47 protein-coding genes (2 of these 47 only partly in view) are annotated in these 57,671 nt (G+C 47.8%); 15 read left to right on the top strand and 32 right to left on the bottom strand.

All coding sequences use genetic code 11. The features are described 5' to 3' along the window. The 9 genes from ACO6UX_RS05775 to recQ all read right to left on the bottom strand — a co-directional run. Positions 1–428 carry the beginning of a type II secretion system F family protein gene (locus ACO6UX_RS05775; RefSeq protein WP_422445697.1) on the bottom strand. The gene continues 535 nt to the left of window position 1, outside the view, so only the first 428 of its 963 coding nucleotides appear in the window; the start codon lies at positions 426–428; its stop codon lies off the left edge, out of view. A gap of 20 nt (positions 429–448) precedes the next feature. Then, positions 449–1,420, bottom strand: a complete 972-nt coding sequence (locus ACO6UX_RS05770) for a type II secretion system F family protein (RefSeq protein ID WP_422445695.1) — start codon at positions 1,418–1,420, stop codon at positions 449–451. Beyond that, a complete protein-coding gene (locus ACO6UX_RS05765) occupies positions 1,417–2,529 on the bottom strand; it encodes a CpaF family protein (RefSeq protein WP_422445693.1) in 1,113 nt (370 codons plus the stop codon). Before ACO6UX_RS05765 ends, ACO6UX_RS05770 begins: the two co-directional genes overlap by 4 nt. Beyond that, positions 2,459–3,481, bottom strand: a complete 1,023-nt coding sequence (locus ACO6UX_RS05760) for an AAA family ATPase (RefSeq protein WP_422445691.1) — start codon at positions 3,479–3,481, stop codon at positions 2,459–2,461. Before ACO6UX_RS05760 ends, ACO6UX_RS05765 begins: the two co-directional genes overlap by 71 nt. A gap of 52 nt (positions 3,482–3,533) precedes the next feature. Next, entirely contained in the window at positions 3,534–4,853 is a 1,320-nt protein-coding gene (locus ACO6UX_RS05755) for a hypothetical protein (protein ID WP_422445689.1), read from the bottom strand. After that, a complete protein-coding gene (locus tag ACO6UX_RS05750) occupies positions 4,853–5,365 on the bottom strand; it encodes a pilus assembly protein N-terminal domain-containing protein (protein WP_422445687.1) in 513 nt (170 codons plus the stop codon). The genes ACO6UX_RS05755 and ACO6UX_RS05750 overlap by 1 nt, the downstream gene beginning before the upstream one ends. Before the next feature lie 480 nt (positions 5,366–5,845). After that, positions 5,846–6,286: a Flp pilus assembly protein CpaB gene (cpaB, locus tag ACO6UX_RS05745; protein ID WP_422445685.1), complete on the bottom strand. Its 441-nt coding sequence runs from the start codon at positions 6,284–6,286 to the stop codon at positions 5,846–5,848. Positions 6,287–6,292: 6 nt separating this feature from the next. Further along, positions 6,293–6,451, bottom strand: coding sequence for a hypothetical protein (locus ACO6UX_RS05740; protein ID WP_422445683.1), 159 nt, complete (start codon positions 6,449–6,451; stop codon positions 6,293–6,295). Between the two features lie 427 nt (positions 6,452–6,878). After that, a complete protein-coding gene (gene recQ, locus ACO6UX_RS05735) occupies positions 6,879–9,089 on the bottom strand; it encodes a DNA helicase RecQ (RefSeq protein ID WP_422445681.1) in 2,211 nt (736 codons plus the stop codon). Between the two features lie 659 nt (positions 9,090–9,748). On the opposite strand from recQ, the gene dusA reads away from it, so the two are divergent. Beyond that, positions 9,749–10,756: a tRNA dihydrouridine(20/20a) synthase DusA gene (dusA, locus tag ACO6UX_RS05730; RefSeq protein WP_422445679.1), complete on the top strand. Its 1,008-nt coding sequence runs from the start codon at positions 9,749–9,751 to the stop codon at positions 10,754–10,756. Between the two features lie 192 nt (positions 10,757–10,948). Here dusA and ACO6UX_RS05725 read toward each other — a convergent pair whose 3' ends face one another. The 4 genes from ACO6UX_RS05725 to ACO6UX_RS05710 form a co-directional block, all read right to left on the bottom strand. Then, positions 10,949–11,452, bottom strand: a complete 504-nt coding sequence (locus tag ACO6UX_RS05725; RefSeq protein ID WP_101748885.1) for an STAS domain-containing protein — start codon at positions 11,450–11,452, stop codon at positions 10,949–10,951. A gap of 2 nt (positions 11,453–11,454) precedes the next feature. Beyond that, positions 11,455–12,630 carry a SpoIIE family protein phosphatase gene (locus tag ACO6UX_RS05720; RefSeq protein WP_422445676.1) on the bottom strand — a complete coding sequence of 392 codons (1,176 nt, stop codon included), beginning with the start codon at positions 12,628–12,630 and terminating at the stop codon, positions 11,455–11,457. Between the two features lie 202 nt (positions 12,631–12,832). Continuing rightward, on the bottom strand, positions 12,833–13,534 hold the full coding sequence (locus ACO6UX_RS05715; protein WP_422445674.1) for an MlaA family lipoprotein: 702 nt from the start codon (positions 13,532–13,534) through the stop codon (positions 12,833–12,835). Positions 13,535–13,794: 260 nt separating this feature from the next. Further along, the gene (locus ACO6UX_RS05710; RefSeq protein WP_422446153.1) at positions 13,795–14,397 is read right to left on the bottom strand and encodes a hypothetical protein; all 603 of its coding nucleotides are present in this window, start codon (positions 14,395–14,397) and stop codon (positions 13,795–13,797) included. A 573-nt stretch (positions 14,398–14,970) separates the two neighbouring features. On the opposite strand from ACO6UX_RS05710, the gene ACO6UX_RS05705 reads away from it, so the two are divergent. The 3 genes from ACO6UX_RS05705 to ACO6UX_RS05695 all read left to right on the top strand — a co-directional run bounded on the left by ACO6UX_RS05705 (position 14,971) and on the right by ACO6UX_RS05695 (position 20,378). Further along, entirely contained in the window at positions 14,971–16,782 is a 1,812-nt protein-coding gene (locus ACO6UX_RS05705) for a hypothetical protein (RefSeq protein WP_422445672.1), read from the top strand. A 59-nt stretch (positions 16,783–16,841) separates the two neighbouring features. Continuing rightward, a complete protein-coding gene (locus ACO6UX_RS05700; RefSeq protein ID WP_422445670.1) occupies positions 16,842–17,111 on the top strand; it encodes a hypothetical protein in 270 nt (89 codons plus the stop codon). A gap of 498 nt (positions 17,112–17,609) precedes the next feature. Beyond that, on the top strand, positions 17,610–20,378 hold the full coding sequence (locus ACO6UX_RS05695; RefSeq protein WP_422445668.1) for a hypothetical protein: 2,769 nt from the start codon (positions 17,610–17,612) through the stop codon (positions 20,376–20,378). Positions 20,379–20,500: 122 nt separating this feature from the next. On the opposite strand, the gene asd is transcribed toward ACO6UX_RS05695, so the two are convergent. From asd to galE, 4 genes are all read right to left on the bottom strand, one after another. Beyond that, positions 20,501–21,118, bottom strand: a complete 618-nt coding sequence (gene asd, locus ACO6UX_RS05690) for an archaetidylserine decarboxylase (protein WP_422445666.1) — start codon at positions 21,116–21,118, stop codon at positions 20,501–20,503. Between the two features lie 143 nt (positions 21,119–21,261). Then, positions 21,262–22,413 carry a galactokinase gene (gene galK, locus ACO6UX_RS05685; RefSeq protein WP_422445664.1) on the bottom strand — a complete coding sequence of 384 codons (1,152 nt, stop codon included), beginning with the start codon at positions 22,411–22,413 and terminating at the stop codon, positions 21,262–21,264. A gap of 26 nt (positions 22,414–22,439) precedes the next feature. Beyond that, positions 22,440–23,513: a UDP-glucose--hexose-1-phosphate uridylyltransferase gene (locus ACO6UX_RS05680; RefSeq protein WP_422445662.1), complete on the bottom strand. Its 1,074-nt coding sequence runs from the start codon at positions 23,511–23,513 to the stop codon at positions 22,440–22,442. Beyond that, positions 23,510–24,526: a UDP-glucose 4-epimerase GalE gene (gene galE / locus ACO6UX_RS05675; protein WP_422445660.1), complete on the bottom strand. Its 1,017-nt coding sequence runs from the start codon at positions 24,524–24,526 to the stop codon at positions 23,510–23,512. The genes ACO6UX_RS05680 and galE overlap by 4 nt, the downstream gene beginning before the upstream one ends. Positions 24,527–24,699: 173 nt before the next feature. On the opposite strand from galE, the gene ACO6UX_RS05670 reads away from it, so the two are divergent. Beyond that, complete coding sequence (locus ACO6UX_RS05670; RefSeq protein ID WP_422445658.1) at positions 24,700–25,644, top strand: helix-turn-helix domain-containing protein; 945 nt, start codon at positions 24,700–24,702, stop codon at positions 25,642–25,644. 1 nt (position 25,645) lies between these two features. On the opposite strand, the gene ACO6UX_RS05665 is transcribed toward ACO6UX_RS05670, so the two are convergent. Beyond that, entirely contained in the window at positions 25,646–25,987 is a 342-nt protein-coding gene (locus ACO6UX_RS05665; protein ID WP_422445656.1) for a hypothetical protein, read from the bottom strand. 250 nt (positions 25,988–26,237) lie between these two features. On the opposite strand from ACO6UX_RS05665, the gene ACO6UX_RS05660 reads away from it, so the two are divergent. From ACO6UX_RS05660 to lolD, 3 genes are all read left to right on the top strand, one after another. Beyond that, positions 26,238–27,149, top strand: a complete 912-nt coding sequence (locus ACO6UX_RS05660) for a hypothetical protein (RefSeq protein WP_422445654.1) — start codon at positions 26,238–26,240, stop codon at positions 27,147–27,149. A 161-nt stretch (positions 27,150–27,310) separates the two neighbouring features. Then, the gene (locus ACO6UX_RS05655) at positions 27,311–28,555 is read left to right on the top strand and encodes a lipoprotein-releasing ABC transporter permease subunit (RefSeq protein WP_101748679.1); all 1,245 of its coding nucleotides are present in this window, start codon (positions 27,311–27,313) and stop codon (positions 28,553–28,555) included. Next, on the top strand, positions 28,548–29,246 hold the full coding sequence (lolD, locus tag ACO6UX_RS05650) for a lipoprotein-releasing ABC transporter ATP-binding protein LolD (protein ID WP_422445652.1): 699 nt from the start codon (positions 28,548–28,550) through the stop codon (positions 29,244–29,246). Before ACO6UX_RS05655 ends, lolD begins: the two co-directional genes overlap by 8 nt. A gap of 34 nt (positions 29,247–29,280) precedes the next feature. On the opposite strand, the gene ACO6UX_RS05645 is transcribed toward lolD, so the two are convergent. Then, entirely contained in the window at positions 29,281–29,550 is a 270-nt protein-coding gene (locus tag ACO6UX_RS05645) for a hypothetical protein (protein WP_422445650.1), read from the bottom strand. Between the two features lie 266 nt (positions 29,551–29,816). On the opposite strand from ACO6UX_RS05645, the gene ACO6UX_RS05640 reads away from it, so the two are divergent. Further along, positions 29,817–30,587 carry a hypothetical protein gene (locus ACO6UX_RS05640; RefSeq protein WP_422445648.1) on the top strand — a complete coding sequence of 257 codons (771 nt, stop codon included), beginning with the start codon at positions 29,817–29,819 and terminating at the stop codon, positions 30,585–30,587. Between the two features lie 102 nt (positions 30,588–30,689). Here the strand turns inward: ACO6UX_RS05640 and ACO6UX_RS05635 are convergent, their stop codons facing one another. Then, positions 30,690–31,874, bottom strand: a complete 1,185-nt coding sequence (locus tag ACO6UX_RS05635) for an ISAs1 family transposase (protein WP_422445646.1) — start codon at positions 31,872–31,874, stop codon at positions 30,690–30,692. A gap of 125 nt (positions 31,875–31,999) precedes the next feature. Between ACO6UX_RS05635 and ACO6UX_RS05630 the strand changes: the two genes are divergently transcribed. Next, a complete protein-coding gene (locus tag ACO6UX_RS05630; protein WP_422445644.1) occupies positions 32,000–32,221 on the top strand; it encodes a hypothetical protein in 222 nt (73 codons plus the stop codon). A gap of 5 nt (positions 32,222–32,226) precedes the next feature. Here ACO6UX_RS05630 and ACO6UX_RS05625 read toward each other — a convergent pair whose 3' ends face one another. Next, positions 32,227–33,483, bottom strand: coding sequence for an L-lactate MFS transporter (locus tag ACO6UX_RS05625; RefSeq protein WP_422445642.1), 1,257 nt, complete (start codon positions 33,481–33,483; stop codon positions 32,227–32,229). A 694-nt stretch (positions 33,484–34,177) separates the two neighbouring features. Further along, positions 34,178–35,038, bottom strand: coding sequence for a PA4780 family RIO1-like protein kinase (locus ACO6UX_RS05620; RefSeq protein ID WP_422445640.1), 861 nt, complete (start codon positions 35,036–35,038; stop codon positions 34,178–34,180). 205 nt (positions 35,039–35,243) lie between these two features. On the opposite strand from ACO6UX_RS05620, the gene ACO6UX_RS05615 reads away from it, so the two are divergent. Further along, entirely contained in the window at positions 35,244–35,486 is a 243-nt protein-coding gene (locus ACO6UX_RS05615) for a DUF5062 family protein (RefSeq protein ID WP_269674641.1), read from the top strand. Between the two features lie 34 nt (positions 35,487–35,520). Next, complete coding sequence (locus tag ACO6UX_RS05610; RefSeq protein ID WP_422445638.1) at positions 35,521–35,868, top strand: 5-carboxymethyl-2-hydroxymuconate Delta-isomerase; 348 nt, start codon at positions 35,521–35,523, stop codon at positions 35,866–35,868. A gap of 27 nt (positions 35,869–35,895) precedes the next feature. Here ACO6UX_RS05610 and ACO6UX_RS05605 read toward each other — a convergent pair whose 3' ends face one another. From ACO6UX_RS05605 to ACO6UX_RS05575, 7 genes are all read right to left on the bottom strand, one after another. Then, on the bottom strand, positions 35,896–36,159 hold the full coding sequence (locus ACO6UX_RS05605; protein WP_422445636.1) for a DUF6482 family protein: 264 nt from the start codon (positions 36,157–36,159) through the stop codon (positions 35,896–35,898). A 291-nt stretch (positions 36,160–36,450) separates the two neighbouring features. Continuing rightward, positions 36,451–37,104 (bottom strand): SDR family NAD(P)-dependent oxidoreductase, encoded by a 654-nt coding sequence (locus ACO6UX_RS05600; protein WP_422445634.1) that lies wholly within the window; start codon positions 37,102–37,104, stop codon positions 36,451–36,453. Beyond that, positions 37,101–37,793, bottom strand: a complete 693-nt coding sequence (locus ACO6UX_RS05595; protein ID WP_206679223.1) for a queuosine precursor transporter — start codon at positions 37,791–37,793, stop codon at positions 37,101–37,103. Before ACO6UX_RS05595 ends, ACO6UX_RS05600 begins: the two co-directional genes overlap by 4 nt. 137 nt (positions 37,794–37,930) lie before the next feature. Beyond that, positions 37,931–40,042: a hypothetical protein gene (locus tag ACO6UX_RS05590; protein ID WP_422445631.1), complete on the bottom strand. Its 2,112-nt coding sequence runs from the start codon at positions 40,040–40,042 to the stop codon at positions 37,931–37,933. A gap of 253 nt (positions 40,043–40,295) precedes the next feature. Then, positions 40,296–42,614, bottom strand: coding sequence for a hypothetical protein (locus ACO6UX_RS05585; protein WP_422445629.1), 2,319 nt, complete (start codon positions 42,612–42,614; stop codon positions 40,296–40,298). 50 nt (positions 42,615–42,664) lie between these two features. Beyond that, on the bottom strand, positions 42,665–44,971 hold the full coding sequence (locus ACO6UX_RS05580; RefSeq protein ID WP_422445627.1) for a hypothetical protein: 2,307 nt from the start codon (positions 44,969–44,971) through the stop codon (positions 42,665–42,667). Between the two features lie 95 nt (positions 44,972–45,066). Beyond that, complete coding sequence (locus tag ACO6UX_RS05575) at positions 45,067–47,388, bottom strand: hypothetical protein (RefSeq protein WP_422445625.1); 2,322 nt, start codon at positions 47,386–47,388, stop codon at positions 45,067–45,069. A gap of 73 nt (positions 47,389–47,461) precedes the next feature. Here ACO6UX_RS05575 and ACO6UX_RS05570 point away from each other — a divergent pair, with 73 nt between their 5' ends. Beyond that, entirely contained in the window at positions 47,462–48,418 is a 957-nt protein-coding gene (locus ACO6UX_RS05570; RefSeq protein ID WP_422445623.1) for an IS1595 family transposase, read from the top strand. A 105-nt stretch (positions 48,419–48,523) separates the two neighbouring features. On the opposite strand, the gene ACO6UX_RS05565 is transcribed toward ACO6UX_RS05570, so the two are convergent. Together ACO6UX_RS05565 and ACO6UX_RS05560 are read right to left on the bottom strand one after the other, a co-directional pair. Then, positions 48,524–50,875, bottom strand: coding sequence for a hypothetical protein (locus ACO6UX_RS05565; RefSeq protein WP_422445621.1), 2,352 nt, complete (start codon positions 50,873–50,875; stop codon positions 48,524–48,526). A gap of 291 nt (positions 50,876–51,166) precedes the next feature. Further along, positions 51,167–54,502: a hypothetical protein gene (locus ACO6UX_RS05560; protein ID WP_422445619.1), complete on the bottom strand. Its 3,336-nt coding sequence runs from the start codon at positions 54,500–54,502 to the stop codon at positions 51,167–51,169. Between the two features lie 504 nt (positions 54,503–55,006). On the opposite strand from ACO6UX_RS05560, the gene ACO6UX_RS05555 reads away from it, so the two are divergent. Beyond that, the gene (locus ACO6UX_RS05555; protein ID WP_422445617.1) at positions 55,007–55,420 is read left to right on the top strand and encodes a hypothetical protein; all 414 of its coding nucleotides are present in this window, start codon (positions 55,007–55,009) and stop codon (positions 55,418–55,420) included. Positions 55,421–55,591: 171 nt separating this feature from the next. On the opposite strand, the gene glk is transcribed toward ACO6UX_RS05555, so the two are convergent. Beyond that, on the bottom strand, positions 55,592–56,566 hold the full coding sequence (gene glk, locus ACO6UX_RS05550; RefSeq protein ID WP_422445615.1) for a glucokinase: 975 nt from the start codon (positions 56,564–56,566) through the stop codon (positions 55,592–55,594). Between the two features lie 900 nt (positions 56,567–57,466). Between glk and prfB the strand changes: the two genes are divergently transcribed. Continuing rightward, positions 57,467–57,671, top strand: a protein-coding gene (prfB, locus tag ACO6UX_RS05545) for a peptide chain release factor 2 (RefSeq protein WP_422445613.1) whose coding sequence is annotated in 2 segments (ribosomal slippage) — positions 57,467–57,541 and positions 57,543–57,671 — 1,098 coding nt in all (it continues 894 nt past the right edge of the window). Because the reading frame shifts where the segments join, the coding sequence is not laid out codon by codon here.

Below are 57,671 nucleotides of genomic sequence, written 5' to 3'. Positions count from 1 at the left end.
GCAAACAGCCAGAGCTGGAAAGACATTTTCTCTACCACCAGGGCGCACACCGACAATACGACAATGGGCAAACCGGCGGCCAGTATCACTTTTAACCCGTAGAATACCCACAAGGCACTGTCTGCACGCCAGCCAGCCTGAACCAGACGGGCCTGTACCCGACTGCGCTCCCAGTTATCTTTTGGCAGAATGTAGGCCTGTATCGGACGCAGAGCCTGAAACATATCCACCCCGACCGGTGCGGTTCGGCTTTCGATATCGGAGATTTGTTTCAAACGACGGCGAACCGGATCGGTCATACCGGTTGCAAAGGTGTACACGCCCATCAACAGTGTCGCGACGGACAGGGAGATCAGTGTTAAAAGCACCAGTCGGCCTGCCTGCATATCCCCAAGGGCAGTCTGTAATTCGGTTAACAGGTTTTCCATAACCACTCCCACATATTTCGCTACATACGAACTTTCAGTAGCTGTCGAATCCAGAGAACGCCCATAACGATCATGGCCAGAGCAGTCATCAACAGTTGATTACCACTTTCCGTTGCCAGCAGAGGCGTCAGGTAACCGGGATTAATGATATACAGCAAACCAAACATGCCAAATGGCATCAGACTCAGGACCCAGGCACCTATCCGTCCTTCAGCACTGAGGGTTCTGACCCGGCGCTGAAAACGAAAGCGTTCCCGCATCTGCTGATTAATCCTGCCCAGCACCTCAGTTATATTGCCACCGGTATCCCGCTGCACCAGTATTGACACCACCAGCATCATCATGGCCACGGAAGGTACCCGCTGCAACATGGCAAGCAACGCTCGACGCATATCATTGCCGTAGTTGATATCGGCAAAGGTCAGGGCGAACTCGCCTGCCAGTGGGTTGGCCTGTTCTTCCGACACAATACGAACGGTTTCAATAAAGGGGTGTCCGGCCCGCAGAGCATTGACCATGGTTTCTATGGCATCCGGAAGTTGTTCCTCAATACGATCCAGGCGTTTTTTCCGATCCATGATGACCCGGACAAATGGCAATGCAGTGCCCACCATAAAGGCCATCAGGGAGAACGCTGGGGAACCCGTAAAAAGCCAGAGGCTAAAACCGGCCGTGATCCCCGCCAGCAACCCGGTAGCGACCAGTCTGTGTGCCAGCATTTCCCGGCCAGATTGCTCGATATACAGGCTCAGACGCTCCATCAGGGGCAGCTCTTCCAGTCGACGTTCCCAGGGTTGCAGATGTCTGAGGTATTTTTCCCGCAGAATACGCTGCAGAGTCGGTGTATGGTCTGCCAGTTCAAGGCGGTGCATCCGGCTCTTTAAACGACGGCGGACTTCACGTTTCTCACCCACCAGTGGAACAGTCAGTGAACTGAGCAAGGCAAACACAGCAATAAATACCAGCAGGGCAAATATCAGTTGTGGATTCATGGAGCAACTCCCAGCTCACCTGATGGGCCATACTGCCATTCGGTATCAAAGACATCCCTGGACAGTTCAATACCGTACAGTGCCAGACGGTGATAGAGTTCAGGCACCAGACCGGTGGCCTTGTAAACACCGGTAACCTGACCGGACTCGTCATGGCCGCGGCGCTGGAAGCGGAAAATCTCGGTCATGGTAATGATATCCTGCTCCATTCCGTTCACTTCCTGAATACTCACAATACGACGTTTACCGTCTTCCATGCGTTCCAGCTGCACAACCAGGTCAATGGCAGAAGCGATCTGCTGCCGGAGGGATTGTTGGGAAAATGCCAGGCCCGTCATCTGTACCATATTATCCAGGCGTTGCAGTGCATCCCTGGGCGTATTGGCATGAATCGTCGTCAGGGAGCCATCGTGCCCGGTGTTCATGGCCGTGAGCATATCCAGGGCCTCGGCTCCCCGAACCTCGCCGACCACAATACGATCCGGTCGCATCCGCAAACTGTTTTTGACCAGCTCCCGCTGATTAATTTCCCCTTTGCCTTCCAGATTGGCAGGACGGGTTTCCAGGCGGACCACATGGGGTTGCTGCAGTTGCAGTTCGGCAGAGTCTTCTATGGTGATGATGCGGTCATCTTCAGGAATGCAGCCAGAGAGGGCATTAAGCAGTGTGGTTTTCCCGGTGCCGGTGCCACCGGAGACCAGGATATTCAAGCGCATCCTGACCATGGCCTCCAGGGTTCGGGCCATTTGTGGTGCCATGGCACCCAGTTCCGCCAGGTGCAGAAGGCTCATCCGGTCAACGGTGGCACGGCGGATGGAGAGGGACGGGCCATCCAGTGCCAATGGCGGAATAATCGCGTTTACCCTTGAACCATCGGGCAATCGGGCATCCACCTGTTGTCCTGTTTCCTCTATCTGTCGACGGGCCTGGTCATGGGGGAGCTTGCTCAGGCGGGGCAGATCAAGACGTTCCAGTAACTCTTCATGCACCCGTTGTTGCCAGTGATTCTGCAACTCCCTGAGGCGACGGGCCTGAAGGCTATCTTCTTCGCTGGTCTCTTTGATCACTGGCGACGATAGTGAATTGATTCCGGGAGAGCCCAAGTTCACTTTCCGACAAGTCCAGCCAGTGCAGGGCATTGCGAAGGGAAAGCATATCCTGCTGAATAACCAGGCAGATATCGTCGGCCTGATCCTGGATAAAGGTACTGATATTGGTGGGAAACATAGGCAGGTCAATCACCACATCGTCCCGTCCCTGTTTCAGCAGTTTCAGCAGCCTGGCCAGCTGGTCGGTATCCGGGTCAGAATACGCCATCAGGTCTGGCTGCTTCATGGCCAGCACCTCAAGCCCACTCTCGTGTCTGGCCAGATAACCGGCCAGTGCCGTTTGATCCAGGGAAGGCAGTTCAGTCAGCACATCTTCAAGGCCATAATCGCTGTACAGATCCATAAACTGCAGCACCGAGCCCATTCTGAAATTGAGGTCCAGCAACAGGTTTTTCTGGTGACTGGTTGCCTTGATATGGGCCAGGTTACAGGCCAGAAAGGTGGCACCGGCACCACCGGAGGCAGAAAGCGCGGCAGTTACCCTTGCATGCCTGATGCTTGAGTTGGCCTGCCGATGTTTAAAAAGGGTTTCCAGAAGAGAAAGCAGTTCCTGGTTGCTGAATGGCTCTGGCAGATAATCACTGGCTCCGGCCCGCATGGCGGCTCTCATCAGCAATGGTTGATCGGCAGGGCCGATAACGATCAGCGTCGTTTTTCCGGCGGTGTTGTTTATTACCGGAAGCAGCGATGACAGGGCATTGAGTTGTTGCTCCGGTTGCTGGCCCAGTCGGTGAATGATCACGTCAACCGGTTGTTGTTGCTGGAGTAGCTGTGTGAATGTGTCTTCACTCTGCAGTAACAGGCGTTGGCTATTAATCTCCACTACTGGTGCCAGAATGGCATTCAACCAATCCAGGGACTGCTCTGAATCACCCGTCAACAGTACTTCCAGTTGTTCCTGCTTTTGTTCAGGATAGAGGGGTTCACGGCTGGCTGGTTTGGTATTTTTCATAGATAAACTCACTGACATCTGCCTTCTGACTTTATTATGGGTATTGTTCTTATCAGCTACTGCACGGCGTACCACTGTTTGTCCAACCCAGGCTCTCCCTGGGCAGAATAACCTGGAAAGGGGGCATGGCCATGGTTTTGGGGAACCCCATCAGATTGACCGGAGTGACAAATTCAAATGAATAGCCGCCACTCCCCTGCGCGAGTTGAGCCCTGACAAAACGGATGGAATCATAGGCAGCACAGTTAGCTGGGGAGGCAATGACGCTGCCATCCACATCCAGATAGGCCAGATCAATATTAAACAGCCCGGATTCTTCATCCACATCATCCAGAAAGACTCTGGCGGGCTCCAACATAAAAAAACAGGCAAACTGCTTTCTGGAAAGGTCATTTACACCGCAGGTTGGAGCAACGGGCATTTTCAAGACACGGCGGTTGGTCTCACATCGGCTGGCACCACAAGAGCCTGTGCCATTGTTCAGGTCATTCAGATAGTCGGAATAAATGTAGGGATAGTTCGAAGCCTGCTCTACTTGAGAGGGCCACCTTCTCTGGAATTCATATACTTGCCCTTCACTATTTCCTCTGGGTCTGTACCGGGCAGAATAACGATTCAATACTGAGCAGGCCGAGCCAGTACAGGCTTCTTTATTCCTGGTAGCAAATTTTGAGTTGATATCGGCGCTGAACGCATCATTTCCAAAGGTGTTGATGCCCAGCCGGGTATTTAGGAGGGTTCCCGGGCGCAATGTAAAGGAATCATAACCAAACTCATCGACCACACGAGTGGGAGTATCCTCATACATGAGGACATTTTCACCACTGCCAAGCATGACCGACGTAATCTCGTATAGTAGTGGGATGTTGAGTAATTGTTCATCAAACCCGGTTGTATCAATAAACATCCGGAAACCAATAACATTGTTCAGGTTGGTATCATCCAGGAATGACTCCAGAAAATGGTAAATTTTCGGGTCGTTAGTATCTGCTGGCCCGGGATCACCCAAATTATTGGTACAGGCCATAATTGGCGCAACGCTGTAGGCATGTTCCGGTGCCGGACCGGCGACAGCCGTCGCTGTTAATGTGGTATCTCCAACACCCGCCAGACCCAGCAAAATCGGGGAAACTGTTTCTGAAATACTGACGGCAAAACGCCCGCTCAAATCGGTGCTTACTCCCTCCGGGTCAGAGATATCGATATTCAAAGATTCCGTATTGCCGCCCATTGCCCGCATGGTGTCCAGAGCGTTGGCTTTCGCTGCGTTATAGGTCTCATCGGTAAAGTGATGCCGTTCTTTCATCACGCAACCGGTTAATGCCACTGATACCAGGGTGAGAAGAAGTATGGAACGTTTACTGTGGATCATTAGTAATCACCTCCCAGGTCATGACCGTACTCGCCTTCCGCACCGGCATGGGCTATTCGTTTCTGCGGGTTATCGGTTGCCGACTGAACTTCCAGCATCACCTGGCGGGCACCGCCAATGCTCATCAAACTGATGACACTGGCATCGTCGTCAGTTCCGGCAGCAAAACTCTGAGCCAGACGAATAGCGGAATCCTGAACGATGGCGTCGGATACTTCACCGGAAAGCACAATATCCCGGCCACTGCTGCGCACTTCAATGGTTTCTCCGGGCAGCAGGCGATACAGTTTACGCTTCAGCAGATTCAGGTCGTGGGTCACTTCAATATTGAGATTGGCCAGCAGTTGGTCCTTGTTGTCCCAGGCGTGAATATTGGTTTGTCCCAGGGCTTTGGCAACCACGTATACCTGACCACTGTCCAGTACCAGCAGGTCGGCAATATCGGGATTCCCCACCGAAATCCGGCCCGGCTTGCCCGCAAGATTGATCAGCCGTGACTGATTAATAGCCACCTGATGCTGATGATGACTGCCCCGTGAGATATCAATGGCGCTGGCCGCAAAAGTACGCTCGGGTATCAGTGGGGCTAATAACAGTGTCGAGTAATCTATGATTATCTTGGTTAATCTGCTTTTTTATTGCCTTATTCAACGGTTGCTACTACCTAGTTTCTGCCATCCTCGCTACGGGCGCTATTCTCGGTCAGCCTCCTAGGTGACCCCGTCTAGGTGACCCCGTCGGGACATGTTACAGCCCGACGTTAATCCCTACAGAAGAGCTGCGTAAGACTTACTCCGGTAAGCGGTGGCGTTGACGATGTAGATAAACCCAGATAATCCTGATTATCGTAGGTTTTTAGTAACGGTTGATAACAGACACAGTGAGAGACTGCCGAGAGCGCAGCCTTTGATGCACTTTCTGAAAAACCCTCTGGCCAGCTTCTTGAGAATAATTCGATTCGGTGAACATAACATCGTAAACACTACCCCTGATCAGTTGCTGGAAGCCAGAGAGGCCGGTTGCCCGGAAGCACCCGGGCTGACAGACTGGCCTTTCAGTCGGGTCAGCTCCCGGGAGGTGCCCCGGATAATCTGCAGCCGGTTATCTTCTACCTCCGGATACAAAGATTCTTCCGGATTGCGCAAAGAAAGTTGCAGGCTGCCACGGCTGCTGGCCAGCACCAGGGATTCGCTGTCCCGTGGTGAGACTTCCAGGGTCACCGAGCGCACCACCTGAGGGCGACCACTGTCGTTGATTGCCTGCTGGTCTACTGCCAGCACTACCACATCTGAAAGAAGAATTTCGGAGTTGTCCGTATTATTGGTGCCACCGCTGCGGGCAGTCTGGATAGACAGCACATCCACCCGGTCGCCGGGCAGTACAAAACCGGCAACACCACTGACATCGTTTACCCGAACGCTCACCGCCCGCATGCCCGGCTATACCCGGGTGGCCAGCAAACCACCAGTACCGGCATCGGTTAACCGTGCGGACATAATAATATCCCACGGCAACAGTGCATTCAGGGCCATCTTACCGTTTATTTCTGTAAGCCTGGTCAGGGCACCGTCGGGCAGATGCTCAAGGGCAATATCCATGGTGGAAAATTGCAGAATAACGCCGGTGGCAATGGCCAGGGCATAGGGGAAAATGCTGTGTCAATCTTTCCTTTCAGAGTCTTTCCAATTGCAGCAAAGTCTACTCCTGTAGCGGAGAAAAGTGCTGAAACTCCCGCAATAACTGCCCCAGCCAAAACCGCATACTCAACAGCAGCCAGCCCATCTTCTTCTTTAAGGAAATCGCGAATCAATTGCCTGATCATGTTAATCATCCTTTTACTAACTTTATAAATGTGATCGGTTTGGAAGCGATTGGTACTAATATCCCTGCAATCGCTGGACTTATATTAATCAGCTTGTGTCTATAGTTTGTGTGAATTTGGTCAATATTTTATCTGTATGCCATTTGAACGGATATTTCTTCGGTGAGTTCATACCCTGCGACAAGCCGAATCCTTTTTGATTATTATCTGTTGTCGCCGGTTTTGTCCGTGAGTGATTCCGGATGTTGAACCAGATAGTGCAGCCTTAACAGATGCAACTCATCATAAGAAACCTGTTCCTGCATGGCATCAAACAATGGGCGTAAACGATCAGTACCATGGGTGTTTATGGCTTCCAGAACACGAGCCTGTTGTGCAGGCAATAACCGGGACTGTTGGAGAAAAGCATCCGAAACCGGTAGATGAGCGACTTCCGTCTGGTATTTATAGAGATGGCTGAGCAGGGTAGACAGCTTCAGATTAAACTCCTCCTGAAGACGGTTGAGACAGTTATGCTGGCTGAATGACTCCCCAACCTCAACATGTCGGCCCCGGCTTGTTGTTCGATAACGAGGGCGGCTGTCACTGGCAGAAGGTTGTGCAATCTCTTCTATCTGATGTTTTTCGCAGAATGACCGGATTTCATGGAGAAACGCATCCCCATAGTGATCCAGTTTTACCTGGCCAACACCGCTGACCTGTAACAGGCTGTCCCTGGATTGTGGAAATCTGGCCGACATTTCAATCAGGGTTTTATCGGAAAAAATAATGTACGGCGGCACGTTCTCCTGATCTGCCAGCACCTTGCGACAGGCCCTGAGAATATCAAACAGCTCGTGGTTATAATCCAGACTGCCCTGTTTTTCTGTTGCTGCTTTACTGGCGGGTTCTGCTCTTTGGGTGAGCCTGAGCTGGATTTGCTGAGCCCCTTTGAGCACGGCACGGGCATTGTCGGTCAGTTTTAAGCTGCCGTATTCCGCATCCTGAAGTACCAGGTTTTCCTGTATCAATTTACGGGCCAGTTGCTGCCACTGGGGTCTGGTCAATTCAGTACCGATGCCGTAGGTGGGAATCTGGTCATGTTGGCGCTCCCGGATTCTTTTCGATTTTGAACCCCGCAGCACATCAATCACATAGGAAATACCAAAGAGTTGTCCTGTGCGATAGATGCAGGAGAGCAGTTTCTGGGCGGGCACGGTCACATCGGTAAAGGGTTGTTTTTCGGATAGGCAGTTGTCGCAGAGCTGACAGTTTTCCTGGCTATAGGCTTCACCAAAATAGTGCAGCAGCGGTGCTCTGCGGCACTCCTCGGATTCGGCATAGCCGATCAGGGCGTTCAGGTGCTGGTTGGCGATGCGCTGTTCCGAATCGGGTTTCTGGTTGATAAAGAACTTGACCTTCTGAATATCGCCATAGCTGAACAGGAAGTGGCAGTTGGCAGGCAGTCCGTCCCGCCCGGCACGACCGATCTGCTGATAGTAGCTTTCAATATTCTGGGGCATATCAAAGTGGAGGACAAAACGAACGTTGGATTTATTGATGCCCATGCCAAACGCCACGGTGGCCACCATGATCTGAATATCATCCCGGATAAAAGCGGACTGGTTGGCTTTGCGTACTTCACTGGCAAGTCCGGCATGATAGGGCGCTACGGAACAACCGTTATCAGCCAGAATCTGCGTCAGTTCATCCACCTGTTTCCTGGAATTGCAGTAGATAATGCCGGACTGGTTCTGGTATTTCTCAATCAGTTTCAGGGTCTGGTCAACAGGCTTCTTTTTCTCAATCACCTCCAGAAACAGGTTGGTCCGGTTAAAGCTGGCGATAAACTCATTGCTATCGGACATCTGCAGGCTGGTTTTTATATCCTGCTGTACCCTTGGTGTGGCGGTGGCTGTCAGTGCTACACAGACGGCATTTGGAAAGTGTCGGCGCACCTCCGCCAGTTGCCGGTATTCCGGGCGGAAATCATGGCCCCATTCGGAGATGCAGTGGGCTTCATCAATGGTTAGGCAGTCGATGTTTAGGGTGCTGAGCAACTGTTGCGTACGTTCCAGCATCAGGGTTTCCGGTGCCATATACAGCAGCTTGATATTGCCATTCTGTACCTGGCCCAGGGTGTTATGATAATCCGCACTGCTCAGGGTGCTGTTTAACAGGGCGGCAGGGATGCCCAGAGACGTCAGTTGATGAACCTGATCTTCCATCAGGGAGATCAGCGGCGAGATCACCAGGGTCAGGCCCGGAAAGATCAGCGCCGGGATCTGGTAACAGATAGACTTTCCACCACCGGTGGGCATGATGGCCAGCGTGTCGTTACGAGCCAGTATGTTGTCAATAATGGCGCTCTGGTGTGAGCGAAATGCATCGTATCCAAAGACGGAATTGAGTATTTCTAGTGCTGGTGCGGACATAGCTATTTGGATTCAGGCTGTTTCAGGATAGAAATTCCAGTGGTTGTCCTTTTTACCGTCTTTATGCTGCCATTTTCAACTTTATTTGCTGGTTCAAAAAGGCTGGCCCGTGGAAATTGTATGGGAATTTGCATTGAAGTTATTTTCACCAGCACAGGAGAACAGGCAATTACCCTTTGCCCTCCGTAGCCTTTTGGTTTTAAGCAAGAATAGCCTTCCCACTGTTTTTTGCTAAGAAAAATACTCAGGGTGTGTCTAGTTCACGGTTTCAATGTATTTGACGGGTTCTCTTTATCAATGAAGCCCAAACTCCGTTCGTCCTGAGCGGAGTCGAAGGGCGCAAACTCCATACCCTGAGGACTGTGCCAATCACCCTTCGACTCCGCTCAGGGTGAACGGAGAATACACCCCAAACTCATTGAAATGGTGGGCCAGGAGCACTTGTCACCTCTAATGGTTTTTTTGAGTCTTAACGGCATACCGCACATTTCCCGACTTTGTTTTTCTTGTTGAGGTTGTCATACTTGACCGCTATTTTTTTCAGGGTTCTGAGGTCGTGTTTCACTACTTTTATTGGGTAGTAAATGCGTAGCAAATACGTAGCAAATGGCAGTCGATTTCGGGGTTTTTCAGATTATGTCAGTGGACCTTAGTGGTTAATGAATCAACCTATAGCTAATAAAGAGACAACGGTGGTTTCACCGGGTCGGCGATTTTCCGTGGCACCAATGATGGACTGGACGGACCGACACTGTCGCTACTTCCACCGCGTCCTGTCTGAGCGGGCACTGCTGTACACCGAGATGGTCACCACCGGTGCCCTGGTGTTCGGCGATAAAGACCGCTTTTTACAGCATGATGCATTTGAATACCCATTGGCCATTCAGCTCGGTGGACACGATGCCAGCGACCTTGCCTTTTGTGCCGGGCTGGCGGAAGAGCGGGGTTATCAGGAAGTGAACCTGAACGTGGGTTGTCCCAGTGACCGGGTGCAAAATGGCCGTATCGGTGCCTGTCTGATGGCAGAGCCGGAAACCGTAGCCAATGCTGTCAGAGCCATGAAAGAGCGTGTATCCATTCCGGTAACGGTAAAGCATCGCATTGGTATTAATGGTCGCGAGTCCTGGGAAGAGTTGCTGGACTTTGTCGGTACCGTAGCACAGGCGGGGTGCGATACCTTTATTGTTCATGCCCGTATTGCCGTTCTGGAAGGGCTTTCTCCGAAGGAGAATCGGGATATTCCGCCGTTAAAGCCAGATTGGGTGTATGCGCTTAAAACTCAGTTTCCCGGGCTGAATATTTCTATCAATGGCGGGATCAAGACCTTTGAGGAGATCGATCATCACCTGCAGTATGTGGATGGAGTGATGCTCGGTCGTGAAGCCTACCAGAATCCGTATCTGCTATCGGAGGTGGATGGTCGGCTCTATGGTTGTCAGCAGCCCGTGAAGAGTCGCGCTGAAGTGATCGAGAAGATGCTGCCCTATATTGAGTCAGAGCTTGCCAGGGGAACATGGCTTAGCCATATTACCCGCCATATGCTGGGGCTTTATCACGGTGTACCCGGCGGCCGTCGTTTTCGCCGGCATATCAGTGAAAATGCCCATAAAGCCGGTGCCGGGATTGAAGTGCTGCTTGATGCTGTCAGGCTTGTGGAAAGCGTGTAATACATGGGAGCCTGTCGGACTTAAGACTGTCCTACTGCGGTTGCGGTAAATTGGTCTAAAAATTCCTGCTTCTTCGTCAAATAGCCCCGCTATTCTCCTCAGAAGCAGAAATTTTTATCCTCAATTTCTCGCTACCCTCGCTACGGACGCTTAAGTCCGACAGGCTCCCGGGAGGCAATGTGCAAACCAACGTCAGGCAGTCACCTCTGGCTGCCTGCAACGCTCCAGTTGTTTAACCAGGTCACTGAAGGCCTTCTGGTTGTTTTCATTCAGGCTCATCAGTGTCCTGTGGGCTTCCAGTACCCGGGCATGAATGGATTCCTCACTGCACTCCTCGCATTCAATGTCCTGGTATTCGCAGGTCTGACCGGCGACATCTTCAACAATGATAAAGATTCGCTCAAAACCCATGCTCATAAGGATTCTGGTGATATCAGGGCGGGGAGATATCAGCACTGGCCGCTGGTCTATCTGCTTTCTGGCCATAATGGATAATTTCGCCAATAGCCCCAGTGACGTGCTATCGATGGTTTCCGCCTCTGAAAGGTCAACAATCACAGAACGAAATCGCGGCTCTTCGAACATGGCCTGAAGCAGATTCTCCAGACTGGAGCAGAGGGTGAGTCGAACTTCTCCGATCAGCTTCAGTACGTAGGTACCTTCGCTTTCGGCAAACTGAATTTTTCCGGGTGTCATAATCAGTATCGAGCCAGTATTAACATTGCAATGTCATCAGGAGCTTCCTGAATATCATTGAGTCCCAGTCTTTCGGTCAATGTTGCTATGGTGTCGGCACCTTCTCCGATAACCGATAATAAATGATCTTCCTTTTCTTTGAGGCTTTTCTGGGGCAAAACCTCAAGAATACCATCTGATAGAATAGTTAAGCTGAATTGCCGGGGCAAGTCTATAATGACATCCTCATAAACAGCATCCTCAAACAATCCTACCGGTAAGCCTTTGCCTTCAAGAAAACGGACCTGTTTGCCTTCTTCAGCGATCACGGGTAATGGAAAATGTCCGCCAAACGAGTAGGTAAGCGTCTGGTCACGGGTATTGACTATGCCACCAAACACCGTGACATGTTTTCCCAGTCCGGTTTTCAGCAGGCTCTGGTTGATGTAGCTCAACACATGTGAAGGTTTGACCCTGATTTTACCGCCGTTGTTGTGATAGTCCTGAAGCAGGCTGATGGACATGTGCTTGAGAAGCACGGTAACAAAAGCAGATGACGCGCCATGCCCGGAGACATCGGCCAGATAGAAGGCAAAACTGTGGTCACTGAGCGTGAAATAGTCGACAAAATCCCCGCTTAAATAGAGGGATGGGATGATGTTGTGGTCAACTTTGAAATTCCTGTATTCCAGCGGGTGTCTGGGCAGCATATTCATCTGCACCTGACGGCCGGCTTTCTGGTCCTCCTGCAGCAGGGTCAGGCTGCTCTTCAAAGAGTTGATGGCTTCTTCGAGGCTGGCCCGGTAGCGCTTGTTTTCCATCAGTAACTGGGCTTTTTCAAGAGCCCGGTGGATGGCGTACTCTAATACCTCAAGATCCACGATCGGCTTCACCAGGAAATCGCTGGCGCCAAGGTGCAGGGCTTCTACCACATCGGTCATAACGCCAGCGCCGGAGACAACAATAAAGGGTATGTCACTGGCTTCACTGCGCACCTGGCTCAGCATGGTGAGTCCATCCATGATCGGCATGCGAAGATCACACAGAATCAGGTCCGGATGGCAGTCACGAAAAATATGCAGGCCCTGTTGTCCATTTCCGGCTTCATGGGTTTTGAAGCCAATGCCTTGCAGGTAGGCGACAATGCTTTCACGTACTATAGTGTCATCATCGATGACCAGAATGGTACTGCCGGTCATGGATACACCCGCAAAGTAAAGTGAAGATAAGGACCCACGTGAACCCGATACATTCGGATAAAAAAACCACATTAAAATGTAAAGTTAAGGGAAAAATACTCCCAAGCTGCCTTGGCTGCAAGCGGGAGTATTGGCAAATTAATGTGTTTGCTTAAAGTCATCTGAGCCAATGACTGATGTGATTGTCATTGACGGTTTATAGTTAGAAGTCATCTTCAGGCAGCTGGCCGGTGATCAAATATTCACGTCTTTGTAAATAAGTGTCCCGGATAAACGTGTAACGGTCTCCAAGAATCAGCTCTTCAGCATCCAGGAATTGAGCGCGACGATTGATAAGGTCAATGCCGTCGAGAATCCAGCGATCCCGCTCAGAGTCATGATAGGCTACCGGATTGGTGAATGCATCAGGAATTCGGCCAACACCGGAACGGAACGTACTCGGGCCAAGTAACGGAAGCACAAGATAAGGTCCGGAAGGCACCCCCCAGTTGGCAAAAGCCAGCCCGAAATCGCTGTAGCGCTTATCAAGCCCCATGGGCGTTGCTACATCAATCAGGCCAAGAATACCCGCCGTTGAATTGATGATGAAGCGGCCCGATGACACCAGTGCATCCTGCCCTTTGAGCTGGACGCCGGCGCTGGCGATATTTCTCAGTTCCCCGAGGTTGCTGAAAAAGTTGCTGACTAAGGTTTGCACCGGCCCGGGGGTGACAAAGTGGTAGGTCTTTGCCACTGGCTTCAAGGCATAGTGATCCAGGGTGTCATTCAGTTTGAACACCCGGCGGTTCCAGCTCTCCAGTGGATCATCGTAAGAGACGGGTTCAGTGCCAAACGTCAAAGCGGGAAAGAGTGTCAGTACCATTACGACAACTGAACGAACAATAAACGCAGGAGAATGATTCACACGTTTGATCCTTGATTCCTTGTTAATTTTCAACCTCTTCAATGACTCTGGCACACCTGTTTTCTGTTGCATGCAATGACGGGATGAGTTTCGCAAAGGGTTTTCCTGGACGGTTAGCTGTCGGGATGAGTTATAAAAAAAACGATTAAGAGGCTATTCTAACTTGATCTCATGTACTATTGCCAACCCATAGTCAGCTTCAGAGTCAGAGGTTGAGAACAATCTCCCTGTCCCATCGCCATTGTCCAAGTGTCCCGGTATCACCCCGCCTGACTGGGTGAATCAGCTGTCGGGTTAAAGCCCGGAGTCTGTTTGGCCCCATCGCCCCATCGACGTAACAAAATCACGGACGGGAACGCAACCGCATACATCGTCAGCGAATACACCGCTGCTGGCAGGGCCAGGTCTGGCAAGCCTGTGCTCACGCCACTGATCAATACCGTCAGGGTCAGAGCCATGGGGGAATTCTGAATGCTGGCTTCAATGGCAAGGGTTTTGGACTCGGTACGGGTGAGACTAGACAATCGTACCAGTATTAAACCAAAACACGTCATCACAATGGGTAAGAAAAGAAGTCCCATAACCACTTGGGAAAAGTTAGTCATAACATTTTCGGCGGCGGACGCCACTGCACCAAGCACGATGATGGTCCACAGTGCGTAAGCCAAACGTTCGAGCCCGGTTTCAATCTTTACTGCAATCGACGTTTTAAAATGGCGGAAGACCACCCCGAGTGATACCGGCGTCGTGGTAATCAAAAAGGTGACCAAGGCAATGTCACTGAAGGAATACTGGTTTAATGCATCGCCCAGGAAATGGGTCAATGACAGTGACACCAGGAAAGGAACAGACACAAAGGCCAGAATACTGGTATTGAATTAACTTTTGTAGAGTGGTCAAAGAGAGGCATAGGAAGTTCTTTTTGCTGCTGAAAACTCAGAAACCATAATCCGCTGCCCTCACTTGTGGGAGCACTGGTTTGGACAATCACATTAATAGTGCATCGGGAATAAATATCTCGTTATTCTTTAATGATATCAAAAATTATTTTTTTATTTATAAAATATTTATTTGGCTGGGAAACTAATTAATAACTTTCCACTCTAAAACAAGAGTTCAAATTAATCGATTTTAAATAAAAACATAGAGAGGGAATGATCATGGGACCTGTAACTGATAATCCGGTGAAAACCCTGGCGGCCAATGCTGGGCCGGATACGGCTTATTCATCCGCCATCAAGGGTGTGAACGATGGAGCCAATGCAATACATCAAACAACCAAAGCTGCGGTTGATGACCTGGGCTTTAACAAGCCCGGTTTGATCAAATGGGGAAAATGGCTTGTTGGCAAGCTTGGCCCGTTTGGATACCTTGCCACTATTGTGCTTAGCCCGATACTTATCCCTGCCTCTCTGGCCTATGATGCAGGCAGAGGCATGAAACTCCTGTTCCGCAAGATTGCCAGGGTTGAAGAGCCGGTGCAAAAGCTCCTGCCAATGGTGGAAAAGCAGGTTCAGGAAGTCGGGAAGCTTAAGCATCACAAACAAGAATCTGATTCCAGACATGCACAGGTTTCTGACCAGCTGGCAGCCTGGAAGACCCACTCTGGTGAGTTAAAGAGCCTGAACGATCAGGTTAATGATCAGGCAAAGCAGTTGGAGCTTAAATTAAAACGGGAGCAGATGAGAAATCATGAGCTCAATCATCTGCTTGAACTTTTAGCCAATCGTGCAGATGGTCTTGAGAGCAATAATGCAGATAACCGTAATCGTTATCAGGATATAAGAGTTGCATTGGAGAAACAACTGGCTGAAAAATCGGTACGCATTGCAGAGCTTTCCAAAGAGCTTGAAGCAGCCCGGCAGCAACATGATCATGATCTGGAAGGTGATATGCGGACCAGACAGGAACAGGCTGATGTAATTCATAATCTTGAGAGCAAATTAGCAGCAGACCAGCAGCGAATGTCTGATTTAGAGGGTCTTTACGAGGCAGAGATATGCAAATTATCAGGTCGGCATCTCTTTGAAACGATGAAGTCAGATAATCAGCATAAGCTTGAATTGAAGGAGCTTTCGGCGACGCATCAATCTGATATGGATAAATTAGCGGGTGGTTATGAAGAAGCTATTAAGGATATCGAGGCTGAAAACGAAGAGCAGGTTCAAAAGCTGAAGGCGGAATGCAGCGAATTGGATCAGATGATGAAAGATCAATGTGCTAATAATGAGAGTCTGCAGTTTGTGGAAACATCGCTTAGAGCCCAGGTATCTCAGCTTGAACAACAATACAGTCAATCTTGTGATCAATTAACGAGTTTGAAGGAGCAATACAGTAATCTGCTTAAAGAAAAAGAAGCGGAAGCAAAGGCCGAAATTCATGCCCGATCACAGCTTGAGAATCATATTAAGCAACTTCAGGCGACACTGGATATTCCAAAGGATTCACCTGGAGTGCAGACATCTGAAGTCACAGTAAGTGAACCCCGAGTGCGGGTCGATATGTCTGCCCAGACAGAGATTGGTTCCTCGGATGCTGATTACCACATGGTTGAAGGTACCCTGGCAGGAGCGGGGTTTGAATTACTGATAAAACAGGCAGTTTCTGAGGACGAAGAGTCGCTGGGTATGCCTGTCCACGGTAACTCGGAGCAGGAAGTGGTAAACGTCAATGTCGGTACTCAATCTGAGCTGGAAAATATAACCGATAAGCTTCATGTTGCAGAAAGCAGTGTTCTGGACCTTTCTAATGAGTTGCGTGACCTCAGGGAAAAACTTAAAAGTAACGAAGGTGATGTAGCTCGTTTGGTGGAAGAAAATAAACAACTGTCAGAAGAAAAAGCAAAGCAAGATGAAGATTTAAATTCTCTGGAAATGTTGATTAGTGGAGAACGTTCGGATAGTGCGGATTTAACAGGTTTAAAAGGAGCATTAAAAGACAGGCTTGAAGCTGACGCTATGACAATCGGGGAGCTGGACGCTAAATTAAAATCTATTGATGAAGCAAAGCTCAAACTGCTGACACAAAATCAGGAATTGCATTACGAGAATGAGCGTTTATTGCAAGCAGTCAATCAATTTGAGGCGCTGCAGGAACAACAGGAAAAATTCATTGAACTTAATAAGGAGCTGCAGCAACAACAAAAGCAAGACGATCAAAGTACCGCTGAATTACCTCGGACTGAAACGCCTGGGTCAGTAGCTGCAAATGAGGTAGTAGAATCCGAAAATGTTGAACAAAAGCCATAACGCCAGTAGCAACCCAAAGGACGGCATTATCGCAAGCAACAGTTCGGCTGGATAGTGTCATGATTGGTTTAGTGAAGTGGCCCTATAGCCAGCTCTACAAATCCTTGTATCTGGCTTTTGATTACGGAGCGAAGCCCATGGCCTCATGGACATGGAAAAAGAGTACGGCTATTGCCGATTCTATACGGCAGAGCACCGGTTGGCTTAGTCGGAAGATATGGGCAAAAACGCCTGATCGGGCCGATTCCTGTGCTAACACGGACAGTCTGCCAGTGTCTTCCAGGCCGGAAGCGGATACTTCAACTTTACCCGATAATCCGGAAGTTTAGTTACGGCTATGCTATCCGGTTTATTCCTTGCATAGTCAGCCTCCGAGAAGCCTGCCTTACTTAATACTGTCCTGCGCGGCAACTGCTCCTGCGTTCCCCTGATACATGGTTTCAATGTCATTGATGGGTTCTCTATCAATGACGCCCAAACTTTGTTCATCCCAAGCGGAGTCGAAGGGTGTAAACACCATACCCAAGACTGTGCCAATCACCCTTCGTTCGTGCATCCTGCGCTGAGATTACACCTCAAACTCATTGAAACGGTGTGCCTGCTCCTGCATCCATGCAGTCGTGCGGTTGCGATAAATGGGTCTAAAACCCCGAACAACCCGATTGTCGAGTTTTCTCTCCCTGGTTTTCAGATAATGAGTTATCGGATATTGAAATTAAAACACTGTCTTTTGATTTTAAAAAAAATATGAATTCATGCAACTTTCTCCAGCTTTATCTTCTCCAAGCATTGTTATTTTGGCCCAACAAAAAATGCAAGGTAATAAAATGTCTTATAGCAATATCATGACAACTCCCCCCGCGCCCAGCTTATATACTGGTGTGCCGCCGTCTGCTCCCGAAACGGGGCAGGGGCAGGTTTCCTGGGGGGGGAATAGAGTATCTGATCACAAGGCTGACATGCCTCATTTGTCAGGGCATCAGGAAGGGCGAGCTCCATCATTTGATGGCTCTCCCCCTTTTGATGGTCGTGTTGTTGATCATGTTAACCCTGAGGCTATGTTCAGGTTGAAGGATCACAACAATGAGCTGAGGAAGCAGAAAAATGAACTTCGCATGGCACTTCGTGACACCAGGGAAAAACTAAAAGCCAGTGAACAACGAAGTCATCAACTGGCAAAAAGAGCTGATATTACTCCTGACAGATATACTGAATTATTAGCGACGGAGCGAAGATCCTCAAGATGGGAGAATTCGAGCCAGCGCATGACTGATTGTACGGAGCGACTCCTGGACTCTCACCAAATGGCCGGTCAAACAATCGAGATGCTACTGGCGAAGAATGAATCATTAACTGAGTTACAGGGGCAGATGAGTGACACTCTTAATAGTGTCAACCATGAGCTCAAAGGGGAGAGAGAGCAATCAGAGCAGGCTCAATTGAAATGGAGCGAGGCAGAGCAAGAGGTAGCCCGACTAAACACTGAGTTGCAATCTGCGCATGCGGATAAACAATCTCTGGAAGGTCAGCTCAATCGCGCGTTAGACCATGCAAGCAATGCTGAAGGCAAGATGTATGCAGAGGCTGAGAAGAATCTTCAGCTGAAATCCGCAATGTCAGAGCTGGTGACTGAAAAGTCAGGGCTGTCAGCGACCATTGAGAACATGGATCGTCGCGTGGCTTTTTTGAACAAAGAGATTGAGCGGGATGGGCAGGCGCTGTCTGCAACAAACCTGGAGAAGAACCAGTTAAAAGAAGAGTTGGACTCATATCGGAAAAATGAGACCCGGTTGCAAAATGAGCTACATAACACGAAAACCAGTCTGGAGGTTGCCAATGACCAACTGACCCGCTCGGAGAATTTATTAAGTGATACACAAAATGAACTTTCGGAAATAAAGAAAGAGGCACTTTCCCTGGAGCAACAGCTGACCAGGGTTCAGGCGGATAAAAATCACGTATCGGAATGCGCCAGGCAACTGCAGACCACGCTAAAGGAGAAACTGGAGTCAATAGAAAACCTCCAGACTGAACGTGCACGAATGGGAAAAGAAGTTGACTCTTTACGGGAGGAGGTGGGTCAAAGTAAGGGACGGGTCGCTCACCTGGAGCAAGAACTGAAAGCAAGCGAAAGAAATATTAAAGGTTTAGAGCAACGAATCGAACAACAGGTGTCAGAACTTGGCACTATGCATCGCATGGGAACGGAGTTTAATACTACAAAAACCCTTAATACAGAGTTGCAGCAGAAAAATCAGAAACTAACGGGTGAATTGGAAACAGCTCATAAGCAGGCCAGGGATAACCGGGCCCTGTACGATGCAACTTTACTTGAAAAGGGTAAAACGGATCAGGCTCTGATGAAGGAGCAGAAATCTCATAAAACAGATATTGAAAATTCACAAATAACGATCCAGAGTCAACAGGAATTAATTCAGACTCATTTGTCATCAATTTCGGCGCGTGAGAAAGAGATTCGTGATCTGAACACTCAGGTACGTGGCCTTGGTGCCGAATTGGCTACAGCTAAAGCTGAAGGTAATAAGGAAGAAATTCAAAGACTACGCCACGATGTTGCAGTAAAAGAACAAAAAATTGCGATACTTCAGGAACAGCAAAGGGTATCCCAGACACAGATAGATACGCTGCGAGAACAGGTCGATCAGCTGCAGCAAAAACTGGCTGAATCTGAGCTGGAGTGTAAGAAGGGGGTGGCAACCATCAATGGTCATATGTCTTTAATGAATAAAGCAGAAGTTGAGATCCGGGAGCTACGAGAACAACTGGAGGGAATCAACAGTATTAAAAAAAGCATTCTTGAACTGAAAGGTGGTGTACAAATGACTGGTAAGCGTATGGATGATTTCAGTGGTCGTTTACAAAGTTGTGAGGAGAAAATACAGGAATTTATCAGCAAAATAGAACCAATTATTAATATCCCGAACTTTGCCCCGCTGGTGAATGATATAAAGAGTGAATTGAAAGGGCTGGGTAAAGAGTTCTCGACGATAAGAACGGAGCAGGTGCAGAACGAAAATAGACTTGCTTCTCTGGAATCAAGAACAGAGCTGCTGGAAAGTACCAGCAAGACAAGTGTCACCATTAAAAGAGAAGAGAGGTCTATTGAGTCAGGCTATTCTTCATTGGTAACGAGTACGCCAGGCTTTGATGACCTGTCCCAGTATGAGATCCAGAGAGGGCTCGCTGCCGACCTGGGGGGTGAGGGTGCAGCTGGCAGTATCAGCCAGAGTCGCCTGAACCAGGCAGGTGGGGATTCAGCGTACACTTCATTGCAATTACAGAGTCAATCAACAGCTGATGGGACAATGGTTCAATCAAGGCCGACCCACCTGCAGGATGGCTCCAGTTTGATAGGCGGCCTGACACCGATTGGGCGTTATGGGGACGGCTTTTCATCCTCGGAGGATAACTACTTGCGTGATCCTTCCCCTGACATTCAGGAACTATTAAATGAGAATTTTGACTCTGAATCTCGTTCGGAAAGTATTGACCACAGTATGAGTAGTTCGAGGGATATGGACACCATGGAGTCGTTAACAATGCCACTCAACGGAGATAGCAGCGACGAAGTGTGACACTAATCATCTGGCTGAGGATACCTCTGAAGCGATTCAGAGGTATTTTTATGTGTATGGAATGAATACCTCTGTGAAAAAATTGTTTCAATCCGGAACGCTGCCGATGGCAGTCCCCATTTTTATTTTGTTGTCTGGCTGGTGGTGTTCAAGCCAGCCCAAATCATTTGTCTCAGGGTTCCGCTGGTGGGCATGTGAACACGATGATAGTCCCCCGGGGAGAGGTAGATAGTCATAAACAGGCCATGCTTGAATCGGCTGGCCAGCTGATTGTCTCCGGCAAATAACGCTGAAAGGCTGTAATCATGTTGCTTTGCCTGAAAAATCCGGCCGTTGTCAACAGCTCCCATCTGGCTGATAGTGCCATCTACCGGGCTGATGATCAGATCCGGGTCGTCCGGGAGCGGGCGTGCCCCTTTTTTCAGGGCGCGTGTGAAAAAGTCGTTAAAGTTCCGATAGTTATCAGGATGCTCATGGAGCGCTTCACTCAAATCGATGTTATTTCTGGCGGTGAATTCGCTGATTAACTGATTTTTAAGCCATGGCCATTTTTTTTCAGCGAGGGAGTGAGCCAGATAGTTGATCAATTGGTGAGGCAGCAGCCTTTGCAGGTAAGGGGGGACGCTGTAAGCAGTTTCTGACTGGGCAGGGGGCTGCTCAGCTATAGAACATTCAGAAAAGCTGATAATTGCTGTCAGAATAATGCAGCCGGTCAGTAGTATTCGCTGTAAACAGAGCATGCAGGGTATCGCGGTCAGTGCCTTCCAAGTAGTTGGTTAAAAGATTAGACCGCGAAAAGAGAAAAAAGTTACCCGGGAATCGGGTTTCTGAAGTCAATAACTTCAGGACAGGGACCCCTTGAGGGATCCCATTGATTAGCTACTTACGCTTCACCAGCCCCCTGGGAGGCACGGCAAACGTAGATATCAGCCACAAGGCCATTGGAGCAGGTCGGATAGTGTTCAGTAACCGCCTGTGTGACCGCATCCACTTTTTCCGCTGGAATCAGTGCAACGACGCAACCGCCAAAGCCGCCACCGGTCATTCTGACACCGCCTTCACTGCCAATCACCGCTTTGACAATATCAACAATACCGTCGATGGGCGGTACGGTAATCTCAAAGTCGTCCCGCATGGAGAGATGGGATTCAGCCATTAATCTGCCCATGGCTTCCAGGTCACCCCTGCCCAGTGCTTCGGCAGCGGCCAGGGTGCGATCATTTTCAGTCACCACATGGCGGGCCCGCCGGTAGGTCAGTTCATCCAGTTCGCCCTGGCTGGCTTCCAGCTGGTCCAGGGTGATATCCCGCAGGGCTTTGACGCCAAAGTGCTGTGCTGCTGCTTCGCACTGTGCACGACGGGTGTTGTATTCGCTGTCTACCAGGCCACGTTTGACATTGGAGTTGATAATCACCACCGCTGCATTTTCAGGGATGGGCACCAGTCGGGTATCCAGGGATCGACAGTCCAGCAGCATGGCATGGTCTTCCTTGCCGCAGGCGGAAATCATCTGGTCCATAATGCCGCACTTGCAGCCAACAAACTCGTTCTCTGCCTGCTGGCCAATCAATGCCAGCTCTTTCAGGCTGACATCCAGTCCGGCCATTCGGGTCAGGGTCAGTCCGGTAACCACTTCCAGGCAGGCGGATGAACTTAGGCCAGCGCCCTGGGGAACATTGCCAATAATGGCAATATTGACACCCTTGAGGCTCATTTCCTTTTCCAGCAGTACGGTGGCGACACCACGGATGTAGTTGCTCCAGAAGGCTTCTTCACTGTGCGGAACCGGCAGAGACAGTTCAAACTCGGTTACCTGCCCGTCGTAACTGTGCGCCGTGGCCATGACTTTCTGGTCATCCCTGGGAGAAGCCGCAATCATTGCCTGGTATTCAATGGCACAGGGCAATACATAACCATCGTTGTAGTCGGTGTGCTCACCAATCAGATTGACCCGGCCAGGTGCCTGGAAATAGTGGGTTGGCTGATGACCGAAGGTTATCTCGAACAGTGCAGTCAGGGTTTGTTTCTGGTTCATCTTACTTTCCATAACTCGGAGCAATCTTAAAGGCTTTTTTCAGGCTCTGGGCTGCTTGCCAGATAATGCACATCGGACAGTTCGCGCAGACGGGCGGCAGCCTGTTCCGCGGTCAGGTCACGCTGGGTTTCTGCCAGCATTTCAAAACCCACCATAAACTTGCGAACGGTGGCTGATCTCAGCAGTGGTGGATAGAAATGGGCGTGCAGTTGCCAGTGACTATCATCGGCATTGACCTCCCCCTGATGGCACGGCGCACCATGCCAGCCCATAGAGTAGGGGAATGACGTCTGGAACAGATTGTCGTACTTTGTCGTCAGTTTTTTCAGGATGTCGGCCAGGGCATCACGTTCCACTTCGGTCAGATCCGGCATGCGCAGCACCTGTCGCTTGGGCAGCAGGAGCGTTTCAAACGGCCAGGCTGCCCAGTAGGGAACCACGGCAATCCAGTGATCATTTTCAACGACAGTACGTTCACTGGACTCAGATTCCCGCAGGGCGTATTCAACCAGCATATTGGTGCCTTTTTCCTGCAGCCATTGACGTTGGTTGTCGTCTTCTTTGCGCGCTTCGTTGGGCAGAAAGCTGCTGGCCCAGATCTGCCCATGGGGGTGGGGATTGGAACAGCCCATCACGGCCCCTTTATTTTCAAACAGCTGTACCCAGGGGTAACTCTGTCCCAGTTCGATAACCTGTTCTGCCCAGGTATCAACCACCTTGCGGATTTCCTGTTCGGTCAACTGTGGCAGGGTTTTACTGTGATCCGGTGAAAAACAGATCACCCGTGCTTCTCCCCTGGCGGAGCTGCTCTGGAAAAGGTCTGACTCGCTGGTTGCATCCGGGGTATCCGTCAGCAGTGCCGGGAAGTCATTGGGGAAAATGTAGGGATCGGTGTAGTCCGGGTTGTGGTCACCGGTAATACGGTCATTTCCCGGGCAGAGAAAGCACTCAGGATCATGCACGGGGCGAAAGTCCGGCGCTGTTTTTTCCACCTGCCCCTGCCATGGGCGTTTGGCACGATGGGGAGATACCAGTACCCAGTCGCCAATCAGCGGGTTGAATCGACGGTGTGGGTGATCAACAGGATTAAATGGTGTCATTGGTTAAATCCGTTCGGGTTTTCTGACTGCCAGCGCCAGGTATCGATGGTCATATCGTCAACGGTGCGGGTGGCTTTCCAGCCCAGCTTTTGTTCTGCATAGGCCGGGTCGGCGTAACACTGGGCGATATCCCCGGGACGGCGTGGCTGGATTTGGTGAGGCAGTTGTTTGCCACAGGCTTTTTCAAAGGCGTGCAGCATATCCAGAACACTGCTGCCTTTGCCGGTACCCAGGTTATAGGTGTGGACACCCTGATCGGTCCAATGGGTACGCAATGCTGCCAGATGGCCAAGGGCCAGATCAACCACATGGATATAGTCACGCACACCGGTACCATCGTGGGTCGCGTAGTCGTTGCCAAAGATGTTGAGCTGCTCCAGCTTGCCAACGGCTACCTGGGCAATATACGGCATCAGGTTGTTGGGTATACCACTTGGGTCTTCGCCGATAAGGCCGGATTCGTGGGCACCCACCGGGTTGAAGTAGCGTAGAATACTGAAATTCCATCGATCATCGGAAGCCGCCGTATCACGGAGGATCTCCTCCACCATGAACTTGCTGCGTCCATAGGGGTTGGTAACCTGGCCAACCGGGAAGTCTTCCCTGATCGGCACTTCATGGGGGTCGCCATACACGGTGGCAGAAGAGCTGAAGACCAGGTGTCGTACGTCAAACTCATCCATGACTTCCAGAAGTTTAACCGTTCCGTTGACGTTGTTATCAAAATAAGCCAACGGTATCCGGGTAGACTCACCAACGGCTTTTAACCCGGCAAAATGAATCACCGCTTCAATGGTGTGCCTGGTGAATACGGTGCGCAGGGCCTCTTTATCGCGTATATCCACAGGATAAAAAGCGGGCTGCTTACCCGTCAGGCTTTCCACCCGGTGTAGCGCGGTCTCATGGCTGTTGCACAGGTTATCTACGACGACCACGTCATAACCGGCATTCAGTAATTCCAGACAGGTGTGGCTGCCAATGTAGCCAGCCCCGCCGGTGATCAGGATACTCATTGTCTACCTCGTTCAGGCAGCTTGTCTGCCCGTTAAATAATCGATTGTGGTCATTTTAAGAACAGGCAGCAGGATATTTCTTTTACGGTTTTTTTCTTGTTTTTCCCGAAAACAAAGATTTGTGCCACGGCAATGGGTATCATTGTGGGGCTTTTTGATAAGGGTCAATATTTGTGAGCAGTCAGCAGCTATTGTCGGTCAGGCAATGTCGTGGAACCGGTCGCAGAACCGAAGGTGTGGTCCCCATGCCTGGCTCGATTTCCGATATTCAGGGGGACATCTTTTATATCGAAAACCGGGCCCCTTATATTATGGACAGTGGCCATGTTCATGGCCATGTTGAGCTGAACTATCTGCTGGGTTGCTCGGCCACTTATATTGTCAATGGCAGGGAGCAGCGCATTCCCGAAAACCGGCTGGCCATCTTCTGGGCCAACATGCCCCATCGACTGGTGGGCCTGGTGGAAAAAAATCCGGGGAAAGGCACCCTTTATAATCTCTATATCCCGTTACCGGAATTTCTTCAGTGGCCACTGATGGGACAGCTCCGGCAGGAGGTGATGACCGGCGCTATTGCCCTGGCAAAGCCGGACCATGACTACCTGGTCATGAGATTGAGTCGCTGGCATGAGGATTTTCGCAGCGGTCACCCGGAATTAAAGGAGATTATTCTGGGTGAGCTGTCACTGCTGTTAAAGCGCATCAGTTTTCAGGGGTGGGATCACCCGGAAAGTGTCTCCGAAGACCATCTTGAGCAGGCACCGGCTGCCGGTCATCCGGGCAGTGGTCGTTTGAAAGGTGCACACCATGTTTCTACCATGATTCACTTTATCGGGGAAAACCTGCATCGGCCTATTTCAACCGCCGATGTGGCGGCTCATCTTGGGCTGCACAAGAATTATACGACCAACCTGTTTACCAGTGTGATGGGGGTCTCTATCAAGCAATATCTGCAGTTCCAACGCCTGCAGAAAGCTCAACTGCTGCTGATGGACAGCAAGCGGCCCATTGCCGATATTGGCTATGCCTGTGGTTTCAGTTCTCTCAGCCGCTTTTATGAAGCTTTTCAGCGTTATTTTGGTATGCCGCCAGGGCAATTCAGAAAACAGCTTTTATAACTCAGTGCGTGTTATCAACCACTGACCTCAATACCCGTTTACCTTCAAAGTACACCGTCAATTTTTGGTCTGGATAATACCAGCGGGTGATGGCGGGTTCACCAATGGTTTCTGTCTGGCTGGCGCTGCCCAGCACCTCCCTGACTTCATCCATGGTTTGACCATGTTTCGGTAAAGCCAGAGATTGACGCAACTGCTGAGACTGACTGCCCACGGGAGTCACAGTGATACCTTCGGAGTACGGAGTCTGGTCGGGAGCAAGCTCATTGGCAGTGACCTGGATAATAGACGACGAATAAATAATTGCTATAGTCACGGAAAGAGTACCAACAAGTGTTTTCATAATAATTGCGTCCTGCTTGACTCGAAAAGAAGGCTGAAGCGTTAATCAGGCATCACGCAAAGAGATTACTCCTGCCAGTGGTTCATTGAAAGTGCGTTCTAATTATTTTCTCAGCAACAATAGCTCTGGTTCTTAGGGTAGATTAAGCATCTATCCGCCCTGATACCGTTAATGATAAAACCAGCATAAGCGATAACATACACAACAATACCCATTAACTGAACAACAGAATACGTAATATGGATTTGAGATGGACAGCATCAACTCACTGGCTGAATTGAAAAAAATATTTCAAGATTACCTGTCACACACAGGTCCCGCCATGGATCTCACGCTGTGTGAACTGGGTTTAACCCATGATAACAAAGTGGTTCAGCTGCCAGATTATCCGGGTCAGCAAGAAATACTTAAGGGCAATCTCGATAATGTATTAGACGAAATGGCACCGGTATTACTCAGTGATCGAAAAATTACTCTGCAAACAGCCTGTCAGAAGTTAGAACTACAAGATATAGTCGAAGCAAAAGAACCGAAACCAGACCCACAATCCGTAGCAAACCGTGAACATGCAAGAATTCAGCAGCTCCTGAATGAGCTGAAAATCACTTACAAAAAAGAAAATGAACATTTAGCTGAAATGACAGAGACCTTTCCAAGCAAATATTCAGATGGACAGGAATGTTATTATACATTTACATCCAAAGATAAATTGGATAAATACGGCCCGTGCAGATTTATCAATACCTTTACGCCAGAAGCCTGGTTTTTTAAACTCAATTTCAAGTCGGATATAGTGCCCGGGCATTTTTTTTTCATGTCCAATGTCGTTGCCTTGCAGTATGAGAACTGTTTCAGAGACAATGGATGGCCACTTCAACTGCCGGAAACCATTCATCGATGTGATATAAACAACAAGCAATCTGATACCTTGATCCTGAAATACACGGGCCAACATGACTCATCAGCATTTATGGACGATTTTCTTCATAACACGGTAAACGGCAAGAGTACCCGGAGAATTGCTGACGCTTTTGGGCTGGAAATTTATCAGCTGGCCGTGCGTGAAGGTCACATAGATCGTATAGAATCTGCACGGCGGGCCAATCCGCATCTGCCCAGGAAGCTATTTACCGTCGTTGCTCATGTAAGACCGAAAAGCTAATATTTCTTGTCGAACAGGGGTGGAGGAAACAGTCGCAAAGCGCAGGAAAATTCGACGGGAATTATACCGCTTTATGGCATAATGCCAGCTTACTGGCTTTTGAAACAAGTGGCCAATCCGCCCCTGACACGCCGATGGCGCAAGGAATACTGGCAGAATAAATGTTTAGACCATTACCTTTTTTTATCGGTTTGCGCTACACCCGCGCAAAGCGACGGAATCATTTTATCTCCTTCATCTCCGGAACATCCATGGTGGGGCTGACGCTGGGTGTTTCGGTACTGATTATTGTGCTGTCAGTGATGAATGGCTTTGATCGGGAGCTAAAGCAGCGAGTGCTGGGTATGGTTCCCCATGCCACCATCACGGCAGCCGGTGGTGGTATTGAAGACTGGCAGGCGCTGGTCAATACCATTCCGGACAAAGAAGGCATCGAAGCGGCTGCGCCGTTTGTCGATGCCCAGGGTATGTTGGCCAATGGTGATCTGGTGCGGGGAACGCTGGTTTACGGTATTGATCCCGGCTACGAAAGAAGGGTCTCTATTATTGCCGATCACATGAAGCAGGGCGCATTGGAAGACCTGCAGCCCGGAGAGTTTGGTATTCTGCTGGGTGATATTCTGGCCAATTATCTGGGGTTGTCCGTTGGCGACAAAGTGACCATGGTTCTGCCTGAAGCCAGTGTCAACCTGGCGGGTGTTTTGCCTCGCCTGAAACGATTCACTGTCGTTGGTACTTTCTCGGTAGGTGCCGATGTGGATGGCAACCTGGCCTACGCCCATCGTGAAGATCTGGCCCGTTTTCTGCGGGTGCCTGAAGGGGTAACAGGTATACGACTGAAAATGGATGATCTGTTTGCCGCACCGAAACTGGCCTGGGATGTAGCGATTACCTTACCCGGTCGCTACTACGTTCAGGACTGGACCCGTAGCCATGGCCGTCTGTTTCAGGCGATTCAGATGGAAAAGACCATGGTCGGCCTGCTTCTCACCCTGATTGTTGCCGTTGCCGCCTTTAATATTGTCTCCACGCTGGTCATGGTGGTGACCGATAAGCAGGGGGATATCGCCATCCTCCGCACATTTGGTGCGACCCCGAAAATGATTATGGGGATTTTTATGGTTCAGGGATCCCTGATTGGTGTTATCGGAACGCTGCTGGGGGTTGCCCTGGGCATTGCCGGTGCGCTGAATGTTTCCGAAATTGTGGGTGCCCTGGAAAAATTATTGGGCATTCACTTTCTGAGCCCTGACGTTTACTTTATCAGCTACCTGCCATCGGAGTTAATGTGGCAGGATGTTGCGGTGATCAGTGTCTCTGGTTTGTTGATGAGTTTCCTGGCAACCCTGTATCCGGCATGGCGAGCCTCCAGAACCCAGCCTGCGGAGGCGCTTCGCTATGAATAATTCCGAAAACCGTGCAGTTCTGGAGTGCCGCAGGCTAACCAAAGTATTTGCTGAAGGGCCTGAAAAACTCGAGGTGCTCAGAGGCATAGACCTGTTGGTATCACCCGCTGAACGAGTAGCGATTGTCGGTACTTCCGGTTCAGGAAAAACAACGCTGCTTCAGCTGTTGGCCGGGTTGGATCACCCTTCCAGCGGTGAGGTAATACTCTGTGGCCATCAGCTGATGAAGGTGTCTGAACAAAAACAGGGTGAATTGCGGAACCGTCACCTGGGGTTTGTTTACCAGTTCCATCATTTGCTGCCAGAATTTACTGCCCTGGAAAATGTCGCCATGCCCTTACTGCTGCGAAAAGAGGTATCCGTGGGGCAGGCAACCATGAGAGCTGAAGAAATGCTGGGCATGGTGGGGCTGTCGAAACGGGCCAGCCATAAGCCGGCGGAACTTTCCGGTGGTGAACGGCAGAGGGTGGCTATTGCCCGCGCACTGGTCGGTAGTCCGGACCTGGTTCTGATGGATGAGCCAACGGGCAACCTGGATCCCAACACCGCCAGCAAGATTCATGAGCTGATGAAATCCCTCAGTGAACAGTTGACCACCAGTTTTATTGTTGTGACTCATGATATGGCTTTTGCCCGACAGATGGACCGGGCATTGCGCCTGGAAGATGGGCATCTTGTCCCTGTAGTATAAAAAAAGCCCTCTTCTGAGGGCTTTTTTGGATCAACTATTGATTATCACCGCCTTTCTTCTCTTCATGGATTACATAAACTTCAAAGGCGCTGCTGTTATCTTCGGGTCCGTCATAACCGTCACCTCCTTTGAACTTGCTTTCAGGCCAGACAAAGTCGGTGGAACTGAAGGTCGGGCCTGAATGGTCAGCAATGTAGTAGGCATTATCACCTCCAGTGACTCTGCGCTCGTTGGCGATGGCTGATGCGGCACTGATGGCTAATCCGGCAATAAGAGTTATGGTGGTAGCAGTTCTGATGATCATGGTTCGTCCCTGTGATGTTGTTTACGGCTTTACTTTTATCGTCCATGGCCTGCTATGAATTAGTCCGAATCTTTCCTCCGTTGTCGCAAAACTCGTAAAAGGCACTTTCTGTCTACAATCGACAAGGTGAATACTGAGTCTTTATGTCTGGCACGGGAATTTTTCGGGCAAGAATATGTCAAAGGGATTCTTGGGGGAGATATAAGCAAGAGGAGACAGTAGCATGCTGACTGCACCCACTACCAGTTATCACGAAGCCATGAATAATGAATATACCCTCTAACGCAACCACGGAGCTTCACCCCAGACAAACAGCGAACAGTCGTCAGAAGGACAGCAGTAACACCTTATTTGCCAGTAAGAAAACAGGCCATGCAAAGACTGTAAAGATTTATATAAAGGAATCGTTTACACAGAGAGATCAGTCATTAGTTAATCCCGCTATTACCAATAAAACAATCATTCACAGCTTTGAAATCGAAGGAAGGGCTTATAAAGCAATTTGTGGTGAGGGCGCTGATGAATACATAAGGTCGCTTTTTCAAGACCAGGATGATGACATTTCTTTTGTTGCCAAAGACCAGAATGACAGGGAGTATGAATATCACCCTCCAGTCGCCTGGGGGAAACGATTTATCAAGTGGATTTCACAAGGGGAGAGCTACTGTACGACTTCCGAAGACAGTAAGGATCAGCGATCATCCTGTCATCAGTTTGAACATTTTTTACACTGCGGAGTCAACAGGTTCTCTATTAAAAAAGTGATGACCTGTTATAACGAAACTGTCGTCAATGATATAAAAACAGTTAAGCCATTTAGCTATCTGAATCTGTCAGATACCTATATGCAAGAGTGGATTCATTCCATGACCTACATAGGTTCCGGTTTCTGCATCGGAAAATTTGGCGAAGGGGGCTCCATTGCAGGGTGGTCGCATCAGATGCACCATAGTTCATATTTTTGCTCTGCTCATGACTGCCAACATTGCAGATCGAATATTCTCAGACAATCCAGCGCGTATTTTAGGCAGGATTGATGAAAAGAAACCAAAATATGGAAAATTGACACAAAAAGCCACCGGCCTCACACGAAGCTTGTACCTTGTGCTGCTTCTGCAGCCTGAATTTAAACTCGCTGTTTAGTCAGGATAAAACTTCTCAAGTACCAGCTCGGTTCGATAGTCCTGATCTAACCCTGCCAGTTCAATCCGGCCTGACATACTCTCTTTCTCAAACCGGCTACTTTGTTTGTGTACATTAAAACACCACCGCCTTACAGTCGCAACGTTCTTTGCCGCTGTTCGCTCATGGATTTTAGAGGCATCTTCTTGAAAGCTGACATCCAGTGACAAGTGTTGTCCATTTTCTATACTCCAATGATTGCGTACTGCTGCCAGCACACTGGAGGCTGTCATCTCTCGGCTCTCTATATAAAAATGCAATTCAGTTGTTTGTTTTTTACCAACCAATCTGTCTCTCTGGATAACCGAAAACTGCTTAAGGCCAGGCCACTCATGCTTGGGGTCTATATCCTCAATGTCGTTAAAAACCCAACAACGCCGGTGTTCTTGACGCCCCCGATTTTTCTCCATCGATTCTGCAAAGGCTGGTTCGTCATCAGCAGGTTCCGGATCATCCGGGTGTTCTTCAATGTACTTTGAAAAATATGCTTCGATATTACTGCTCAGAGTCGGCTGATTGTCCTTGGCGCAGAGCAGGTAATCAGCTTTTTTATCAATGATTTTTTTGCAAATATTTTTCTGACACCCCATGGCATCACTGGTAATCAAGGCTCCTTCGAGAAAAAGCACATCGATAACTTCGGGAATGGCAGTAATCTCATTGGACTTCTTATCAACGGGGGTAAAACCTAATATAAGCTTAAGTTCTGAACTGTAAGCACTGACCATATGGACCAACTTCTTGCCTTTAGCTGGACGTGAGCCACGCAGAGCCTTGCCGTCAATAGCTATGACATTGTCGTTTTTTTCTGGATGAGGCCCCATTTTACGAGCATTTATCTCAGATATTGTGTCGCTTACCCAATCGATAAATAACTGCGTAAAAGCTTCTGGGTCAAGCAGCTTGCATACTGTTGCAATAGTGTGATGGGTAGGGAAGCCAAATTTATAAGGAAAAAACTGACGAAACCAGCGTCGGTTGTATTTAGCGAACCGCTCCATGCCTTGCCATGTGGTGTAACCACTCAAAATACTGACATAAACGATAAATAAGACTTCTGGAAGAGGGTATGTAACGTGTATATCGCTACGAGGCTCAGTTAGCGATTGAATCCTGACGACCATTGGTGTGTAGTTGGCCATTGTCGTACCTCTGGCTATACCGGAGGTATGTTAATAGTACATATGTGCACCTCATGCTACCGCCCTGGGCTCCATTGCCATCCAGACTGTTGAAAACTCGTTATTACATTGGAGCAACAAGGACTGTGAAAGCCGCAGGCCTATTACGCTGTGGACTGGTTTGTTGTATGCGGGTTTCAGGTCGTAAAGTTGCGGATATTGTTTGCTTATTATTGGCCGTGTTCTGGTGGCAAGTGGCAAAAACAAAGCCCGAAACATGCCGGGCTTTTAATCAGGAAGCGTGGTCAAGCGGCTCTATCTGGATTTCAGGTGTTGTTGATCAGAAAATCCATCAAGAGCTTTATTAAAATACTCAAGCAGCCTGGGCAGTTTGCACTCCCACAAAATCAGCTGCTTTTTTCGGTGGTTTGACCATAAGACCAATGGCAGCCGCTGCAAAACTTACTCCGGCACAGATCATAAAGGTGCTCTCATAACCGCCCGTGGTGTCCAGCAGATAGCCTGCCAGTTTCGGACCGGCCATGCCCGCAACACCCCACGCGCTGAACAGGATAGCGTAGTTAAAGCCCAGGTTCCGGGTACCGAAGAAGTCTGCCGTTGCAGACGGGAATACTGCCAGCATTGCACCATAGCCGAAGGTGATAACCAATGAACCCATCAGGATCATGCTAAAGGTATCAAAACCACTGAACATCAACAGCACAGCACCTTGCAACGTGTACAGAATGCTCATGGTGCGGGCACGACCGATCCTGTCAGATATTAAGCCAGCACCCGGGCGGCCCAAAGCATTGGCGACAGAGAACGCCTGAACCAGCAGGGTAATGTTAAAGGTATCGGTCAGTTGCAGCTTGGCAATGTTACCAATATGACCAATCATCATCAGACCGGTCATGGAACCTGCCAAGAACATCAGCCACAACATGGCAAACTGTGGCGTCCTGATCATCTGCTTCCAGTTGTACTCACCGGTTTGTGGGCCATCAGCAACAACCGGTCTCTCTTTGGCCTTTTTATCCGCAGTCGCCATGCCTGTTGTGGTTTCCGGAACACTCATGAACTGGGCACCAGTAACGATCACACTACCGAAGAACACCGCCAGTATATTAAAGCTGGCAAACAGGCCATATTCTGCGATCAGGTATTTGGCCAGCGGTGCCGCATACAGTGGTGCCAAACCAAAGCCGGTGACAACCAGACCGACAATTAACCCTTTTTGCTCCGGTTTGAACCATTTCACTGCTGCCGGAGCTGTTGCGGAATAACCCAGACCGATTCCTGCACCATTGAGAACACCAAAACCCAGGATAACGCCGGTCTCGGTGGGCATGGCACTGCACAGGAACATACCTGCCGCAGTGCACAGACCTGCGATGGTGATCACAACGCGCGGCCCCAGGCGATCCTGCAGCTTACCACCTACCAGCATGACCAGCGCAAACGCGGCAATGGCCGCTGCGTAGGGCGTGGATGCCTGAGAAGCGGTCCAGCCCTGAGTGTTGATAAAATTCTCGGAGAAGATACTCCACGTGTACAGACTGCCAAACATTAAGTTAATCGCCAGGCCAGCCGTCACTACGACCCAGCCACGATTCGTACCAGTTGCCATTGATGCCTCACTTAAAGCCAAGTTTATAATTTCTGTCACTAACCGAATGCTCTATTTGTTTTCCAAATATCAATGCCAAAGTAAAACAGCTTGCACCACTGTTAAATAAAGAAATGAAAAACAAATAACAGCAATAAACAAACGATTTTCCACGGCAAAGAAAAAAAGTAAGTAGCACAGGGCATTGTTGTTCGTTAATCCTTGCAAAGGATTTTGCCTGCCTGCTTTACAGATGGCGATACCACCTGTAACAATTTTTCGAAAACAATAAGAAGGTGTTGTTCAATTGTTTCCTGTTATCAATATTTTCTGCATATATTCTCTACCATGGCTTTCAAAACAGTCCTGTAAGGAAAATAATCATTACTGAGATAAAAGCTCTGATTCTGATTGTATTTATTAAATCAACTGGAAAGATTGACAGAAGTCAAATAACAATCAATTAAAAATAATGTTGCCTTTATTGTAATTACAGGGTGTTATATTTTTAAAAATGATATTATTTGTATCATTGTTGATGTTTCCCTGAAACCTGTTTTCAAAGGGCTAATCAGATATTCAGTAGCATCATCAACATGCCGCCAGTTAAATGAAGTAACTGATCGATTGGTACTGCACCGCCCAAGCCTGAGCATTGTTTTGATCGGACAGCCTCCTGGCCCCACCTGACCGGTAGGGCTGGCTTCCGTCTCAGTCAGGCATCAGGGTTATCAGATTCTCTCAGACGTTCCTGCCGTTTCTGCTCCTCAGCCAGAACTGCTTTTATTTCGGCCAGCACTGAGTCCACATCGGCGGCTTGCTCCGCTTCGGTGAACAGGCCGGTCAGTTCGGTTTCCGGGGTCAGTTCGCCATCTTCGTAGAGTGCCCACATCTCTTTGGCATACTGGCTGTTCAACAGGTCCGGTGCAAATTGTCCATAGTATTCTGTGATGTTGTTGATATCCCTGGCCAGCATCGAGCGGGCATGGTTGTTGGCCGAGGCATCCACGGCCTGGGGCAGGTCAATAATCACCGGGCCGTAGTCATCCACCAGAACATTGAATTCCGACAGGTCGCCATGAACCAGGCCAGCGCAGAGCATCAGCATGACATAATGCATCATGGTGGCGTGGTCTTCACGGGCCTGTTCGGCGGACATGGTCACTTCACCCAGGCGCGGGGCAACCTGACCTTCATCATCCGTCAGCAGTTCCATCAACAGTACGCCATCCAGGCAGATATAAGGCTGTGGGACTCTTACGCCCGCTCTGGCCAGGCGGAACAGGGCGTCAACCTCGGCACTCTGCCAGGTCTCTTCCTGCTGTTTCCGGCCATATCTGGAGCCTTTCTCGATGGCTCGCTGCCTGCGACTGTTGCGCTCTTTGCGACCTTCCTGATATTGGACGGCCTTTTTAAAGCTGCGCCTGGCCGCTTCCTTATAAACCTTGGCGCAGCGGATATCATTGCCACAGCGCACCACATAGACATCGGCTTCTTTACCACTCATTAGCTGGCGGAGTACTTCATCCACCAGTCCTTCATCAACCAGGGGTTGGATTCGTTTCGGGGTTCTCATAAGGCACTTTTACCTTATTTGAACCCGCTAGGGAATAGCGCTTTTGGTAATAACCTTTGGGAATAGCGCATGACAGGCTGATGCGTTTGGGAATTGCAGTATAAGCCGTGCGCCGAAATCGTGTTGTTGGTCAATCTCCTGATTTGCCATATATGGTTTATAAAAGCTAATGTCCTAATACACCACTGGATTGAATGAGGCTCCAATGAAGAAGCTGAAGAATGAAAAAGAGCTGGTAAAGAAGGCCATTGAATATGGCATGAAATATGGTGAGAAGCGGGGGGTTGTGGAATTTGAGGCGACCGATTCTGCCAGTGAGAAAATCGAATATATATACCGGCTGCTGGTCCATGATAACCTCATCCAGCCTCTGCCAGAGGATCAGGTATCCCAGGTGACCATGAAGCACAAACTGGCAATCTGGGCATCTAAACAGAAGTTGGGCTGATCACGGCCTTATGCCATTTGCAAGGAGGTTTTACGTGCCACACTGTATTATCGAATACTCGCGGCCACTGGAAGCAATTGTCAGTCCAGAGGCCCTGATGGAAAGTGTGCATCAGGGAGCTGTCAGCTCCGGGCTGTTTGACGTGTCGACCATTAAGGTCCGGGCGCTGCCTTACGATCATTATCGTACAGGTACGGAGCAGGGGGGGCAGTTTATTCATATAACGGCTCGAATTCTATCCGGACGGAGTTTGCAACAGAAACAGGAACTGTCCGGTATTTTGCTGGATGCTGTAGAGGGAACTCCCCTGGATAATGTCTCCATTACTGTTGACGTGGTTGATATGGAGCGGACGGTCTACGGCAAATCGATGATTGGCTAATGAGCCTGAGGAATACCTCTCCCGGGCTCATTTTGATGATTTGGTCTGGTTTTCAGGATGGAACATCTCATCGTAGGTTTCGGAAAAAACCAGCTGCAAGTGAGGAGCAATATGATCTCCAAGGGTTTCTTTTGCCTCACTGATGCTGTGGAAAATAGCGGGGGATGTATCGTTATTTCTCAGCAGGTGCTTACCGTCCACCCGGCATAGATAGATATCCCCTTCCTGACTCAGCAGCTGGACAGGCAGCTGGTTTTTTTTGAAGGCTTTTTTCAGTTCTTTAATGGTCATTGATCTTCTCCATTGGATTATTTGAACATTGATGAAGAAAACGACGATTTAACCTGGATGTTTTCCTGTAACCAGCTGTCCGGCAAAAGGGTTGTCCAGTCCACAGGATGGCATTCCCAAAGGTTGTATGTAAGCAATCCAACTCATGGTTGCAACTCCTTTGCAGTGAAATACTTATAACTTTTGAGCCCTACCCCAAGCCACTTAACCTGATAACAGGCTTCTGGCGCATTGGAGGCAGCTTTTTTGCCGTGAATTCATACCTTATTCAGAAGCTGCCTCTGTTGTCAATCACCAGACAAAGTTAGCCTTCGCCATCTCGCCGTTATCCACCAGAACATCCTGTGCGGTCATACTGCGATTGATGATCGCCATAAAGTAAACCCACTGTGCTATTTCTTCAGAACTGGCCCATTTTGGCAGTAGCGTTTCATTCATGATGGCCTGCCATTTTTCAGGATCGTCCATGACCGGTCTGTTCAGTTCGGTAAGCACGCCTCCCGGGGAAATACTGTTGCAGGTGGCACCGTATTGAGCAACCTGCAGCGCAGTCCATTTAGTGTAGGCGACAACACCGCCCTTTGAGGCTACATACTCTGGAAATTCAGCACCGGAATGAGCACTGGCAGAGGCAACATTGACAATGGATTGAATCGCCGGTTGCAGGCCGTACAGCATGGTACAGTTCATCACCCCGCCTAAATTAATGGCGATGTCCTGTGTGGTGTTTTGCACCCCGGCGTTGTTGATCAGGTGTGTTACGCCCTTAATGGCTGGGAGCGATTCCGGGTTCGCCACATCGGCTAAAAAATGGTGGTAACGGTCGTTAACCAGTTCGCCGGGATTAACATCGATACCCACCACGGTGATGCGTTCATCTTGCAGAAAACGCTGACAAACCGCCAGGCCAATACCTGCACTGGCTCCGGTAATAATGACTTTCATGTACGCTCCCATATTTCCCTGACCTTGATTTTTCTGCACAGATACACGGCAGGAGTATCACACAGGCTGGTCACCACAAAGATACCATAGCTGGTGATGATGATACTGAGCAGGTCCGGCACCGGGAACGTCCCGTAAAACGCTCCGAAAGTAAACAGAACCGCATTCAGGAACTGCGAAATCATGGTGGACACATTGTTGCGCAGCCACAGATAATTCTCGGTAAGCCCGGTCCAGTGCCAGATTTTGTGGTAAAGCCACACATCAAAGCGTTGTGTAATGGCATAAACCAGCAGGCCGGTAATCATCAGGCGAGGCGTGTTGCTGAAGATGGCCTGAATATGCGGCATGGCAAAATCCAGGGAATTGGGCATGAAATACAGCCAGCTCTGGGAAATGGCAATAAACAGTGCCGAGGTAAAGAAGCCGACATTGACTGCGTAGTCAGACCATTTTTTACCACCCACCTCACTGAGGATATCGGTCACCAGGAAGGTGGAGGCAAACATGATATTCCCCAGGGTCATCTCCATACCGAAGGCATTGATCTGCACCAGTACTTCAATATTAGCGGCCACGATGGCCAGCACGGTGTAACAGAGGAGCCCCATTTTGCCGAACAGGCGGTAAGTTAAAATGACCATGCCGTAAAATAACAAAAGCTGGCCAATCAATAGTAATTCGTTCAAGTGTACCCTCAGATATCAACTGCTTGTTATGGTGTTGCGATTAACGGATGTTTGAGAGCAATTTTCAATACCAACATATACCGAATTATTGGTGTCACCGGCCATCAGGCTGTTGCCTTATCGGTTATGGCGTGCTCTTATTTTTTATGTCTTGATATTCTATGGTGCGATAAGTCTGTATCGGCTGCCAGCCAGCCTGTTTCCTTCAGTTTTTCTGCTCTTGCATGCATCTCAACCATTTGGCCTTTAAATGTATAATCCATCAAATCATCGGGTAGTTTGATGTTGTGTTTTTTCAGGCTATTGATAAAGCTGAAAGATCGAAGAGCACAACCTGTTGAGCCGATATACAATAATTTGTCGTATAATTCTACATGCTTTTTCCGTGAGGTAATGCGTTTCAGCATTTGATAGATTGTACTTGTAGGAGCCTGATGGTAAATCTCTTTTTTGTTAAAGCCGTAATGATAGACATAGTACAACATCCAGTCTGCCTTCTGTGGTACGGAGTTAAACGTCATACCTTCTATTGGACTTATGTTAACAATCAGGTTTGCACTCTTTAGCCTGCTATCGAAATTTTTGAAATTAAACTGATATCTGGTAAGTCTATTGAGAAACCAGGCGGCAAACTCCTTGGGTAAGGCTGGTATAACATTTTTTTTGCCAACGGCAGGATAGGGAGTAACCGTCTTTGCCCAGGTGCCGCCAAACTTATCTACACATAAATCAGCCAGTTTTCGTAATGTCAATATATTCCAGCGGGTGATTCCTTTAATGGCAGGGAGGGGGAGGGGGGGAGTCCCTTCTTTAATGCTAATCAAGGCACTTTCCAGTACTCGGGGCCCCTGGTTTTTAACCAGCTTATTTTGCAAATACTCATGCAGATAGCGTAAATAGGTATCTTGTGATTCCGCAGGATTCAGTACTCGCATGACTTTAATGAGTTCCCAGTCCGAAAATGGTCGTTCCGGTTTGGCGACTCTATGCAGATGCCTGATATGGGCAGGAAGCCACTTTTTGTAAGGTAAAAAATATCTTTTGCATGGTTCGGGAAATGGAAATACATGCTTGATAAAGCGGCGGGTCATATTGGTAACATGTTTTGATGATTCGATTGTTGATTTACTTAAAAAGTCAATCAAATATTGATAGTAGTCCTCTGATTTTGGATTAATGATGGCTAAATCTTCAAGGTACAGAACTTTTACATCAAGGTTCATTTTCCAGGCCAGAACCCGTACCAGACTGGTTGACCATGCTTTTCTGTGTGTTGATTTTACGGTGTTAAATGACGGGATCTTTACATTATTTCTTACCAGTCTTTGCCTGGTGATTTCAGTATCCTGTTGTTTACTTATGAACTCTTCAAGATAAAAATAGGCAGGTATGGCTGAATAGTCTGTGGTATCCCTGTTAACTGGCACTGCCTGTATATCGGCGGCCGGTAGTGCCTTAACGGCAGTTTCCGAATGATAGGGTGTTATTTTTACCTTTATCTTCTTATAATCTTTACCTGTTGGTGATAGATATTGGTCGGCAATAGTGCTGATAAATTGCTGCCACTGGCTTCCTGGCCAATATTCATGCTGACACGGATCAGCAATGTAAATATCGGAAGCAGCCATATAAGATGGCTGATGATAGCTCCCGTCAGCACAATGCAGATCACTATGCATATATTGGTGTTTAGCTTCATACCATTGGCTTTGCGTCTGTACACTATCACCTGAAAGACTTGGGCATACCATCAAACATACATGAGTGGTGGTTCCATCATTACCTTTCTTTGGTCCGGTTCTTACACAAAAAAAGCTGATAACCATTTTGAACAGGCTGATGGCCGGGTTTTCCAGGCAGCAGGAAGCCATTAAATGGGTCATCTCATCACATTGGGCCACTTTGTAGGTTTTGACTAACTCTGCTATTTGCATGGCGTATTTGGTCTGCTGTTGTGCCAAGTCATTAATAGGGGAAAGTTCTTGTATCAAGTGATGAATCTTCGGTACCAGTAAATACTTATAAATGTTTTCAAGACAGATGAAATTACCGTGAATGGGTAATCTTTTATGCTCTGGCATTTGAGCGGATTTATCAGAAGTTATGACATACTCAATATCCATTTTACCAATATCATCCAGTACTTTACTCAGTATTGTGGGGATTGAATGACTTTCAGCGCTCTGCTTTGAATCAATCTGCAGTTTACTTTTCTGAGAGTTTTGGTAAACAGGCTGGCCTTTTGCCATGGCAACCTGATATTCCGGTAGTTTCTTTTGAACGCTTTTCTGTTTAACACGCCCCTGATGATTAATCCGGGTGGTGTCCAGCCTGATCTTTTTCGAGGGATTGTTGTTATCCTGTTGCTGTTTTCTTTTATTCTGACGGTTTTTTTGGGGCTTTCGATCATCCATAAGCCGTATGTGGTGATGGGTAGCAGTGGATACCAGCATATTATGATTTAACCTGTTAATGGCAGTGGTGTTGTGATCTCTCAAGGCATTAGAAAACTTTTTTATGTTTTATTTTTTTATGGTACGACAGGTCTATATCCGCTGCCAGCCAGCCAGATCCCTTCAGTTTTTTCGCTCTTGCATGCATCTCAGTCACCTGCTCTTTGACTGTGTAATCCATTAAATCATCGGGTATTTTAAAGTTGTGTTCTTTCAGTCTCCTGATAGCAGTGAGCGATTGAAGACCAAAACCTGTTGAGCAGACATACAATAATTTATCGTATAATTCTGAATGCTTTTTCCGGGAGGTAATGCGTTTCAGCATTTGATAGATTGTTCTTGTCGATGCCTGATTGTAAATCTCTTTTTTGTCAAAGCCGTAATGGTAGATATAGTACAGCATCCAGTCTGCCTTCTGTGGTACGGGGTTAAATGTGATACCTTCTATTGGACTGATGTTAACAATCTGGTTTGCACGCTTTAGACTGCCATCGAAATTACTGAAATGAAACTGATATCTGGTAAGTCTATGGAGAAACCAGGTGGCAAAATCCCTGGGTGAGGTTGGTATAATTTCTTTTTTGTCAACGGAAGTATAGGGAGTCACCATTTTTACGGAGATGCCGCCAAACTTTTCGACACATAAATCAGCCAGTTTTCGTAATGTAAATATATTCCAGCGGGTGATTCCATTAATGGCAGGGAGGGGGATGTTAGCCTTTTTAATGGTGATGAAGGCATTTTGCAGTATTCGGGGCCCCTGGTTTTTAACCAGCCTATTTTGCAAATACTCATGTAGATAGCGTAAATAGGTATCTTGTGATTCCACAGGATTGAGCACTCTCAATATTTTAATGCATTCCCAGTCCGGCAATGGTCGTTCAGGTTTGGCTACTTTGAGCAAATGCCTGATATGGCCTGGCAGCCACTTTTCTGATGGTAAAAAATATCGACTGCATGGTTCAGGAAATGGAAAACCCTGGATGTTAAAGCCGTCGGTCATATTGGCAACATGATTTGATGATTCGACTGTTGATTTAGCTAACAAGTCAATCATATATTGATAGTAGTCCTCTGATTCTGGATTAATGATGGCTAAATCCTGACGGTACAGAACTTTACTATCAAGTTTCATTTTCCAGGCCATGACTCGTATTAAACGTATTGACCATGCTTTCCTGTAGGCTGATTTTACGGTGTTGAATGAAGGGATCTTTACTTTATTTTTTATCAGTTTTTTCCTGGTGATCTCAGTAGCCTGTTGTTTATTTACGAACTCTGCAAGATAAAAATAGGCCGGTATGGCTGAATAGTCTGGGGTATCCCTGTTAACTGGTACTGCCTGTATATCTACGGCCGGTAGAACCTTAACGGCAGTTTCTGAATGATAGGGCGTTATTTGTACCTTTATTTTCTTAAAATCTTTACCCGTTGGTGATAGATATTGATCGGCAATATTGCTGATAAATTGTTGCCACTGGTTTCCTGGCCAATATGCATGCTGACACGGATCAGCAATGTAAATATCGGAAGCAGCCATATAGGATGGCTGATGATAGCTCCCGTCTGCACAATGCAGATCACTACGAGTAGCTCGGTGTTTAGCTTCATACCATTGGCTTTGTGTCTGCACACTTTCACCAGAAAGACGTGGACATACCATCAAACATACATGAGTGGTGGTTCCTTCGACAATTCCTTTTTTTGCTCCGTTTCTGACAAAAAAAAAGCTGATAACCATTTTGAACAGGCTGATAGACGGGTTTTTCAGGCAGCAGGAAGCCATTAAATGGGTCAACTCATCACATTGGGCTACTTTGTAGGTTTTGACTAATTCTGCTATTTGCATGGCGTATTTGGTCTGCTGTTGTTGCAAATCAGTAACATGAGCAAGTTCTCGTATCAAGTGATGAATCTTTGGTACCAGTAAATACTTATAAATTTTTTCAACACAGGTGAAATTGCCGTGAATGGATAACCTTTTATGCTCTGGCATTTGAGCGGATTTATCAGAGCTTATGGCATACTCAATATCCATTTTACGAATATCTTCCAGTGCTTTACTCAGTATTGTGGGAATTGAATGACTTTCAGTGCTCTGATTTGTGTCAATCCGTAGTTTACTTTTTTGAGAGTTTTGGTGAGCAGGCTGACTTTTTGCCATAGTAACCTGGTATTCTGGTAGTTTCTTTTGATCTCTCGTCTGTTTAACACGCCCCTGATGATTTATTCGGGTAGTGTCCAGCCTGGCCTTTTTCGGGGGATTGTTATTATCCTGTTGCTGTTTCCTTTTATTTTGACGGTTTTTTGGGGGCTTTTGATAATTCATAAGCCGTGTGTTTTGATGGGTAGCAGTGGATACAAGCATATTATGATTTAACCTGTTATTGGCAGCGGTTGTTATGATTTCTCCGGGCGTTAGAAAACTTTTTTATGTTTTGATTTTTTATGTTTTGATTTTTTATGGTACGACAGGTCTATATCCGCTGCCAGCCAGCCAGATTTCTTCAGTTTTTCCGCCCTTGCGTGCATCTCAATCATCCGGCCCTTGACTGTGTAATTTATTAAATCATCGGGTAGCTTGATGTTGTGTTGTTTCAATTTTCTCAAATAAGGGTGAGTTTTAAGAGCACTCCATGTTGAGCTGAGATACAGTAATCTATCGTATAATTCTGAGTGCTTTTCTGGTGAGGTAATGCGTTTCAACAGTTGATAGAGTGTTGTTGAAGAGGTCTGGTGGTAAATCTCTTTTTTGTCAAAACCGTACTGATAGACATAGTACAACATCCAGTCTGCCTTCTGCGGTACGGGATCAAATGTGATACCTTCTATCGGACTGATGTTAACAATCAGGTTTGCAGTCTTCAGGCTGCCATTAAATCTATTGAAATTAAATTGACAGTTAGTAAGTTTGTTGAGAAACCAGTCGGCAAACTTATCGGGTAAGGTTGGTATAACTTCTTTTTTGCCAGCAGAAGGATCGGGAACAACCGTTTTTGCGGTGATGCCGCCAAACTTTTTTACACATAAATCAGCCAGTTTTCGTAATGTCAATATATTCCAGCGGGTAATTCCTTCAATGGCAGGGGGAGGGACGTTTCCCCGTCTAATATAGCGGATGGTATTTTCCAGTACCCGGGGGCCCTGGTTTTTAACCAGCTTATTCTGCAAATACTCATGTAGATAGCGTAAATAGGTATCTTGTAGTGCCACAGGATTCAGTACTTTCAATACTTTAATCAGTTCACAGTCCGAAAATGATCGTTCAGGTTTGGCTAGTCTAATCAAATGCCTGATATGGCCCGGCAGCCACTCATCCGATGGTAAAAAATATCGACTGCATGGTTCAGGAAATGGAAACCCATGGTTGTTAAAGCTTTTGGTCATTTTGATAACATCCATTGATGATTCGATGGTTGATTTACCTAAAAAGTCAATCATATATTGATAGTAGTCCTCTGATTTTGGATTAATGATGGCTAAATCCGTACGGTGCAGAACTTTAACATCAAGGTTCATTTTCCAGGCCAGAACTCGTATCAAATTTGTTGACCATTTTTTCCTGTGTGATGGTTTTACGATCTCAAATGAAGGGATCTTTACACTATTTCTTACCAGTCTTTGCTTGGTGATATCAGCAACCCGTGGTTTATTGATTGGTTTCTTTACAAATTCTTCAAGATAAGAATAGACCTGCATGGCTGAATAGTCTGTGGTATCACTGCTAACTGGCGCTGTCTGTACATCTTCGGCCGGTAGCTCCATAACGGCAGTTTCCGAATGATAGGGCGTTATTTGTACCTTTATTTTCTTAAAATCTTTACCTGTTGGTGTGAGATATTGATCAGCAATATTGCTGATAAATTGCTGCCACTGGCTTCCTGGCCACAATTCATGCTGACACGGATCAGCAATGTAAATATCGGAAGTAGCCATATAGGATGGCTGATGATAGCTCCCGTCAGCACAACGCAGATCACTATGAGCATGTTTGTGTTCAGCTTCATACCATTGGCTTTGCATCTGCACACTATCACCTGAAAGACTTGGGCATACCATCAAACATACATGCGTGGTGGATCTTTTCATCTTTCCTTTCTTTGCTACGGCTCTCGCACTAAAAAAGCTGATAACCATTTTGAACAGGCTGATGTCCGGATTTTCCAGGCAACAGGAAGCCATTAAATGAGTCATCTCATCACATTGGGCTACTTTGTAGGTTTTGACTAACTCTGCTATGTGCCTGGCGTATTTGGTCTGCTGCTGCTTCAAGTCATTAACAGGAGAGAGTTCTTGTATCAAATAATGAATCTTTGGTACCAGTAAATGCTCATAAATCATTCCAACACAGGTAAAATTGCCGTGAATGGGTAATCTTTTATGCTCTGGCATTTGAGCGGATTTATCAGAGCTTATGGCATACTCAATATCCATTTTACGAATATCATCCAGTACTTTACTAAGTATTGTGGGAATTGAATCACTTTCAGTGCTCTGTTTTGAATCAATCTGCAGTTTACTTTTCTGAGAGTTTTGGTGAATAGGCTTACCTTTGGCCATAGCAACCTGATATTTCGGTAGTTTCTTTTGATCTCTCATCTGTTTAACAAGCCCCTGATGATTAATCCGGGTGGTTTCCAATCTGATCTTTTTTGAGTGATTGTTGTTATCCTGTTGCTGTTTTCTTTTCTTTTGACGGTTTTTTTGGAGCTTTTGATCATCCATAAGCTGTGTGTTTTGATGGGTAGCAGTGGATACCAGCATATTATGATTTAACCTCTTAATGGCAGTGATTGTTGTGATCTCTTAACCCAGATATTTCATAAACGTGCTCCCGATCCTTTTTTATGTCTTGATATTCTATGGTGCGATAAGTCTATATCGGCTGCCAGCCAGCCAGATTTCTGCAGTTTTTTGGCTCTTGCATGCATCTCAGTCACCTGATCTTTGACTGAATAATCCATTAAATCATCAGGTAGTTTGATGTTGTGTTTTTTCAGGCTCCTGATAATACTAAGAGATCGAAGGCCAGAAGCTGTTGAGCTGACATACAATAATTTATCGTATAATTCTGAATGCTTTTTCCGGGAGGTAATGCGTTTCAGCATTTGATAGATTGTGTGTGTAGGAGCCTGATGGTAAATCTCTTTTTTGTCAAAACCGTAATGACAGACATAGTACAACATCCAGTCTGCCTTCTGTGGTACGGGTTTAAATGTGATACCTTCTATTGGACTGATGTTAACAATCAGGTTCGCAGCCTTTAGCGTGCTATCGAAATTAATGAAATTAAATTGATATTTGGTAAGTTTGTTGAGAAACCAGTCGGCAAACTCATCGGGTGAGGTTGGTATCACGTCTTTTGTACCAAAAGAAGGATAGGGTGCAACCGTTTCTGCGGAGATTCCGCCAAATTTTTTTACACATAAATCAGCCAGTTTTCGTAATGTCAATATGTTCCAGTTGGTGATTCCTTCAATGGCAGGGAGGGGGATGTTAGCCTTTTTAATGGTGCTGAAGGCATTTTGCAGTATTCGGGGCCCCTGGTTTTTAACCAGCCTATTTTGCAAATACTCATGTAGATAGCGTAAATAGGTATCTTGTAGTTCTACAGGGTTCAGTACTCTCAATATTTTAATCAGTTCACAGTCCGAAAATGATTGTTCAGGTTTGGCTACTCTGGCCAGATGCCTGATATGGCCTGGCAGCCACTCCCTGGATGGGGAAAAATATCGACTGCATGGTTCCGGAAATGGAAATCCATATTTGTTAAAGCTTTTGACCATATTGATAACATGTTGTGGTGATTTGATTGTTGATTTACCTAAAAAGTCAATCATGCATTGATAGTAGTCCTCTGATTTTGGATTAATGATGGCTAAATCCTTACGGTGCAGAACTCTAACATCAAGGTTCATTTTCCAGGTCAGAACCCGTACTAAGTTTGTTGACCATTTTTTCCTGTGCTTTGATTTTACGGTGTTTAATGAAGGGATTTTCACACCATTTCTTATCAGTCTTTCCTTAGTGACCAAAGCAGCCCGTTGTTTTAGTTTCTCAGCTTTTTTCGCTGTATTGGCTGCGAACTCCGCAAGATAAAAATAGGCAGGCATGGCTGAATAGTCTGTAGAATCACTGTTAACGGGTACTGCCGCCTGTACCTTTGCAGCCGTTAGCTCATTAGCAGTAGTTCCCGAATTATAGGGCGTTATTTGTACGGTTATTTTCTTAAAATCTTTATCTGTTGGTGTGAGATATTGATCGGCAATATTGCTGATAAATTGCTGCCACTGGCTTCCTGGCCGAAATTCATGCTGACACGGATCAGCAATGTAAATCTCGGAAGTAGTCATATAGGTTGGCTGATGATAGCTCCCGTCAGCGCAATGCAGATCACTATGAGTATATTTGTGTTTAGCTTCATAGCATTGGCTTTGCATCTGCACACTATCACCTGAAAGCCTTGGGCATACCATCAAACATACATGAGTGGTGGGTCTATCCAGCTTTCCTTTTTTTGATCCGGTTCTCGCAAAAAAAAAGTTGATCACCATTTTGAACAGGCTGATGGCCGGGTTATCCAGACAGCAGGAAGCCATTAAATGCGTCATCTCATCACATTGGGCCACTTTGTAGGTTTTGACTAACTCTGCTATTTTGATGGCGTATTCGGTCTGCCGTTGTTTTAAGTCATTAATAGGGTAAGATTCTTGTATTAAGTGATGAATCATTGGTACCAGTAAATTCTTATAAATCTTTTCAACATAGGTAAAATTGCCGTGAATGGATAATCTTTTATGCCTTGGCATTTGAGTGGATTTATCAGAGGTTATGGCATACTCAATATCCATTTTACGAATATCCTCCAGTACTTTACTCAGTATTGTGGGAATTGAATGACTTTCAGCGCCCTGCCTTGAATCAACTTGCAGTTTGCTTTTCTGAGAGTTTTGGTGAATAGGCTGACCTTTTGCCATAGCAACCTGGTATTTCGGTAGTTTCTTTTGATCTCTCGTCTGTTTAACACGCCCCTGATGATTAATCCGGGTGGTTTCCAATTTGATCTTTTTTGAGGGATTGTTATTATCCTGTTGCTGTTTTCTTTTATTTTGACGGTTCTCCGGAGATTTTTGATAACCCATAAGCCGGGCTATGTTTGTTTTAAAGGTTGATAGGTCTAAACTGTCGTGATCCCCTGCAATGGGAGGCTACGTTATGAAGCCCCGACAGTTTCAAGATCTTCTTAATGCTGTGCCGTTATTAAGCAGCCAGCAGCGAAATACTCTTATCAATGCTCTATCAGAGCAAAATTCTCCTTCCAATATTGCAAAGTCTATTGAGGATAGTTTTGTACGGGCTCCGAAATGCCCTCATTGTGGATCGGAAGCCCTTCAGCGCTGGGGGAAAAGGAACAAACGCCAACGATTTCGGTGCAAGGTTTGCCGAAAAACACTGAACGCTTTTTCCAAAACACCCTTGGCCCGTTTAAGACGCCCTGAAGCATGGCCGAAATATCTTGAGGGAATGACCCACTCTTTAACGCTTCGCCCGGCTGCCAAGCAATGCGGAGTTTCGTTAAATACATCATTCCGTTGGCGACATCGTTTTTTACAGGTCATTGAGCATGATCAGGCACCAGAACTCAGTGGTATTGCCGAACTCGATGAAACTTTTTTTCGCGAATCTTTTAAAGGTCAAAAAAAAGGCCTGCCAAGACCCGTGAGGAAACGAGGTAGTGATAAGAAGACAGACTGTCGAAAAATACCAGTCATGGTAGCTAGAGACCGAGGAAGTCAGACGGTTGATGGTGTATTGAAAAATGAGAGCGCAGATGAACTCTGTCGCCATTTAAGTGGCCGGATAAATATTGAAACTGTCGTATGTGCCGATGCCAGTCTTGCACATGAAAAGCTTGCGAGAGCGTTAGGATTTACTTTTAAGGAGCTGGTGTCATCCTCTGGAATACGGGTGATAGAAGGTGTTTTTCACTTACAGCATGTGAATGCATACCACAGCCACCTGAAGCAGTGGATTACAGGGATTTTTCACGGAGTTGCCACAAAATATCTATCACACTATCTGGGATGGAGAAGGGCTTTAACTGGCATCAATGCTCTAACATCTGATCGACTGGGCAACAAAATTTTAGAATTTCTTCACTTCAACCCTTAAGCGCAACATAGCTCATAAGCCGTGTGTTTTGATGGGTGGCAGTGGATACATGCATACTATGATTTAATCTCTTAATGGCAGCAATTGTTATGATTTCTCAAGGCGTTAGAAAACGTTTTTATGTTTTGATGTTTGATGCTGTGACAGGTCTATATCCGCTGCCAGCCAGCCTGATTCCTTCAGTTTTTCCGCCCTTGCATGCATCTTAATCATCCTGCTTTTGGCTGTACAATACATTAAATCATCGGGCAGTTTGATGTTGTGTGCTCTCAGGGTTGTCAAATAACTGCTGGCTTTGAGGTCACTCCATGTTGAGCTGAGATACAATAATTTATCGTATAATTCTGAATGCTTTTCCCGTGAGGTAATGCGTTTCAGCATTTGATAGAGTGTTGTCGAAGAGGTCTGATGGAAAATCTCTTTTTTGTCAAAACCGTACTGATAGACATAGTACAATATCCAGTCAGCCCTCTTTGGTACGGTGTTAAATGTGATACCTTCTATCGGGGTGATATGAACAATCAGGTTTGCAGTCTTTAGCTTGCCATCGAAATTGTTGAAATTAAATTGATTATTGGTAAGTCTATTGAGAAACCAGGCGGCAAACTCATCGGGTGAGGTTGGTATAACCTCTCTTTTGCTAACAGAAGGGTAGGGGGTAACCGTTTTTGCCCAGATGCCGCCAAACTTTTCTACACACAAATCAGCCAGTTTTCGTAATGTCAATATATTCCAGCTGGTGAATCCTGCAATGGCGGGGAGGGGGATGGGGTGGGGCCCATCTTTAATGCTGCTCAAGGCATTTTCCAGTATTCGGGGGCCCGGGTTGTCAAGCAGCTTATTTTGCAAATACTCATGTAAATAGCGTAAATAGGTATCTTGTAGTTCCACAGGATTCAGTACTCTCAATACTTTAACCAGTTCGCCGTCCGACAATGATCGTTCAGGTTTGGCTACTCTAAGCAGATGCCTGATATGGCCCGGTAGCCACTTTTTTGATGGTAAAAAACATCGACGGCATGGTTCAGGAAATGGAAATCCATACTTGTTAAAGCTGTTGGTCATATTGCTAACATGTTTTGATGATTCGATTATTGATTTACCTAAAAAGTCAATTATATATTGATAATAGTCCTCTGATTTTGGATTTATAATAGCCAGATCTTCACGGCACAGAAGGTTAACATCAAGATTCATTTTCCAGGCCAGCACACGTATTAAATGGGTTGACCATTTTTTTCTGTGTTTTGATTTTACGGTGTCAAAAGCCGGGATCTTTACACCATGCCTTACCAGTCTTTTCTTGGTGATTTCTATAGCCCGTTGTTTTTCTCCCTGAACTTTTTTCCTTAATTTGTTTACAAATTCTTCAAGATAAAAATAGGCGGGTATGGCTGAATAGTCTGTGGTAGCCCTGTTAACTGGCACTGTCTGTATATCTGCGGCCGGTAGCTCGTTAACGGCAGTTTCCGAGTGATAGCGCGTTATTTGTACCTTTATTTTCTTAAAATCTTTACCCGTTGGTGTGAGATATTGATCGGCAATACTGCTGATAAACTGTTGCCACTGGCTTCCTGGCCAATATTCATGCTGACACGGATCCGCAATGTAAAGATCAGAAGTAGCCATATAGGACGGCTGATGGTAGCTCCCGTCAGCACAATGCAGATCACTATAGGCATTTTTGTATCCCGCTTCATACCATTGGCTTTGCATCTGCACACTATCGCCTGAAAGTTTCGGGCATACCATCAAACAGACATGAGTGGTGGATCTATCCAGCTTTCCTTTCTTTGATCCGGTTCTCGCAAAAAAAAAGTTGATAACCATTTTAAACAGGCTGATGGTCGGATTTTCCAGGCAGCAGGAAGCCATTAAATGAGTCATATCATCACATTGCGCTACTTTGTAGGTTTTCACTAACTCTGCTATTTGCATGGCGTATTCGGTCTGCCGTTGTTTTAATTCATTAATAGGGGAAAATTCCTGTATCAAGTGATGAATCTTCGGTACCAGTAAATGTTTATAAATCTTTTCAACATAGGTGAAATTACCGTGAATGGATAATCTCTTATGCTTTGGCATTTGAGCGGATTTATCAAGACCTATAGCATACTCAATATCCATTTTACGAATATCATCCAGTACTCTATTCAGTATTGTAGGAATTGAATGACTTTCAGTGCTCTGCTTTGAATCAATCTGCAGTTTACTTATCTGTGAGTTTTGGAGAACAGGCTGACTTTTTGCCATAGCCACCTGGTATTCCGGTAGTTTCTTTTTTACCCCGCTCTGTTTAACACGCCCCTGATGATTTATCCGGACAGTATCCAGCTTGACCTTTTTCGAGGGATAGTTGTTTTCCTGTTGCTGTTGTCTTTTGTTTTGGTGGCTTTTCGGGGCTTTTTTATAATCAATAAGTCGTCTATCGTGATGGGTAGCAGTGGATACAAGCATATTATTTTGCAACCTCTTAATGGCAGCGATTGTTGTCATTTCTTAACCCGGATATTTCATAAACGTGCTCCCGATCTCGCTTGTCCTTTGCCGCTCTAAGGGAGTTTTGCTCAGTCGACCGTACTCCCCGGTACGGTGCTCCCTCACAAAATCCCTTAGAGCGACAAAGTCCTGCGCGAGATTCGGGGCAGTTTATGAAATATCCGGGTTAAGGTGTTGGAAAGCTCAGGGCATATTTCTTTTTAGGGGCGCTTATCATTTTATGCAAGCTTACTGGTGACGGCCTTGATATTATTCAGGCTGAATCATCGCAAGCAGTGTTGTGATAAAGTCCTTTCTTTTGATCTCGTAATCACTCTCATGCACAGCTGTCAATAGCCAGCTGTTCACTCTGTGCTCAAACGCTTGACGGTAAATATGGCTCTTCAATTTCACTTGAAGATTCTCCGTCAGCACTTGCAGGCGCTGTTGTTGTTTTTGCCGCTGGTGAGTCTGGCAGTCAGGTTTTCCGGGTTTGCTTTCACAGTGCAGAGCGATGAACTGCCTGGCTTTATTCAGGGTGAGCAGGGAGCGCATCAGCAGGCCATAAATATGCTCCTCCGGGTTTTGTGGAAAATTAAACAGAATGGTTCGTGGTATGGAAAATATCTCTCTTCTTTGCAACCGATCTGTCAGCAGGTCAAGGTTATCGGCAAGGTATGCCAGCGTATTGTTCAGTAATCCGGTTTCTTCAGCAAACGACAGACACCACACCGGCCTGTTCACGCCAGGAACGTCAATGGCCAATCGTGCTGTATTTCTGTCTGTTACCAGGGCGTTAACACTGACCTGAAGGTCCATTACTTTCATACCCAGATCGCCGTCTTTAAGCTGAATATTGTAAGCTGTCGGGAGTTTAATCGCCGGACATCCAGGAACCCGGCTGATGGTCATGCTCTTGGGGATTTCTGAATCCCTGTCGGTGTTAAGTACCTGCAGCTTTTCAAAGAGGGTTCTGGCAGACTCATCTGTCGTGCAAATAATGTCAATATCATTGAATGAGGAGCAGAGGTTCTGTAAACAACGCGCGTATGAACCGGTCACCAGTATGGCGGGAGCGTCACAGGCGTCATTGATTGCCTGGATGATCTCCAGTGTTTTCAGTATGAGCACATTTAACCGGGAAGCCTGCCTTTCCGGGAAGCCCGGTCCGTCTGCTGTTGCTACGGGATACTTCCCGCGCACGGGAACCGCCGCTTTGTGTTGACTGGCGGAGGCTGCGTATCCCTGGGGACTGCCCCCTGAAGCAACGGTATTTGCCCGTTTATACAGCAAACTGTCAATTATTCTGGCTTTATGCATTTCGCAGTTGCGTTGCTCAAACCAGCAGACCAATGCATGGCGCCGTTTGCTTCCTTCCGGAAAATGCTGAAGGCAATTCAGAACCTGTTCCTTATGGATGGCTTGTCCATTAATAGACTGGCTGGTGATATAGCAGTGTGCCAGGAAGAAAAAATGTATACGTGAATTCTTGAATGAGCGCCTCAGGCCGGTGATGGATTGCAATACCTGTTGCGCTGACACCACCTGATGATCAATTGACAGCCCATGCTGCATAGCCATGAATTTCAATAGACATTCCAGTCGATCATGCTCATCGTCTTTGACCGATACGCTGTTCAGGATTTGCCAGGTCTCTTGAAGTGTCTCCTGAGCTTCGCTGGTTTCCTCGTACTTTTGAGATTGTTTCAGCTTTTGAATCAGATACCTGATTTGTTTTGCAGAGTGATCCCCGGGTGCTTCATTAAACGCTGCCAGTACTTTCCGATTATCCAGACAGGCGCTGTTCAATTCTCTTGCATTCAATGCCAGCTGAGAATAAAAAACAGCTCTTTCGAGCAACCAGCCACCGCGTTCATAATCCTTAACCACCGCCTCCGGTGTAACCTGCTGACCATTGAACGCCAGTCCCCTCAGACAACATTGATCCCTGAAGCGTACTATTCCCAGTTTGCCTTCCAAATTTTGTGGGAAATCCTTAACCACTGCATCCGGTGTGACCTGCTGGCCATTAACCGCCAGTCCCCTCAGGCAACATTCCATTTTGAAGCGTGCCTGCGCCAGAGGTGCCCTGGCCGCCCTGAAACCCCTGACCACCTCATCCGGTGTGACCTGCCGGTGATTCAACGCCAGGGCCCTGAGGCAACATTGTTCTTTAAAGCGTGCTATCCCCAGTCTGCCTTCCCGGGTATTCGGGAAATCCTTGACCACCGCATCCGGTGTGACCTGCTGGCCATTCAACACCAGACCTCTCAGGCAACATTCCTCTTTAAAGCGTGCCAGCTCCAGTGTTGCCCCGGCTGCCTGATAACCCTTAACCACCGCATCCGTTGTGACTTGCTGGCCGTTCAGCACCAGCCCCCTCAGGCAACATTCTGCTTTAAAGCGCGCCAGCTCCAGTGTTGCCCCGGCCCCCTGATAATTCTTGGCCACCACATCCGGTGTGGCCTGCCGGTTCTGCAACGCCAGGCCCTTCAGGCAACATTGTTCGCTGAAGCGTAATCTCCCCAGTCTGCCTTCCGGACTGTTTGGGAACTCCTTAACCACCGCGTCCGGTGTGATCTGCTGGCCATTTAATACCATGCCCTTCAGGCAGCATCGTTCCTTAAAGTGCGCCAGCCCCAGTCTGCCTTCCGGATTATCCGGGAAATCCTTAACCACCTCATCCGATGTAACGTGCCTGCCTTTCAACCGCAGGCCTTTCAGGCAACATTCTGCTTTGAAGTGCGCTAGCTCCAGCGTCGCATTGGCTGCCTGATAATCGTTAACCACGGCATCCGGTGTGACCTGCTGGCCATACAACACCAGGCCCCTCAGACAGCATTCCGCTTTGAAGCGTGCAATACCCAGTTTGCTATGCGGACTCTCCGGGAAATCCTTAACCACCTCGTCCGGTGTGACCTGTTGGCCATGCAGTGCAAGGTCTCTCAGGCAGCATTCCGCTTTGAAGCGTGCAATACCCAGTTTGCCTTGCACACTGTCCGGGAAATCCTTAACCACCATATCCGGTGTGACCTGCTGGCCCTTCAGCAACAAGCCTTGCAGGCAGCATTCTGCTTTGAAGCGCGCTATCTCCAGGGTTGCTCTGGCTGCCTGATAATGCCTGACCACGGCATCCGGTGTGACCCGTTGGCCATTTAATATCAGGCACTTCAGGCAGCATTCCGCTATGAAGCGTGCTTTTCCCAATGCGCCTTCCGGGCTATCCGGGAAAGCGTTAACCACCTCGCCCGGTGTCACCTGCTGGCTATTCAACAGCAAACCCTTCAGGCAACATTGTTCCTTAAAGCGTGCGATCCCCAGTTTGCCTGGCAGACTATCCGGGAAGGCCCTGACCACCGATTCCGGTGCGACCTGCCGGCCCTTTAACGGCAGACCCTTCAGACAACATTCTTCCATAAAGCGAGCCAGCTCCAGTGTTGCCCGGGCGACCTGAAACTCGTTAACCACCTCATCCGGTGAGATCCGCCGACCTTTCAACAGCAGGCCTTTCTGACAACATTCTGCTTTGAAGCGCGTGATCGCCACCAGATACTTATTTCGGTCTGGCTTCCGGGTGAATTCCTGGATGACCTGATCCGGGGTCACTTTTCTGCGATTGAGTAGAATGTTCTGTAAGCACAGTTTTGACAGAAAAAAGCCACCTCTGAGAGAGGTTCTATCTTTTCCATAGGCGTTCAGCACCACAGCGGGGGTGACTTGCCGTCCCTGTAATGGTTGCTTTTTCCAAAAAGCCTCCTCAATACCTTTGGGATCATCCCGGGGTGGGGCTATACCCCTGTGGGATTGATGGTTCGAGACTCTTTTGCCATTAAATGTACTTCCGTTGCGGTCAGGACCCCTGCTTGAAACGGTTTGCTGGCGAACCCGGTCAGCAGGCTTTGGGTGGGCGTAGGTTGATGTGGTTGCTTTCAGAATAAAGCCCTGCGCACATTAGAAGACTGTAAATATCGCTATCAGACCTCAAAATGATGAACAGGTTCCGTTTCAGGTGGATTGCGGGGGGGGCGAAGCTGGGAACACTAAAATTATGGAACTAATTTCTAAATTCAGGCTCTTAAAAGATTTAGACATCTTTGAGGGTAATTTGAAATGCAAGCATCTTCATCAACTTCATCAATTATCCAAATGCCTCTGACTCAGAGTGCGGAAGCCTCTGATTCACCATTTATTCCAGAACCGATATTTTGTCAGTGTAAGTGTATGGGACGAAATGTTTCACTGTTGGAACGAACAGCTGTTAATCTGGCTTTTAGCCTGCCTACAGCCTGTGGTGTTGCAATTATTGTCGGACCTGTTGTTACGGCGGTTGCCGGTCCTTATGCAGGTAGTTTGGCAGGTAGTTTGGCAGGTAGTTTGGCAGGTTTTTTTGCAGGTTTTGTCGTAGGTGGTGCTGCCGGTATTGTCGCCGAGCATGTGTATGTTCGGTGTCGGCATGTAGCCCCGACGGAATCACCTGTACGGCTTACAGGGATGATCAGTCATGACCCTGAGCAGGTTGTTTGAAAATAACGTAATTGTTCTTCTTCTGAGAGTAATAACCTGTTCTCACTGTCCTGGTATTGAGCGGTCGATTATTCACTCTCAGTCAACACTATTTGTCTGGCCGTTGTGGACGAATTGCTGCTCTTCCAATATCTCTGGAAGCTGACCCGGATCAGGGTCAGCCAGGCAAAATCAATGGATCAACGGGTTGCCTAATGCTTCACACGCACCGGTCAGGCCGGGATTGTCGTGAACAATCAGGTTGGTGGGGATACCCGCCAGATAACCGGCCATCTTATCGTTAAGGTCGAACGATGTCCTGAAGTCCGATTGAGCGAAGAACTCCGGGAAGCGTGGAATAATACCGCCAGCAATATATACACCCCCCTGGGCTCCGGTGGTCAGTGCCGCATTACTGGCGGCCCTGCCCAGCAGTTCACAGAAATGCAGTAGTGTCTGGCGACAGAGGGGTTCTCCGTCCAGGGCCTGGGCCGTGATCTCATGATTTTTCAGTGTCTGTGTTTGGCCAGACAACATACTGTGGGCCTGATACAGCCGTTCAATGCCAGAACCGCACAGTACCGATTCCCAGGAAACATAGCCCAGCTGCTGCTGAAGAATACCGAGAATCTCCTTATCCATGGCAGATATGGGAGAAATCGCCGCATGTCCGCCCTCTCCGGGCAGAGGCAGCCAATGATCGCCTACCTTCTTCAGTGCGGCGACGCCAAGGCCCGTGCCTGGTCCAATAATCAGTTTGGTGGCCCCCGGGATTGCCTCTCCGTGGCCAATCCTGACCAGGGTGTTTTCAGGCAGGGCAGGGAGGGCAAGCGCCTGGGCGGTAAAATCATTGATCACTTTGAAGGACAGCAACTTCAGCGTGTCTTTCATGTCAGACTGGTTGAATGCCCAATGGTTGTTGGTCATTTTTATCGTCTGGCCACTCACTGGGCAGGCAAACGCCATGCAGGCATGATCCACGGCGACTTGCTGATGCTTCAGGTAATGGCTGACCGCATGATCAAGGTTGTCGAAGTCATTACAGGCCAGCACTTGTATCGAGTCTGTTTGCAGCTTGCCACCCAGTGAGAGTGCAAACCTTGCGTTGGTGCCACCGATATCCGCTACCAGTGCCATTGAGTCATTCAATAAAGTGTCACGTGACATAATGAAGAGTGCTTCTGTTATGTACCCAGAGCAGACGATCCTGTTGACGTTTCGTTGCGTGCTCAGCGTATCAGGGCGCTCCTATGACGAGGCGCGGCATTGCAGGAAGGCTGGGTGCCTTTCAAAATGCCGCAACGAAGTCATAGGGGCGCCCTGATACGCCCGAAGGGTGGCTCAGAAAGGCGCCATCTGCTTTGTCAGACTTGCTTGGCGTAGAATAACTACGCGCTGCACAAGTCTTTCGCGCATCTGACGCCTTTCTGAGCCAGACTGCGCGTCCCGCTGAGCACGCAACGAAACGTCAACAGGCCCTAAAGGCTTTGGGGCTCTGGCTACGGGTGAGGGTGAAGTAGCGGGCGGGAGTTTACCTTACTGTTGAGTAAAGGCGTAGTGTGATGTCATGACATGAGTCAATGGGCGGGTATGCAGTGTTTACTCCCCGTGTTGGCAAGACAACGTCGACAGGTCCTGGTGGATGGATATCGGAGCAATTCCAACCAACAGGCTATTGTTGTAAAATCACTCAGTTGTATTACAGGTTTTGGTAATGGCCTTGTCGGCCAGCTGTTGTTGTGAGCAGTGTTTCATAGGCAGCCATGTGTTGCCAATTTCATTCCCATTGTATTTTCAGAGCGGTCGGTATTGGTCAGCTCCCGGGAGCCTGTTGGACTTAAGCGTCCGTCTAGGCGACCCCGTAGCGAGGATTGCGAGAAATTGAGGATGAAAATTTCTGCTTCTGAGGAGAATAGCGGGGCTATTTGACGAAGAAGCAGGAATTTTTAGACCAATTTATCGCAACCGAAGCAGGACAGTCTTAAGTCCGACAGGCTCCTGGATGGGGCTATAGCAGTATTTAAGTGTGGTGCCGTGTGCACCTGAAAAAGTGAGTGATATAGGGCAATGTTTGAAGTCAATCCCATTAAGGAGCGTATCAAGGACCTGAGAGCGCGTACTGACGTGCTTAGGGGGTATCTTTGACTACGCTCACAAGAGTGAGCGGTTGCAGGAAGTAGAACGGGAGCTGGAAGACCCGAACGTCTGGAACGATCCGGAGTACGCCCAGAAGCTGGGCAAGGAGCGTTCCACCCTGGAAGCGATTGTTTCC

This window comes from Endozoicomonas sp. ALB091, from assembly GCF_049310265.1.
GTDB lineage: Bacteria > Pseudomonadota > Gammaproteobacteria > Pseudomonadales > Endozoicomonadaceae > Endozoicomonas.
Note: the sequence above shows the minus strand (reverse complement) of the source record. Positions and strands in the feature narration are given on the sequence as shown.

Coding starts and splice junctions, on each gene's coding strand:
- asd (WP_422445666.1), bottom strand. CDS start 21,118: ATGCTCTGTTTACAGCGAATACTACTGACCGGCTGCATTATTCTGACA.
- ACO6UX_RS05655 (WP_101748679.1), top strand. CDS start 27,311: ATGTTTAGACCATTACCTTTTTTTATCGGTTTGCGCTACACCCGCGCA.
- ACO6UX_RS05645 (WP_422445650.1), bottom strand. CDS start 29,550: ATGATCATCAGAACTGCTACCACCATAACTCTTATTGCCGGATTAGCC.
- galK (WP_422445664.1), bottom strand. CDS start 22,413: ATGAACCAGAAACAAACCCTGACTGCACTGTTCGAGATAACCTTCGGT.
- dusA (WP_422445679.1), top strand. CDS start 9,749: ATGAATCAACCTATAGCTAATAAAGAGACAACGGTGGTTTCACCGGGT.
- cpaB (WP_422445685.1), bottom strand. CDS start 6,286: ATGCGGGCGGTGAGCGTTCGGGTAAACGATGTCAGTGGTGTTGCCGGT.
- ACO6UX_RS05585 (WP_422445629.1), bottom strand. CDS start 42,614: ATGCTTGTATCCACTGCTACCCATCAAAACACACGGCTTATGAATTAT.
- glk (WP_422445615.1), bottom strand. CDS start 56,566: ATGTCACGTGACACTTTATTGAATGACTCAATGGCACTGGTAGCGGAT.
- ACO6UX_RS05770 (WP_422445695.1), bottom strand. CDS start 1,420: ATGAATCCACAACTGATATTTGCCCTGCTGGTATTTATTGCTGTGTTT.
- ACO6UX_RS05695 (WP_422445668.1), top strand. CDS start 17,610: ATGTCTTATAGCAATATCATGACAACTCCCCCCGCGCCCAGCTTATAT.
- ACO6UX_RS05680 (WP_422445662.1), bottom strand. CDS start 23,513: ATGACACCATTTAATCCTGTTGATCACCCACACCGTCGATTCAACCCG.
- ACO6UX_RS05720 (WP_422445676.1), bottom strand. CDS start 12,630: ATGACCGGCAGTACCATTCTGGTCATCGATGATGACACTATAGTACGT.
- ACO6UX_RS05615 (WP_269674641.1), top strand. CDS start 35,244: ATGAAGAAGCTGAAGAATGAAAAAGAGCTGGTAAAGAAGGCCATTGAA.
- ACO6UX_RS05565 (WP_422445621.1), bottom strand. CDS start 50,875: ATGCTTGTATCCACTGCTACCCATCACGATAGACGACTTATTGATTAT.
- ACO6UX_RS05605 (WP_422445636.1), bottom strand. CDS start 36,159: ATGACCATTAAAGAACTGAAAAAAGCCTTCAAAAAAAACCAGCTGCCT.
- ACO6UX_RS05640 (WP_422445648.1), top strand. CDS start 29,817: ATGAATATACCCTCTAACGCAACCACGGAGCTTCACCCCAGACAAACA.
- ACO6UX_RS05620 (WP_422445640.1), bottom strand. CDS start 35,038: ATGAGAACCCCGAAACGAATCCAACCCCTGGTTGATGAAGGACTGGTG.
- ACO6UX_RS05725 (WP_101748885.1), bottom strand. CDS start 11,452: ATGACACCCGGAAAAATTCAGTTTGCCGAAAGCGAAGGTACCTACGTA.
- ACO6UX_RS05625 (WP_422445642.1), bottom strand. CDS start 33,483: ATGGCAACTGGTACGAATCGTGGCTGGGTCGTAGTGACGGCTGGCCTG.
- ACO6UX_RS05700 (WP_422445670.1), top strand. CDS start 16,842: ATGATTGGTTTAGTGAAGTGGCCCTATAGCCAGCTCTACAAATCCTTG.
- ACO6UX_RS05575 (WP_422445625.1), bottom strand. CDS start 47,388: ATGGGTTATCAAAAATCTCCGGAGAACCGTCAAAATAAAAGAAAACAG.
- galE (WP_422445660.1), bottom strand. CDS start 24,526: ATGAGTATCCTGATCACCGGCGGGGCTGGCTACATTGGCAGCCACACC.
- ACO6UX_RS05580 (WP_422445627.1), bottom strand. CDS start 44,971: ATGGATGATCAAAAGCTCCAAAAAAACCGTCAAAAGAAAAGAAAACAG.
- ACO6UX_RS05755 (WP_422445689.1), bottom strand. CDS start 4,853: ATGATCCACAGTAAACGTTCCATACTTCTTCTCACCCTGGTATCAGTG.
- recQ (WP_422445681.1), bottom strand. CDS start 9,089: ATGTCCGCACCAGCACTAGAAATACTCAATTCCGTCTTTGGATACGAT.
- ACO6UX_RS05705 (WP_422445672.1), top strand. CDS start 14,971: ATGAAACTCCTGTTCCGCAAGATTGCCAGGGTTGAAGAGCCGGTGCAA.
- ACO6UX_RS05660 (WP_422445654.1), top strand. CDS start 26,238: ATGGACAGCATCAACTCACTGGCTGAATTGAAAAAAATATTTCAAGAT.
- ACO6UX_RS05760 (WP_422445691.1), bottom strand. CDS start 3,481: ATGAAAAATACCAAACCAGCCAGCCGTGAACCCCTCTATCCTGAACAA.
- ACO6UX_RS05740 (WP_422445683.1), bottom strand. CDS start 6,451: ATGGATATTGCCCTTGAGCATCTGCCCGACGGTGCCCTGACCAGGCTT.
- ACO6UX_RS05570 (WP_422445623.1), top strand. CDS start 47,462: ATGAAGCCCCGACAGTTTCAAGATCTTCTTAATGCTGTGCCGTTATTA.
- ACO6UX_RS05555 (WP_422445617.1), top strand. CDS start 55,007: ATGCAAGCATCTTCATCAACTTCATCAATTATCCAAATGCCTCTGACT.
- ACO6UX_RS05590 (WP_422445631.1), bottom strand. CDS start 40,042: ATGGCAAAAGGCCAGCCTGTTTACCAAAACTCTCAGAAAAGTAAACTG.
- ACO6UX_RS05665 (WP_422445656.1), bottom strand. CDS start 25,987: ATGAAAACACTTGTTGGTACTCTTTCCGTGACTATAGCAATTATTTAT.
- lolD (WP_422445652.1), top strand. CDS start 28,548: ATGAATAATTCCGAAAACCGTGCAGTTCTGGAGTGCCGCAGGCTAACC.
- ACO6UX_RS05600 (WP_422445634.1), bottom strand. CDS start 37,104: ATGAAAGTCATTATTACCGGAGCCAGTGCAGGTATTGGCCTGGCGGTT.
- ACO6UX_RS05635 (WP_422445646.1), bottom strand. CDS start 31,874: ATGGCCAACTACACACCAATGGTCGTCAGGATTCAATCGCTAACTGAG.